Annotated in this window: 50 protein-coding genes and 3 pseudogenes; 40 read left to right on the forward strand and 13 right to left on the reverse strand. The window is 44.8% G+C overall.

Annotation, left to right across the window (positions count from 1 at the left end; genetic code table 11):
• Positions 1 to 207: 207 nt before the first annotated feature.
• Both DP091_RS25735 and DP091_RS25740 read left to right on the forward strand, forming a co-directional pair.
• Positions 208 to 1,458 (forward strand): DHH family phosphoesterase, encoded by a 1,251-nt coding sequence (locus tag DP091_RS25735; protein WP_113060966.1) that lies wholly within the window; start codon positions 208 to 210, stop codon positions 1,456 to 1,458.
• A gap of 80 nt (positions 1,459 to 1,538) precedes the next feature.
• The gene (locus DP091_RS25740; RefSeq protein ID WP_258394698.1) at positions 1,539 to 2,711 is read left to right on the forward strand and encodes a cell wall-binding repeat-containing protein; all 1,173 of its coding nucleotides are present in this window, start codon (positions 1,539 to 1,541) and stop codon (positions 2,709 to 2,711) included.
• Positions 2,712 to 2,990: 279 nt separating this feature from the next.
• Here DP091_RS25740 and qoxD read toward each other — a convergent pair whose 3' ends face one another.
• From qoxD to qoxA, 4 genes are all read right to left on the reverse strand, one after another.
• On the reverse strand, positions 2,991 to 3,278 hold the full coding sequence (gene qoxD / locus DP091_RS25745; RefSeq protein WP_113060970.1) for a cytochrome aa3 quinol oxidase subunit IV: 288 nt from the start codon (positions 3,276 to 3,278) through the stop codon (positions 2,991 to 2,993).
• 1 nt (position 3,279) lies between these two features.
• The gene (gene qoxC, locus DP091_RS25750) at positions 3,280 to 3,876 is read right to left on the reverse strand and encodes a cytochrome aa3 quinol oxidase subunit III (RefSeq protein ID WP_113060972.1); all 597 of its coding nucleotides are present in this window, start codon (positions 3,874 to 3,876) and stop codon (positions 3,280 to 3,282) included.
• Positions 3,873 to 5,816: a cytochrome aa3 quinol oxidase subunit I gene (gene qoxB, locus DP091_RS25755; RefSeq protein ID WP_113060973.1), complete on the reverse strand. Its 1,944-nt coding sequence runs from the start codon at positions 5,814 to 5,816 to the stop codon at positions 3,873 to 3,875. The genes qoxC and qoxB overlap by 4 nt, the downstream gene beginning before the upstream one ends.
• Positions 5,817 to 5,879: 63 nt before the next feature.
• Positions 5,880 to 6,884, reverse strand: coding sequence for a cytochrome aa3 quinol oxidase subunit II (gene qoxA / locus DP091_RS25760; RefSeq protein ID WP_113060975.1), 1,005 nt, complete (start codon positions 6,882 to 6,884; stop codon positions 5,880 to 5,882).
• 473 nt (positions 6,885 to 7,357) lie between these two features.
• Between qoxA and DP091_RS25765 the strand changes: the two genes are divergently transcribed.
• The 6 genes from DP091_RS25765 to DP091_RS25790 all read left to right on the forward strand — a co-directional run bounded on the left by DP091_RS25765 (position 7,358) and on the right by DP091_RS25790 (position 12,680).
• Entirely contained in the window at positions 7,358 to 7,702 is a 345-nt protein-coding gene (locus DP091_RS25765) for a hypothetical protein (protein WP_146747018.1), read from the forward strand.
• A gap of 27 nt (positions 7,703 to 7,729) precedes the next feature.
• Positions 7,730 to 8,536, forward strand: a complete 807-nt coding sequence (locus DP091_RS25770) for a sensor histidine kinase (RefSeq protein WP_113060978.1) — start codon at positions 7,730 to 7,732, stop codon at positions 8,534 to 8,536.
• On the forward strand, positions 8,533 to 9,165 hold the full coding sequence (locus DP091_RS25775) for a response regulator (RefSeq protein WP_113060980.1): 633 nt from the start codon (positions 8,533 to 8,535) through the stop codon (positions 9,163 to 9,165). The genes DP091_RS25770 and DP091_RS25775 overlap by 4 nt, the downstream gene beginning before the upstream one ends.
• 183 nt (positions 9,166 to 9,348) lie before the next feature.
• Positions 9,349 to 10,281 carry an ABC transporter ATP-binding protein gene (locus DP091_RS25780; protein WP_113060982.1) on the forward strand — a complete coding sequence of 311 codons (933 nt, stop codon included), beginning with the start codon at positions 9,349 to 9,351 and terminating at the stop codon, positions 10,279 to 10,281.
• 15 nt (positions 10,282 to 10,296) lie between these two features.
• Entirely contained in the window at positions 10,297 to 11,577 is a 1,281-nt protein-coding gene (locus tag DP091_RS25785) for an ABC transporter permease (protein WP_113060984.1), read from the forward strand.
• The gene (locus DP091_RS25790; protein ID WP_181469923.1) at positions 11,577 to 12,680 is read left to right on the forward strand and encodes an ABC transporter permease; all 1,104 of its coding nucleotides are present in this window, start codon (positions 11,577 to 11,579) and stop codon (positions 12,678 to 12,680) included. The genes DP091_RS25785 and DP091_RS25790 overlap by 1 nt, the downstream gene beginning before the upstream one ends.
• Before the next feature lie 93 nt (positions 12,681 to 12,773).
• Here DP091_RS25790 and pdxR read toward each other — a convergent pair whose 3' ends face one another.
• Positions 12,774 to 14,225: a MocR-like pyridoxine biosynthesis transcription factor PdxR gene (gene pdxR / locus DP091_RS25795; protein WP_113061046.1), complete on the reverse strand. Its 1,452-nt coding sequence runs from the start codon at positions 14,223 to 14,225 to the stop codon at positions 12,774 to 12,776.
• Between the two features lie 142 nt (positions 14,226 to 14,367).
• Between pdxR and DP091_RS25800 the strand changes: the two genes are divergently transcribed.
• The 6 genes and pseudogenes from DP091_RS25800 to DP091_RS25825 all read left to right on the forward strand — a co-directional run bounded on the left by DP091_RS25800 (position 14,368) and on the right by DP091_RS25825 (position 21,531).
• Entirely contained in the window at positions 14,368 to 14,979 is a 612-nt protein-coding gene (locus DP091_RS25800) for a LysE/ArgO family amino acid transporter (protein ID WP_113060988.1), read from the forward strand.
• A 61-nt stretch (positions 14,980 to 15,040) separates the two neighbouring features.
• A pseudogene (locus tag DP091_RS25805) lies at positions 15,041 to 15,649 on the forward strand (GNAT family N-acetyltransferase); the annotation flags it as partial.
• A 17-nt stretch (positions 15,650 to 15,666) separates the two neighbouring features.
• Positions 15,667 to 15,935, forward strand: a pseudogene (locus DP091_RS32100) (VOC family protein); the annotation flags it as partial.
• A gap of 1,204 nt (positions 15,936 to 17,139) precedes the next feature.
• Positions 17,140 to 18,210, forward strand: a complete 1,071-nt coding sequence (locus tag DP091_RS25815; RefSeq protein WP_146747020.1) for a hypothetical protein — start codon at positions 17,140 to 17,142, stop codon at positions 18,208 to 18,210.
• Positions 18,211 to 18,250: 40 nt separating this feature from the next.
• Positions 18,251 to 20,662, forward strand: coding sequence for a hypothetical protein (locus tag DP091_RS25820; protein WP_113060994.1), 2,412 nt, complete (start codon positions 18,251 to 18,253; stop codon positions 20,660 to 20,662).
• Positions 20,663 to 20,664: 2 nt separating this feature from the next.
• A complete protein-coding gene (locus DP091_RS25825; protein WP_113060996.1) occupies positions 20,665 to 21,531 on the forward strand; it encodes an ATP-binding cassette domain-containing protein in 867 nt (288 codons plus the stop codon).
• A 269-nt stretch (positions 21,532 to 21,800) separates the two neighbouring features.
• Here the strand turns inward: DP091_RS25825 and DP091_RS25830 are convergent, their stop codons facing one another.
• The 3 genes from DP091_RS25830 to DP091_RS25845 all read right to left on the reverse strand — a co-directional run bounded on the left by DP091_RS25830 (position 21,801) and on the right by DP091_RS25845 (position 26,784).
• The gene (locus DP091_RS25830) at positions 21,801 to 22,259 is read right to left on the reverse strand and encodes a GH116 family glycosyl-hydrolase (RefSeq protein ID WP_113060998.1); all 459 of its coding nucleotides are present in this window, start codon (positions 22,257 to 22,259) and stop codon (positions 21,801 to 21,803) included.
• Between the two features lie 951 nt (positions 22,260 to 23,210).
• Positions 23,211 to 25,055 (reverse strand): ABC transporter ATP-binding protein, encoded by a 1,845-nt coding sequence (locus DP091_RS25840; protein ID WP_113061000.1) that lies wholly within the window; start codon positions 25,053 to 25,055, stop codon positions 23,211 to 23,213.
• A complete protein-coding gene (locus DP091_RS25845; RefSeq protein WP_113061002.1) occupies positions 25,048 to 26,784 on the reverse strand; it encodes an ABC transporter ATP-binding protein in 1,737 nt (578 codons plus the stop codon). Before DP091_RS25845 ends, DP091_RS25840 begins: the two co-directional genes overlap by 8 nt.
• 203 nt (positions 26,785 to 26,987) lie before the next feature.
• Between DP091_RS25845 and DP091_RS25850 the strand changes: the two genes are divergently transcribed.
• Both DP091_RS25850 and DP091_RS25855 read left to right on the forward strand, forming a co-directional pair.
• Positions 26,988 to 27,872 (forward strand): M15 family metallopeptidase, encoded by an 885-nt coding sequence (locus DP091_RS25850; RefSeq protein ID WP_373456952.1) that lies wholly within the window; start codon positions 26,988 to 26,990, stop codon positions 27,870 to 27,872.
• Complete coding sequence (locus DP091_RS25855) at positions 27,869 to 28,396, forward strand: VanZ family protein (protein ID WP_113061006.1); 528 nt, start codon at positions 27,869 to 27,871, stop codon at positions 28,394 to 28,396. The genes DP091_RS25850 and DP091_RS25855 overlap by 4 nt, the downstream gene beginning before the upstream one ends.
• A 168-nt stretch (positions 28,397 to 28,564) precedes the next feature.
• On the opposite strand, the gene DP091_RS25860 is transcribed toward DP091_RS25855, so the two are convergent.
• Positions 28,565 to 29,791 carry a nitrate/nitrite transporter gene (locus DP091_RS25860; RefSeq protein WP_113061008.1) on the reverse strand — a complete coding sequence of 409 codons (1,227 nt, stop codon included), beginning with the start codon at positions 29,789 to 29,791 and terminating at the stop codon, positions 28,565 to 28,567.
• 438 nt (positions 29,792 to 30,229) lie between these two features.
• On the opposite strand from DP091_RS25860, the gene nirB reads away from it, so the two are divergent.
• Positions 30,230 to 32,404: a nitrite reductase large subunit NirB gene (gene nirB, locus DP091_RS25865; protein WP_113061010.1), complete on the forward strand. Its 2,175-nt coding sequence runs from the start codon at positions 30,230 to 30,232 to the stop codon at positions 32,402 to 32,404.
• A gap of 34 nt (positions 32,405 to 32,438) precedes the next feature.
• Positions 32,439 to 34,598, forward strand: coding sequence for an assimilatory nitrate reductase catalytic subunit NasC (gene nasC / locus DP091_RS25870; RefSeq protein ID WP_113061012.1), 2,160 nt, complete (start codon positions 32,439 to 32,441; stop codon positions 34,596 to 34,598).
• An 85-nt stretch (positions 34,599 to 34,683) separates the two neighbouring features.
• Here the strand turns inward: nasC and DP091_RS25875 are convergent, their stop codons facing one another.
• Positions 34,684 to 35,904 carry an RNA polymerase sigma factor gene (locus DP091_RS25875; RefSeq protein ID WP_113061014.1) on the reverse strand — a complete coding sequence of 407 codons (1,221 nt, stop codon included), beginning with the start codon at positions 35,902 to 35,904 and terminating at the stop codon, positions 34,684 to 34,686.
• A 224-nt stretch (positions 35,905 to 36,128) separates the two neighbouring features.
• Here DP091_RS25875 and DP091_RS25880 point away from each other — a divergent pair, with 224 nt between their 5' ends.
• The gene (locus DP091_RS25880; RefSeq protein WP_113061016.1) at positions 36,129 to 36,530 is read left to right on the forward strand and encodes a hypothetical protein; all 402 of its coding nucleotides are present in this window, start codon (positions 36,129 to 36,131) and stop codon (positions 36,528 to 36,530) included.
• A gap of 109 nt (positions 36,531 to 36,639) precedes the next feature.
• Here DP091_RS25880 and DP091_RS25885 read toward each other — a convergent pair whose 3' ends face one another.
• Positions 36,640 to 37,551, reverse strand: a complete 912-nt coding sequence (locus DP091_RS25885) for an aminoglycoside phosphotransferase family protein (protein ID WP_113061018.1) — start codon at positions 37,549 to 37,551, stop codon at positions 36,640 to 36,642.
• Between the two features lie 237 nt (positions 37,552 to 37,788).
• On the opposite strand from DP091_RS25885, the gene DP091_RS25890 reads away from it, so the two are divergent.
• Both DP091_RS25890 and DP091_RS25895 read left to right on the forward strand, forming a co-directional pair.
• Positions 37,789 to 38,103, forward strand: a complete 315-nt coding sequence (locus DP091_RS25890; RefSeq protein WP_113061020.1) for a DUF1904 family protein — start codon at positions 37,789 to 37,791, stop codon at positions 38,101 to 38,103.
• 196 nt (positions 38,104 to 38,299) lie between these two features.
• Positions 38,300 to 39,235: an aminoglycoside phosphotransferase family protein gene (locus DP091_RS25895; protein ID WP_113061022.1), complete on the forward strand. Its 936-nt coding sequence runs from the start codon at positions 38,300 to 38,302 to the stop codon at positions 39,233 to 39,235.
• 95 nt (positions 39,236 to 39,330) lie between these two features.
• Here the strand turns inward: DP091_RS25895 and mraY are convergent, their stop codons facing one another.
• Complete coding sequence (gene mraY, locus DP091_RS25900) at positions 39,331 to 40,281, reverse strand: phospho-N-acetylmuramoyl-pentapeptide-transferase (RefSeq protein ID WP_181469924.1); 951 nt, start codon at positions 40,279 to 40,281, stop codon at positions 39,331 to 39,333.
• 145 nt (positions 40,282 to 40,426) lie between these two features.
• The gene (locus tag DP091_RS25905) at positions 40,427 to 41,011 is read right to left on the reverse strand and encodes a TetR/AcrR family transcriptional regulator (RefSeq protein WP_113061026.1); all 585 of its coding nucleotides are present in this window, start codon (positions 41,009 to 41,011) and stop codon (positions 40,427 to 40,429) included.
• 428 nt (positions 41,012 to 41,439) lie between these two features.
• On the opposite strand from DP091_RS25905, the gene DP091_RS32410 reads away from it, so the two are divergent.
• The 19 genes and pseudogenes from DP091_RS32410 to DP091_RS26010 all read left to right on the forward strand — a co-directional run bounded on the left by DP091_RS32410 (position 41,440) and on the right by DP091_RS26010 (position 56,434).
• Complete coding sequence (locus tag DP091_RS32410) at positions 41,440 to 41,745, forward strand: site-specific integrase (RefSeq protein WP_113061027.1); 306 nt, start codon at positions 41,440 to 41,442, stop codon at positions 41,743 to 41,745.
• A 45-nt stretch (positions 41,746 to 41,790) separates the two neighbouring features.
• A pseudogene (locus tag DP091_RS32105) lies at positions 41,791 to 42,276 on the forward strand (tyrosine-type recombinase/integrase); the annotation flags it as partial.
• A gap of 113 nt (positions 42,277 to 42,389) precedes the next feature.
• Positions 42,390 to 42,875, forward strand: a complete 486-nt coding sequence (locus DP091_RS25925; RefSeq protein ID WP_258394695.1) for a DUF6933 domain-containing protein — start codon at positions 42,390 to 42,392, stop codon at positions 42,873 to 42,875.
• 192 nt (positions 42,876 to 43,067) lie between these two features.
• Positions 43,068 to 43,403 (forward strand): hypothetical protein, encoded by a 336-nt coding sequence (locus tag DP091_RS25930; protein WP_113061029.1) that lies wholly within the window; start codon positions 43,068 to 43,070, stop codon positions 43,401 to 43,403.
• Between the two features lie 234 nt (positions 43,404 to 43,637).
• Positions 43,638 to 43,949 (forward strand): hypothetical protein, encoded by a 312-nt coding sequence (locus tag DP091_RS25935; protein ID WP_113061030.1) that lies wholly within the window; start codon positions 43,638 to 43,640, stop codon positions 43,947 to 43,949.
• Positions 43,950 to 44,193: 244 nt separating this feature from the next.
• On the forward strand, positions 44,194 to 44,964 hold the full coding sequence (locus DP091_RS25940; protein WP_113061031.1) for a nucleotidyltransferase domain-containing protein: 771 nt from the start codon (positions 44,194 to 44,196) through the stop codon (positions 44,962 to 44,964).
• A gap of 250 nt (positions 44,965 to 45,214) precedes the next feature.
• Complete coding sequence (locus DP091_RS25945) at positions 45,215 to 45,721, forward strand: SRPBCC family protein (RefSeq protein ID WP_113061032.1); 507 nt, start codon at positions 45,215 to 45,217, stop codon at positions 45,719 to 45,721.
• A 518-nt stretch (positions 45,722 to 46,239) separates the two neighbouring features.
• A complete protein-coding gene (locus tag DP091_RS25950; protein WP_113061033.1) occupies positions 46,240 to 46,656 on the forward strand; it encodes a hypothetical protein in 417 nt (138 codons plus the stop codon).
• Positions 46,657 to 46,872: 216 nt separating this feature from the next.
• Positions 46,873 to 47,943: a serine hydrolase domain-containing protein gene (locus DP091_RS25955; RefSeq protein ID WP_113061034.1), complete on the forward strand. Its 1,071-nt coding sequence runs from the start codon at positions 46,873 to 46,875 to the stop codon at positions 47,941 to 47,943.
• A 325-nt stretch (positions 47,944 to 48,268) separates the two neighbouring features.
• Positions 48,269 to 48,604: a DUF3024 domain-containing protein gene (locus DP091_RS25960; RefSeq protein WP_258394696.1), complete on the forward strand. Its 336-nt coding sequence runs from the start codon at positions 48,269 to 48,271 to the stop codon at positions 48,602 to 48,604.
• A gap of 175 nt (positions 48,605 to 48,779) precedes the next feature.
• Positions 48,780 to 49,268, forward strand: a complete 489-nt coding sequence (locus tag DP091_RS25965) for a hypothetical protein (RefSeq protein ID WP_113061035.1) — start codon at positions 48,780 to 48,782, stop codon at positions 49,266 to 49,268.
• A gap of 220 nt (positions 49,269 to 49,488) precedes the next feature.
• Entirely contained in the window at positions 49,489 to 50,037 is a 549-nt protein-coding gene (locus tag DP091_RS25970) for an ATP-binding protein (RefSeq protein ID WP_113061036.1), read from the forward strand.
• Positions 50,038 to 50,069: 32 nt separating this feature from the next.
• A complete protein-coding gene (locus DP091_RS25975; RefSeq protein ID WP_113061037.1) occupies positions 50,070 to 50,339 on the forward strand; it encodes a GNAT family N-acetyltransferase in 270 nt (89 codons plus the stop codon).
• A 1,114-nt stretch (positions 50,340 to 51,453) separates the two neighbouring features.
• Positions 51,454 to 51,843, forward strand: coding sequence for a GNAT family N-acetyltransferase (locus tag DP091_RS25985; RefSeq protein WP_113061039.1), 390 nt, complete (start codon positions 51,454 to 51,456; stop codon positions 51,841 to 51,843).
• Between the two features lie 236 nt (positions 51,844 to 52,079).
• The gene (locus DP091_RS25990) at positions 52,080 to 52,859 is read left to right on the forward strand and encodes an HAD family hydrolase (protein WP_181469925.1); all 780 of its coding nucleotides are present in this window, start codon (positions 52,080 to 52,082) and stop codon (positions 52,857 to 52,859) included.
• Positions 52,860 to 53,320: 461 nt separating this feature from the next.
• Positions 53,321 to 53,905: an HNH endonuclease gene (locus DP091_RS25995; RefSeq protein ID WP_181469926.1), complete on the forward strand. Its 585-nt coding sequence runs from the start codon at positions 53,321 to 53,323 to the stop codon at positions 53,903 to 53,905.
• Positions 53,906 to 54,165: 260 nt separating this feature from the next.
• A complete protein-coding gene (locus DP091_RS26000; RefSeq protein ID WP_113061042.1) occupies positions 54,166 to 54,822 on the forward strand; it encodes an NUDIX hydrolase in 657 nt (218 codons plus the stop codon).
• A 185-nt stretch (positions 54,823 to 55,007) separates the two neighbouring features.
• A complete protein-coding gene (locus DP091_RS26005) occupies positions 55,008 to 55,658 on the forward strand; it encodes a lysozyme inhibitor LprI family protein (RefSeq protein WP_113061043.1) in 651 nt (216 codons plus the stop codon).
• Between the two features lie 272 nt (positions 55,659 to 55,930).
• Positions 55,931 to 56,434, forward strand: a complete 504-nt coding sequence (locus DP091_RS26010; protein ID WP_258394697.1) for a GNAT family N-acetyltransferase — start codon at positions 55,931 to 55,933, stop codon at positions 56,432 to 56,434.
• Positions 56,435 to 57,671: the final 1,237 nt, after the last annotated feature.

Consider the following 57,671-nt stretch of genomic DNA (forward strand, 5'->3'; position numbering starts at 1 on the left):
TGTCGTGTTGAATTAAATGTGCAAAAAATAGCTGTCGAGACTTTCTCGACAGCCTGGGAAGCGGCTGTTAAAGCCGCTTCTTTTTTTGTTGCATTGTACCGTCGGGTGGGGCTGTCAGGGGGTTAAAACACCAGATTTTAGGGAACCGTAAAGGGATGAAAGATAGGATCAGCTCACATTCAACCTACTGTTTGGAGGAAGTCACCTATGTATCATCTATACAGCCATAATGATCTGGATGGTGTCGGTTGCGGCATTATCGCCAAATGCGCTTTCGGCGAAGGAATTGATGTCCGTTACAACTCCATTCACGGATTGAATCAACAAGTCGCGAGGTATCTGAACCGGACTTCCTTGCAGGATAATCCGTATGATGTGTTGTTTATTACGGACTTGTCGGTCGCTCCGGATATGGAGAAGGAACTGAACGTGTTTGTCGAAGAGGGAGGGCAGGTGCAGCTTATCGATCACCATAAAACGGCTCTTCACTTGAATGAATATAGCTGGGGCCAAGTGGACGTCACGCATCGGGACGGCCGCCCAGCATCGGCAACCTCGTTATTCTATGAATATTTAATTGAGCATGGACATCTGGGCAGAAGTGAAGCGCTGGATGAATTTGTAGAGCTGGTTCGCCTCTATGATACGTGGGAATGGGAAGAGCACCAGAAGGTTGAGGCAAAACGCCTGAACGATTTGTTCTATATGTTGTCCCTTGACGAGTTTGAGAGCAAGATGACGCAGCGTCTGCGGGAGCAAGGGGGCTTCTTCTTTGATGAGTTTGAAGAAAAAATATTGGACATGGAAGAGAATAAAATCGATCGTTACATCCGCCGCAAGCAGCGAGAGCTCATTCAGACCTTCGTGGGGGAGCATTGCGTAGGCATCGTATATGCCGAATCCTATCACTCTGAACTTGCCAGTGAGCTGGGAACAACGTATCCCCACCTGGATTACATTGCCATCTTGAACATGGGGGGAAGGAAAATGAGCCTTCGCACGATTCATGATCACGTGGATGTGTCCGATGTGGCGATGCGGTACGGGGGAGGCGGTCATCCCAAAGCAGCGGGGTGTACAATCACGGAGGAAGTGTATCAGTTATTTGCTGCTGAACCGTTCGAGCTGGAACCGATCCGGTTCGATGCTTCGCGGAATCAGTTCAACATTAAGGGAGCGGAGTCCGGCGTTCTATACGAAAGCTGGGGCGAGGATCTGCTGTTTGTTTATGCCAACGCTGGGGAATGGATTGTCGAGTGGAACGGGGAACCCCTCCCGTTCCAATTCAGATCGTTCGAGGAGGCGGAGCGGCACATGAAACGGCAGTATGGCGTCTGGTTATCCCGGGATGACGTGTTTGTGAAGATGCTGAAGGAGCAATGGGTGCGAAACCGAACCAATGATCATTCAGGCCTGCCGCTGGATATGGACGAGGAAAAGTTAATGGAAGATCTGTAGATTAAACAGACATTAAGGGTGGAGAAGCTCAATCCTAGAGACGCTACATTGTGAGACAGGAGGAATATACGGTGAAAAAAATGATCGCCGGCTGGGCTCTTGCCCTGTTAACGGCAGGCATCCTCGCATGGAGTCAGACCCAAAGCCATTCCGAACCCTCCATTCCCTCGGCTGTTCACAGCAAAGAACTGCTGAAGGATGTTGCTGTACCGTGGTCCGCCACAAAGAACACCATTCGATTGAATACATCCGACCCTGTAAATGCGGCCGTACTGACCTCCAAGACGCTGTGGCAGTCCACGAATGAGCGTAGTCGTCCGCAGACGGTGATTCTCGTGGATTCGGCTCAATGGTCCATAGCGGCCGTGAGCGTCGATCTGACGCAGCTTAGCGAAGGGCCGCTGCTGTTTGTGGGGGAAGAGGGGATTCCCAAAGAAACGCTGGAAGAGCTCAGACGGTTGAAGCCAAGGGGAGCGGAGCATAACAAGGGCATTGAGATTATCACCGTCGGACCAATCTCGGATCAGGTTATGAAGGAGCTGAACGGGCTTGAATACAAGCTTGATCATATTGCTGCCGGGGAACCTGAAGCAGCAGCAGCCGCGATTGATGAATATGCTGCTAAGGTATCCGGATCTGTACCCACCTCGGTTATTGTCGGATCGATGGACCGTCCGGATTATACGCTCCCAGCGGTGAGCTGGATTGCCCATATGCCGGAAACGATGCTGTATGTTAACGAGAAGAATGTTCCTGAAGAGACGGCACAGGCGCTCCTTAATCGGAAAGGGAAAGCGAATATCTATATCATTGGTCCGGAAAAGGTGGTATCCCGGGCAGTAGAAGACGAGCTGCGGCAATATGGTAAGGTAACGCGAATATCCGGGGATGACCCATTCGAGAATGCCGTTCATTTCGCGCAGTTCAATGATCCCGTAACAGGCTTTGGTTGGGGCGTTCAATCGCCGGGATACAGTCTCTCGTTCTCGACGCCAGATTCGCCCGTATTGTCCATTGCAGCCGCTCCATTGTCCCATATGGGTAAGCATGCCCCTTTATTGTTTACGGAGCGCGACGGAGTGCCACGATCCATCACGAAGTATGTTGAAGCGATCCGCCATCAACGTGCTGCGTCCAGGGGGGAAGCTCCATATAATCACGCCTGGATCATTGGAGACGAACAGACTCTGACCAAGAAGCTCCAGGGCGAGATTGATGAGATTTTGGATATGGAGTCCGGACAAAACGAATGAATCCTCATATTGCCTTGGCAGGCGAAGCTGGATATTGAATGTACAAAGAAAACCGTTCCTCGTAATTGGCAGCCGCACTGCCAGGTTACCGAGAAACGGTTTTCTTGTTGTATGTCGGGAGGAGGGAAGGATCGACTCGTACACGTTGCGTCGTAAAACAGAAAAAGAGGGCATCCCGCCAGATTTAACATCATTCGGGACACCCTCTTAGATATGATGATATATGTTCACAATGCGAACATTCATCGTTACTTTACAAATTCAGAGATATTCGCAGGATTAAGCATACCAGCCCCATACGAAGATGAACAGCGTTCCGAAAATCGTGACAAGACCAACGAACAGAGCGAAGGCAATGTTGATGTAAACGGATTTCTTGTCATCACTTTCCCCGACGTGCATGAACAGCAAGAGCTGAACGGCTGCCTGCAGGATAGCGGTGACCAGCAGAACGGCCAATTTCGAAGCTGCCGGCATATCCAGCAGAACGACGAGTGCAACTGCTGAAAGGACGAGAGACGATATATAACCCGCTACATGCTTAATTGGAAACAGCTGTTTTATCATGTCACATCAGTCCTTTCAAGTATACAAAGCTGAAAATGAAGATCCACACAACGTCCAGGAAGTGCCAGTAGAGCGAGAAGATGAAGGACTTGTTGGCTGTGGAATGGTCCAGTCCATGCTTTTTAAGTTGTATCAGAATGGCAGTTCCCCACAGGAGACCGAAGGTAACGTGAGCTCCGTGCGTGCCAAGCAATGTGAACAAGCTGGAAGCGAAGGCGCTGGTTGAGAGCGTTACTCCCTCATGCACATAGGTGAAGAACTCGAAGATCTCGATCCCAAGGAATCCCGCACCCAGCAGCAGGGTGATGACCATAAAGAGCATCATCTGCTTTTTCAGTCCCAGACGCATCGCGTGAACAGCCAAACCGATGGTGAAGCTGCTCGTTAAGAGCAGGAACGTTTCAAGCAGGACCGGCGTAATTTCAAAGATTTCCGCTCCGCTCGGACCGCTGGCAAAGCGGTTCACGAGAACGAAGTAGACGGTAAACAAGGTGGCAAAGAGCGCAATTTCAGCTCCGAGGAACAGCCAGAAGCCAAATATTCGATTGCGGTTTTCCTCTGTTCCATATTCCAGGGGCTGAGTGGCATCTATTTTCATACCGTATCACCCCGCAGTTTCTGTTCGGTTTGAACAATCTCTTCAACCGGAATGTAGTATCCGTGATCACGGTCGAAGGACATGGTTGCCATAATAATCAATACCGCGATACCGGCAACGATGGATGGAATCCACCAGCTGAATACCAAGAAGAAGCCAAGGAAGAAGAAGGCGATACCCAGTATAAACGGCTTTCCGGTGTTGCTTGGCATATGAATCTTCGTGATTTTCTCATCCGAAAGCGGCTCGTTGTTTTTCTTCGAGAACCAGAAGGCGTCGCGGCCCTTGACTTTCGGTGTTATCGCAAAGTTGTATACAGGAACCGGACTTGGCGTTGACCATTCCAGTGCGCGTGCATCCCATGGATCTCCTGTTTTGTCGCGCGGCTCGTAACGTGTACTCCAGTAGATGTTGTATACCAGAATGATGAATCCGATCGCCAGGCCAATTGCGCCGACCATCGACAGCATATTCAGCGGGCCAAAGCCGGTTTCTGCCGAATAGGTGTACGTACGACGGGTCATCCCCATCAATCCCAGGAAGAACATCGGGAAGAACGTTACGTTAAATGAGATGGCAATGAACCAGAATGCGATTTTGCCCAGCCTTTCATTCAGACGGAAGCCGAACACTTTAGGGAACCAGTAATGGAAACCGGCAATGACGGCGAATACGGCGCCTGGAATGAGCACATAGTGGAAGTGGGCAACCAGGAACATCGTATTATGATATTGATAGTCGGCACTGGCCATCGCCAGCATGACGCCGGTAACGCCGCCGATCGTGAAGATCGGAATAAAGGCAAGCGAGTAGAGCATCGGCGTCGTAAAGCTGATTCGACCCTTTCGAAGCGTGAACAGCCAGTTGAATATTTTGATCCCGGTCGGTACGGCGATCGCCATCGTTGTGATGGAGAAGAAACCGTTGACCATGGCCCCTTGACCCATCGTGTAGAAATGGTGGGCCCATACCAGGAAGGACAATCCGGAAATAATCGCCATGCTTAATACCATGGAGCTATAACCGTACAAGTTCTTTTTGGAGAAGGCCGAGATGATCTCGCTGAAAATACCGAATGCCGGCAGAATAACGATATACACCTCAGGGTGCCCCCATACCCAGAACAGGTTGGCCCACAGCATATCCATACCGCCGTTCGCCATCGTGAAGAATTGGGAACCAAAGATGCGGTCGAACATCATAAGCAGGAGCGCAATCGTAAGTACAGGGAAAGCAAAGATAATGATGACGCAAGTGATCAGTACAGACCACGTAAACATCGGCATGCGCATCAAGGTCATGCCCGGAGCACGCATCTTCAGTATCGTTACGATAAAGTTAAGACCTGTCAGCAACGTACCAATCCCTGAGATCTGAAGCGACAGAGAGTAGTAGTTATTGCCGACCGTCGGACTGAATTCGATACTGGCCAGCGGGAAGTAAGCGGACCAGCCAGCATCCGGCGAACCTCCGATAACGAAGGAAATGTTGAATAGCATCGCGCCGGCAAAGAACAACCAGAAGCTGATTGCGTTCAGTTTAGGGAATGCTACGTCACGGGCACCGATCTGGAGCGGAACGATGACGTTCATCAGACCGAAAATAAACGGCATGGCCATAAAGAGGATCATGATGACCCCGTGAGTCGTGAATACTTCATTATAATGCTGCCCGGTCAGAAACTTCATCTCCGGTGCGGCGGTTTGAGCACGCATCATGATCGCGTCCACGCCTCCGCGGAACAGCATGATCAATGCACAGATGATGTACATGACACCAATTCTTTTGTGATCCACGGTCGTCAGCCATTCCCGCCACATGTAACCCCACTTCTTGTAATAGGTCAAACCGAAGAGGATTGCGAGCGAGACGAGCACGATACTCACCATGGCGCCGTAAATTAACGGATCACCGGTAACGAAAAATTCGTCCCATTTCATAGAGGCCAAGCTCCTTTCTGGATGTATGAAGTATATCGGGTGAACAACGTTTCACTCACCGATTTAATGTCCTTCATGTTGATGATTTGGGCTTTCTTCAGCCGGAAAGTTCGGCAACGGTTCGTTCGGATCCACGTTCGTTTCGCTGTCAAATTCCGTTTCTTCCGTTGTTGCAGGATCCGGGTGGACGTCTTTATGGTCCTGATGCTCCTCATTGCCGTTGACATCGCCGCCATGGTGATGATCTTCGGATGGCGGCGGACTGAATTCCAGATGCGTATTGGAGAAAGTCATCCGACCGACATGCGCGGTATCCAGAAGCTTCTTGAACTCATCTTCCTTCAGTTCAGGCGCGGTGTCCTTTACATCCTTAACCCACTCATCGTATTCGGCAGAGGTCATGGCAAGAGCTTCGAACTCCATATGGGCAAAGCCTTCGCCGTTGAAGTTTGCGTTACGGCCCATCATCGAACCCGGTACGTCGGCAACCATGTTCAGCTTGGTGATCATGTCGCTCATCGCGTACTTCTGACCGTGAAGCTGAGGAATCCAGAAGCTTGTGATCGGACCGAATGAATACAGTCTGAACTCGATCGGACGATGGGTCGGAATGTTGACGTAATTGACAGTCTCGATTCCTTCTTCCGGATAGCTGAAATGCCATTTCCAGTTCGAGGAGGAAGCGTATATAACCAGCGGCTTTTGGTTCTCGTAGCCTTCAGGCACATTCTCAACGGCTACCGTCGTTTTAACGGTTACGACCGAGAGCACGGCAACGATCAGGATCGGAATGGCAGTCCAGAGAATTTCCAGCCATTTGTTACCCTCTTCATGAGGCGGCTCGTAACCTTCGTTGGATTTCTTGGCTCGATATTTGGTGAGCATGTAGATATAGAGCGCGTAAACTACCGCTAGAATTCCGACCATCATGAGAATGGAGAATATGATTGTATCGGATAGGGTTCTGGCAGCCGGTCCTTTCGGATCTAATACCGTGAGCGAGCTGCATCCCGATAAGAGCAAGGTAAAGCATAATAACAATGCAAATAACGGCCCTCTTTTGTTCATGATGTACCCCTTTCCTTGAAACGTTCGTTCGATTCAATGTTACTGACACATCTATAGTAGAAAGTTCCGGCCGGCTTTGCAAAACACATAAACTTGTATAATTGACATATAAATCCACATTCGTGTCAATGTATGTAATTTTATGTGTTCAATTTGTTACAAAAGGGTGCGGTTGTGAGCGAAATCATTGTAGTGGCGCGGTTTAGAGGCAGTTCATACTTTGTTCAAACATTCACGAGAGTTACCAGTTTCGTCACAATTCCGGGCCTGTTTTTCGCTCCAATCAAGCTCTAAGCCTGTCGAATAGATCCCTGTATTAGTAAGGGTTTATTGGTGTATGTATATTTTTTCACAATAAATTCGAAGCGATTATTATTTCCAATTTACTTATTTCACCAAAAAGAGTGATGAGGCATGTGATATGATATAACTAAAAATTGGAACGGGATTTTTTTCTGGGAATCGTGAAACTCTTGATAGGAAAGAGAGGGGAGCAAGTGCGGTCGTTCTGGATATGGTTTTTATTTCTTGTTTTGAGCTGGCTGAGCGCCTTCGCTCCTGTGCTCCAGCATGTTAATCCGGATCAGTTGCCTTGGAGGTTGGGGAGCAGCGCCATTTTTTTCATGGCCTTTTTTTTAACGCCATTATTCCGTGCCAGGGCTGCAATGCTATTTGTCACACTGCTCGTAGCGTCGGTATTTTCCGTTATCTCCCTATGGCCGACCAATACGACTGCAACGAACCCGTACATATTGCTGGTTTATTCCATTTTAGCGGGAAAAGCCGTGTATCGGCTTTCGTTCGTTCAAGCTGCCTGAATTGGTCTTGTTCTGGCTGCAGGTGCCATGGTGCCTGGTTTGTTCGGATACCCCGAGTTTCCGTGGTTCTTCCTCGTTTTATACTCGGTTATGCTTGCGATGGGGCTGGCCTTATTTCGCACCGTCTTCTCCCGTAATGAAGAGTCAAGCGTGCGATATGAAACGCTGCTCAGTGAGTATCGTAATATGAAGCGTCGCCTGATTACGGGTGAGCAGCATGCCAGGCAGGAGGAGCGGGCTCAGGTCGGTCGCGATATCCATGACTCCGTCGGACATAAATTAACGGCACTGCTCATGCAGCTCGAGATGCACCGAATGCAGGCAGACGGGGAAACCGCCGAGGTACTGAAGGGGCTCAAAGCCCTTGCCAAGGAAAGTCTGGAGGAGACCAGAAACGCGGTGAAATCCATGAAGCAGCAGGAGACCAGCGGATTGCCCGCGATCATTGGACTTCTCCGGCGGTTGGAATCCGAGAGCTTTATGCGCGTAACGCTAACGGCGCGGCATGGAGCCCTAACCGTACCTTTAAACAATATCCAATCCATTGCGGTATACCGTGCGGTTCAGGAAGCCATGACCAATGCGATGAAGCATGGGAGCACGCGAGAGGTGCATATCATTTTTGAAGCGCCGGGAGGCGGCATATTCCGTTTTGAGGTAAGCAATCCATATGACCGGAAACACGTTACATACCGGGAGGGCTATGGTTTAAAAGCGATGCGAGAGCGAATGGAAGAGGCTGGGGGCGAGCTTCAAATCTCCCAGTACGATAACCAGTTTATCGTTCGCGGAACGTTACTCATGTCCAGGTTAATCGAGGAGGGAGTCCGCTGATACGTTTATTATTGGCCGAGGATCAGGCCATGGTTCGTCAAGGTCTGAAGATGATGATCGAAAGCGATTCGGATATGCTGGTTGCCGGTGAAGCTGGTAACGGCAAAGAGGCTGTGGCTTTATGCGAAAACCATATCTTTGATGTCGTTGTCCTCGATATCCGAATGCCGGAGATGAACGGATTGGAGGCTGCGCGCATCATACGTTCGCGCTGGCCGAAGACAAAAGTGCTGATGCTGACGACGTTTAACGACGATCAGTATGCGGTCGAGGCGCTAAAGAGCGGGGCAAGCGGATACATGCTGAAGGAGGCGGAGCCAGAGGCTTTGATCCGCTCGATTCGAAGCTGCTTGAGCGGTGGATTATCGCTCCAGGAGGATGTGGCGGCCAAGGTGATTCCCAAACTGCTGGAAGAGAAGAAAGCCCCCGTCGTTGATGCTTCGATTACCCCACGGGAATTGACCATCATACGTCTGGTAGGGGAAGGGCGCAGCAACCGCGAAATCGCAGACGAGCTGGGTTTGTCGATCGGAACGGTTAAGAATCATGTCAGCCAGATTATGGATAAACTTGATGTAAGAGACCGGACGCAGCTGGCGATTTATGCCATTCGGCACAATCTGGTTTGATTCGCAAGGAAGGACGATATCGTTAAGTTCGAACCTAACATGACTGAAGTCATGGTTCGGAATCAAAGCAATGACCGAGGGCAGTGATGGCACTGCCTTTTTGCATATACACTTGTAGCTGTGGACGATATGAACGAGGGATTCCAAGCCAGCTTAGGTTCATATCGAGAATGGGGGGACATGATGCTGGAAACCGTAGAACTTCGAAAAGTGTTTAAGGGCAAGACTGCCGTGGAGGAAGTCAGCCTGTATCTGGATCGGGGAGAATCCGTCGGATTGATCGGTCCGAACGGCGCCGGGAAATCGACAACAATTTCCATGATTTCATCCTTGCTGAAACCGACGGGCGGCGATGTACGCCTGAACGGCAAAAGCGTGCTCAAGCATCCGCAGGATATCCGCACCGTATTAGGCGTGGTGCCTCAGGAAATTGCGTTGTATGAGGAACTAACCTCGTATGAAAACCTTAAATTTTTCGGGCGCGTATATGGATTGAACGGAAAGGAATTGGAGATCAAAATTCAGGGGCTGCTTGAGACGGTCGGCCTTCGGGATCGCCAGAAGGAGTTAATTCGCACCTATTCCGGAGGCATGAAGAGAAGGATCAATATTGCAGCCGCTCTGTTGCATGATCCGAAAATCGTCATCATGGATGAACCGACCGTGGGCATAGATCCGCAGTCCCGCAATCATATCCTTGAAACGGTCCGGCGCTTGAACCGGGACAAAGGGACCACGGTACTGTACACAAGCCATTACATGGAAGAGGTGGAGCAGCTGTGCAGCCGGATGTACATCATGGATCACGGGCGGATTATCGCATCGGGTACCAAGGAGGAGCTGCAGCACATCTTGTCCGGTGAGGATACGCTGATCATCCAGCTGAATCGCCCAAATCCGGAGCTGGCCGAGGAGCTTCGCTCCTTAGAAAGCGTCAGGCAGGTTGAGGAGACGGATCATGGGCTGAAGCTCATTGTGATGAAGAACAGTTACATTCTGTCCGGTATTGTGCAGGCTGCCGAACGCCATAAGGTGCAGATTCAGAATATCCATATCCAGTCGCCAAGTCTCGAGGATGTGTTTCTTCATTTGACCGGCCGCAAGCTTCGGGATTGAGGGGAGGACAGCCGTTTGGGCGTATTTTTCAAAAAAGACTTTCTTGTCTATTGGAGAGACCGGAAAGAGATGCTGATTGCTTTGTTTATGCCATTAGTGCTAATCCTGATTCTTGGATTTGCCTTGCCGAATTGGGTAGAGAATTCAAATGAGTCCCTTGAGATGAGAGTTGCATTGGTCGTGAAGGACCGGCATGAAGAGGGAATCCATGCCTTTCAGGAAACCCTAAAGAGGATGTCGATCAGCCAGGAAGAGAAGAACGAACTGAGTAAAGCAGCCGCGAGTTTCCAACCGGAAGCCTTGTTAATGAATATGTTCGGCAACGATGAGGTGAAGGAATTTCTTCAAGTTGCTGCATTGGATGACAAGACCGCCCATGTGCAGTTGGAGGAAGAGAAAGTGGAGGCCGTCCTAACAGTTCCTGAGGGGTACACGCTGGCTGCGCTTAACAAGCTGCTCCTGCATGAGGGAGACGGTGCGGTGCTGACTTTGACGGCGCTAGAGAATTCAATGAAAGTGAATGTTCTGCAAAATATGCTGGATGGATTTTTGGGTGCCGCTAATTATCAAGCTGCGCTGGACAGCGGAATGGAAGAACAGGAAAGCAAGGGTGAGGGCGAGCTTGCGCTGGCGAACAGCCCTGTCGGCGGATTGGAACAAATTGAAGGTGTGGACATGATCACCTCGTTCCAATATTACGCCCTGGCGGTCAGTTTATTCTTTGCGCTGTCCGTTTCCACAACGACGGCGTCCAAATCGATCACGGAAAAGCGAGAGATGGTGTTCATGCGTCTCCTTCTTGCCGGAACCCACCCATTTCGCTACTTGTCCGGCAAGGTTGGGTCGACATTCTGCATGTCTCTGCTGCAATCTGCGGTCCTGCTGATCGTCTCGCATTTTCTGTTTCAGCTTTTTCCGGGGAAATCCCTGATCTTCTGGATCGGTTTGACCTTCATTATCTTCATGATGTGTCTAACGGTTGCGGCGTTATCTGCGCTTTATACGGCCATGCTCTTCCGAATGAAGGACACGGATGTCGCAACCGGCATTTCATTCATACTGCTTCTTGTGCTCGGCGTCATCGGAGGGAATTTGGTGCCGATCTATATTTTGCCGGATTGGCTGATGAGCATCGGCAGCGTAACCCCCAACGGCTTGGCCTTAATGTCCATGATTCAGTGGATACAGGGCAGTCCGTTTCAAGAACTATGGCTGCCGATCCTGTACCAAGGGGTGTTCTCCATCGTTATTCTAGCTGCGAGTTTATGGATCTTTCCAAGAAGGGGGCGGATCTGATGGCGCCCATCTTAATATCACAATGGATGAAAGAAAAGCGAAATCCATGGATGATCATTATGTTCATCGGTCTGAGCATATTGGCCACGCTGATGTTCGGAGGGAAGGCTGACAGCAAGATCAAGATTGACATTTTCACCGCAGACGGGGTGGTTGATGAGTCCGAAGCCGAGTGGATCGAATGGCTGAATCAAAACGATACATTCGAATTTCGAATGGAGGATGAACAGACGGCAAGAAAGAAAGTGCGCGAGGGACGCGCAGATCTCGCCGTGAAGCTGGTCTCGGACGATTATCGCATCATAGCCGCAATGGATAACCCATATGCCCAGTTAGCTGATCAGCATCTCCGTACGGTTTATGAACGAGAGCTGCAGCTTCGGGCCGCAGCGGTGAGCGTGCAAGATGAAACGAAATTCCGCGAGTACGTGCATGCTTATATGGAGAAACCACCCTTGCGTCTCCAATCCGAGTCGCAGGGTGGGGGAGAACTCGTATCTCATGATATGGGACTTCAGCTGATGTTCGGATTTTCATTATTCCTCGTCATGTTTACCATTGGTTTCAAGGTAAATACGATTACGAAGGATAAAGCCTCCGGCGTATGGAATCGGCTGATTCTCTCTCCGGTCCGAAAAACAGAGATGTACATGGGTCATCTGCTATACAGCTCCGTGATCGGCATCGTGCAGATCGTCCTGGTGCTGCTCATCTTTCGGTATGGTTTCGGCTTTGACCTAGGCGACCAATACGGCTTGCTGCTGCTAGTCACTGTAATCTACACACTGACCATCGTCGCTTTAAGTATGCTTTTTGTTGGCATATTGCAGTCGCCTGAGCAATTTGGAACGCTGTTTCCGTCCATCATTCCGATCATGCCGCTTATCAGCGGGGTATACATGCCGCCAGGCACGCTAACGAATCCGATTCTGCTTGGTATCGCTGAGGCCATTCCGCTGACCCATGCCATGAAAGCATTGACGGGAATCGCTGTGTACGGTTATGGTATCGAGGATCTCTGGCTCCCGATCTCCAAATTGCTGCTCATCGGGGTGCTGTGCATGGGCATGGGCATTAATCTGATGGAACGGCGTCATGTATAGGTTACAGGTTTGGATTACCGAAATGAAGCGGGCACACTGATAAAAGGAAAGGGCCTTCCCTAAGGATCAAAGTCCTCGGGAGAGCCTTTTTTTTCATGGCAACGGATGTAGGCGGATAAGCTCCGCAAGCCGGATAAGCCCGCTCTCCAGCTGATCGTACGAGGCGTATGCATAGGATAGGCGCAGATGCTGCTGGTCGTTACGGTCATATATATTTCCGGGATTAAGCAAGATGCTCTCTTTCAGCGCCTGCTCAAATAAAGTCCGAATGGAGAGGGGATTCTTGAAACGAAGCCAAATATAGAATCCGCCCTGAGGGATATTCCAGTGTGCGATATCGAGAAAATATTGCTCCAGTAACGATAGGGTGAAATCACGGCGTCTCATCAGCTCTGCCCGGATATGATCGAGATGATTCTCATATAACCCGCTGGAGAGCCATTCCGCAACGGCATGCTGGGATAGAGAGCTGGAGCCGTAATCGGTTTGCATTTTAATGTCGGACAGCCGGTCGATGACCGGCTCAGGCCCGACGATCCACCCGATGCGCAGCCCGGGACCCAGGGTCTTGGACATGCTGCCCATATAGAGCACCAGGCCTTGTTTATCCGAAGCTTTCAGCGGAGGTGGCGAGGGGGTATCGAACCATATTTCCCCATACACGTCATCCTCGATTAAAGGCAGCCTTTCCTGAGCGCATATCCGAAGCAGCTCTGCCCTCCTGTCAGAAGACATCAAGGTGCCGGTTGGGTTATGAAAGGCAGGAATGGTATACAGCAGGGCAGCCCTGTGTTGACGCTGGAGCCTCCCGATGGCTTCCGTTTGGACCCCATTCTCATCCATCGGGATGCCGTGCAAATGCATGCCGGCGGATTGAAACACATGAATCGAGTTCAGGTAAGAGGGATTCTCCAACAAAATGGAGGAGCCGTGATGCAGCAGTCCCAACGAGATCAGCTGTAAGCCTTGCAGCCCGCCGGAGACGATGAGTATGGAAGCAGGGGAGGCTATAATCCCTTTTTTTTTCAGATGACCAGCGATGATTTCTCTTAAGTACAGGCTCCCTTTCGGTTCCGAGTACCCCAAGGTGAAACGGCTGGACATCCTGCTGTTAAACGTCTCCCGCATTTGGCCGGTCGGGAGGAGATCGGGCGAGAGCTCGCCTGTTCCGAGGCGGATCATGTTTGAATCGGTTTCCGCACGATTGATTTGCTGGATCATCTGGATATTGGGCTGATAGGAGCCGGATTTTACATATTGATTCCAATCAGGCGGAGGCGTGGCAGCGAGTAAACTCCAAGTATTGTTGATAATCACCGTGCCTTGTCCCACGCGGGATTCAATTAAACCGTCTGCAGCGAGCTCCCCGAGCGCATACACAATGGTGCTGCGGTTAACTTGATATTTGGCAGCCAGCTCTCGCTGCGTGGGAATTCGGGTTCCGACCGGCCATTCCCCGTTCATGATTCTGCTCTTAATATCATCATAAATTTGCTGATGAAGCGGCACATCGGAGTACTTATTTAATTTCCATTCTTCAGCCATAAGTATAAGTAAACCCGCTTTCATGTAGGAATATGCCTCAGTATACCTCATTGGTTGGTTCAAGCGCCAACCAATTGGTTGGAGACGCAGCCGACATCCTCCTTTACAATGGTGGAAATATTGACTGGAGGTTTGGTTTCATATGATAGGAGTCATCGTTCATGGATTCATTCTAGCTTTGGGTCTTATTCTTCCCTTGGGCGTGCAGAACGTGTTTGTATTTAATCAGGGTGCGGTACAATCCCGCTTCGTCAAGGCACTGCCCGTCATGATTACCGCATCGCTATGTGATACATTGCTGATCTCATTAGCGGTTCTGGGCGTATCCGTTGTTGTTCTGGAATATGAATGGATCCGAACCGTGCTGTTTACATTGGGGATTTGTTTCCTGGTCTATATGGGAATGGTGACCTGGAAGAGCAAACCTTCGGGTCAAGTGTTGGAAGAGGCTCGTTCGTTTACGCCGAAGAGGCAAATTATTTTTGCCATGTCCGTATCCTTGTTAAATCCGCATGCTGTCCTGGACACGATGGGGGTCATTGGCACAAGCTCTCTTCAATATTCAGGGATGGATAAAGTGATTTTTGCCGTCGTATGCATCGCAGTTTCATGGCTGTGGTTCTTGGGTCTAGGAATAGCAGGCAGGGCAGCGGGAAGGATGGATGCATCAGGGAAATTGTTGTCTACGTTGAACCGAATATCCGCGTTGATCATGTGGGGAACAGCGGGATATCTGGGGGTTAGCCTGATATAAAGAGCCTAATTCAAAAGGGGATAAGGAGGGGCGTTTGCATAGAAAACCGGCAATAGATGATATGTCTAAGATTGCAGAGGTGTTTAAGGAAGCATATGCTAATGGCCCGGATGAGCGGGAAGTCGGGGTTTATGCTGATGATGCGGCGCGATATTTTGACTTAGTGGCCTCCAAGCTGTTGGGAGCATCTTCAGTAGTATATGACCGAACAACGGAAGAAATCGTCGGCGTATGTTTGATCTCTTTATGGGAGGGCTTGCCACTCGTCTATAGTATCGCAGTATTACCCCAACATCGAGGAATGGGGTTGGCGAGCGCGATGCTGGATAGGGCGTTAACCGTTTTGGAGCCTCTGGATGAGAAAGAGATGAGGGTGGTCAACTTTGCTGTGGACGGAGCGCATCTATGGGATCCTGACCCGGATCTTCGGCAGAGGCTGTATGAGAATGCGCTGGTTCATCTGGATGCCGCTGAAATCCTGGGCGCAGAAACCGTGCGGATCGACACCGGCGGCAGTTACAAGGGATCGGAGCCGATGACTGATGAACAGTTCGAGTATACGGTTAAACGTTATCGGGAATATGCGGATCGTGCAGCGGATGGGGGTTATACCATTGGTCCGGAAAATCATATGGTCGCGTCGCTGCTTCCACGCGAAATGAAACGGCTTTCAGAGGAAGTCCATCATCCCTGGCGATCAGTCACTCCCAGACGGTGCCACTGTTCGGCATTGGTTCCGCAGTGGCGGCCGACAATCGCACTGTCATTCTCGAGTTCCGCGTCCACGATGTCGATGCCGAATACGAGAGCTTGAAGCCGTTTGTCAACGAGTGGGTAAAGGAACCGACCACGATACCGTGGGGAACCGTGCTGTGTTGTTCCGTGATCCCGACGGCAACCTCGTTAACCTCTTCCAGCCGGTGACTGAGGAAGCGATTAAACGGTTCAGCGGTAGGGGGGTGAACCTTGGGGACAAAACCAAACACCATCCCACACGAATAATCGACGTTCAACATAATCATCAAGTTGATTTAATTGACCTGAATACAACGCACCTTACAACAACAGTCAATTACTTGCAGGCTGCTGTTGTAAAAATATGCGCCATTTTGGTTGTAACAGTCGCAGTTTTATAGAAAACTGGTTTAAGACGACAAAAACACACACGCTTAAAAGCCGCGTAACTGCGGATATTTGTGTTTTAACGATTAAACAAGTAGGGATGGGAGGATGATATGGCATTAGTTTGTGTGGAAGTATTGTCGCGGGACAAAAACATAAGCCGATTACCGATTAGACAAGTACCTAACATTGTTTCCATGCAATTTCATTAAGCTAACGGCCAATAATGGTCTATTCTATCACAAAATGAAAATATTATATTTTTAGTTGAAATATGTAATCAATTGCAATATAGTGGAAATACTGGGGTTAAATCCAAATTAATAGTTCCGGCCGGGCTAAATTACCCCAAGTAGAATAAAATTGGAGGAATAAGATTGAAGTTTAAAAAAATTTAAAAGCTAACAGTTTTGTCTTCTGTATTACTCGGAACGTTGGTTCTTTCTGGAAGCGCTTTAGCAGCTTCCTCCGTATCAGGTCTTCTGGGTGGGGTAACACCAGTAAGTGGGTATGTGAACCTTGGCTTTGATAGTGCTACTGCCGCAACTTCTTGTGCCAAATCGAATTGTTCAGTAACTGCAAGATCAACATACTTTTACTACGATGGAGTAAATGGCCAGGAGAAAAGTACATCACCCAAGGAGGCTTCTGGATTTGTTCAAGTAAGTGCAACAGCTAGTTCCGTTTCAGCTCCTACACGAGCAGTCAGAGGAACGGGATATCATAGAGCAAATGATGGTGGACCACAGACCTGGCAGGAAAATACAGTCATTTACCCTTAATATTTTCTAGTATAAAGGACAACCTTCAGTGCCTTGGTAAATGGATCAATGGATATCCTTTTCCAAGGCACTTATTCCTCCACAATTCGAAATTTAGAAAGGAAAAAGAATGAAAAGACATTTCATAACTTGGTTAACTGTACTTTTTTTAATTGTGGTTACGGGGTGCACAAGTTCCGAATACCCAGATGACAACAACTTTCACGAAGAGTGGGATTACCCGCTGAATTTTCGAATACAAGGACACGGACTTTTCATGACAGGTTCAGAAAACGGCTACTATTTCATGAATGAAGATTTAATTTATTATATGGACAAAGAAAGTAAAAAGCCTGTTTTACTTGATAATCGTCCCGATCACCGATGTAAGAATAAGCCAGATAGTTCGAATTGTTATGCATTTATTCAAACAGAGGATGGGGATATTCCAGCACTTATACAGTACTATGATTCTAAATTGTACGTATTAGGAAGCTATTGGGATACAAAAAGCAAACGATCTAAGTTTGATATTGTGTGGAAATTATCTAGAATGGACCCGGATGGTAAGAACCGTAAGACATTCAAGATATTTAATACCAAACCTAATTATGTAGCGATACATCGTGGATATTTATATTATAGTATGATGAGTGCTGGAAAAGATAATGTACAAACCACAAAAGTTGTGAGATCGAAAATGGAAGGGAAACATAGGGAAGAGGTTATCTATGAAAAAACAGGATTAGATGCTAACATCACGGATATAGTCCCCTATGGTCAACAGTTATATCTTAATTCATGGACTGATAAGGGGTATGAAATTCTACGATATGACCTGGAGACAAGAGAATTGACTGCGATAGCAGATCGTAAAGATGAGGGGGGCTCCAATTTCCTGCAAGCAATAAATGGGGGTGGGTTATACTTTTCATACTATTACGGAATTGTGGAGGATGAAAGAAATCGTGAGTTTTATAGCTCTAATCTAAAAGGTGAACAAATTAAACAGCTAAAACTTGATGATCCGCTTACTTTATCCGTATTTTATAAAGATAACTTATACTCTTATATGCGTCCCTTGTTTGCATATGCTAAGGATTTGCCAGAAGGGGTTCCTTATGAAATGGCAATTTATAAAGATAATGAAATCATTCATCGTGTTAACCTAACGGATCTGCCGAAAATGAACTACAATATACTCGGAGATGAAAAATATATGTTCCTTCGGTATGAAGACTACGAGAATATAGGCTATATGATTCTGGATAAAAGCATGATTGAACCGGGAAGAGCAGAATTTGAACCGTTGCTTGAAGGCAAAAACTTTATGACACAGGTTAAATAAAAACGCCATTGTATGAGAGAATTCATATGGAGAGATGTTCATGAAATTAATGGGTTATGAACTATTCAAGGTATGGAAAAAACGAATATTTACGGTTTTGACAATCCTCTTATTGTTCATTAATGGATTGTTTTATTATAATACACAGCGGAAAGAACAGGATTTATTAATTCAATATCGAGATGACTATATAAAGTTGGAGAACGAATACAACGCCTTACCACTAGAAGAGGGTAAGGCGTTAGCTTATAAACAAGAAGAATTGTTAACTCTATACAACAGATTTGCTCAAGAAAATAGCGATATACAAGACAGCATTTGGAAGCAGTTAATCGAGGATGCCAAAAGAGATCATCCAGAAGCTTATATGCAGTACAAGGAAAGTCCCTATGTTAATCAGGAAGAGCTTCTTAGCCGAGACACGTACATAATCAAATTGATAAGAGCTCAGTATGAAAGTCATGATCAGTTTGTAATTGATATGGATGATATGAAACAACGTGCAGATGAAATGTTGTCGGTCTCCATTTTTCACAATAAATATTCTTTCTCCTATCGTAACATTGTGAAAACGATTGAGGATTTCAGACCCCTTCAGAACTTGCCGTGGAAGCTTGGGCTTGAAGAAGGCTTAACAACAGGAACGAGATCGGGATCAACGGATTTATTTATGGTGCTGCTGTTATTTTTACTTTGTACGATTGTGTTTCTTATGGAACGGGAAGAAGGTTTAACCCCGCTTATCAGGAGTACCCGTAATGGGAAATTCCGAACCATTAGTGCTAAGATGTCTGTTCTTAGCATGTTGACTGTACTGCTGTCCATTGTGTTCTATGGTTCAATCTTATTGCTCAGTGAACGGTTATATGGGTTTGGTGATCCAGGCAGGTATATTCAATCCATGGATTCTTTTGGAAGAACCATTCATCCAATGACTGTAGGTCAATATATAATAACCTATTTGCTGATGAAAGTAGCAGCTAATCTGGTTATGGCTTGGCTTCTAGCGGCTATATTTCTATTCCTTCGTCAAACTTCACGGATATACATCGTTTTGGCGACACTCTTAGGGCTGAGTTTCATTTGTTATTCGCTCATTCATCCGAATTCTTACATTAATGTGTTGAAGTACATCAATGTGGTCGCCTTCTATGATACATTTAATCTTTTTGGGGATTACCGCAATATAAATGTACTAGGTTATCCGATCAGCAAAGATACACTGACCTTTTATGTTGGCGGCTCTCTCCTGCTTATATTGCCTGTACTCAGTATTTGGTTGTTTGTATCACATATGGATAACACTACTCGAAAAATGGGAATGCAATGGTATACGAAATTAAAAGCATATCTATTTAGGCTCAGACGAAATAATTCACTTTTCCAGCATGAGCTTTACAAGTTTTTAATTACTGGTAAGTCACTGTTCATATTAATATTAGTGTGTATCATTTCCTATCAAAATATTGAAGGTAAGGAACGTCAGTTTGATATGGATGCATCAGTGTATAATATCTATTTATCACAGTTAAACGGGAAACTGACTGAAGACAAGCTTGTCTTTCTACGTGAAGAGAGGGAGAAGTTTAATGGGCTGCCTAAACAATTAGCCTATTGGAAAGAACGATATAAATCTAGAGAAATTGATCTAACTGCTTATAATCAAGAACAAAATAATCTTGAGACATTTGCGAAACAAGAAAAATCATTTCTTTACGTTGAAGAGCAAAGGGATTATTTACTCCGATTAAGCGAGGAACAGGGGGTCACTGGCGGTTTTGTTAATGTCATATCCAGTGATGCATTATTTAATCGTCAACAGGATAATCTGCTGAATGGTTTAATGTATTCGCTCTTGTTAATTGCTGGACTAGGTCCTTTGTTCTCCATTGATTACAAGAACGATATGGTGAGGGTGTTAAGAAGTACTTCTAAAGGCAGGTGGAGTTTGTTTGCTTCGAAGTATTCGATTGCCTGTATCTATGCAGTCCTGACTTTTTTCATCCTACAGATTCCTAAATTTTACAATGTTCTGGTACAATACCCGGCATTCGATTGGTATTCAGCAGTGCAAAGTATCGAAATTCTGGGTCATGTGGAATGGCCAATCAGTATTCTTGGTTATGTCGTTGTGACAGGTTTGCTGCAAACATTAGGTGTTATTCTCATGGTACATGTTATTCTGTTCCTCGCTGTATTTGTTCAAAAGCAAGCATTTATGTTGTTGACTTCGACCGCTGTTATTGTTCTGCCATTAAGTCTCCAATATATAGGGCTTACGACAATCGGTAATTATTCATTTAATCGATTATTCCTACTCGACCAGGCATTTGAATCGATCTCTTACACCGTGGGAGTGAGTGTTTATTTCGGGGCACTGATTATCATAGGTGCTGTGGCTGGATGGGGGGCATGGCATTTCAGTAACAGCTTCTCTAAAAGGGGAGGATGAGTATGAAACTGTCTATTAACAACGTGACAAAGCGTTATAATAAAGGCAAGACAACAGCTCTTCGTAATTATAATACTGAATTGACGTCTGGTATTTATGGAATACTTGGTCCGAATGGTGCGGGAAAGTCAACGCTTATGAATCTAATTACGGATCAGTTAAAACCTGATGAAGGAGAAATTTTATATCAGGGACAGAATATTTCACGTATGGGTAAGTCGTACAGAGAAATATTAGGTTATATGCCCCAGCAGCAAGGCATCTATCAGGACTTCACAGGAAGGCGTTTTCTCTGGTACATAGCTGCACTGAAAGGGTTGCCTACAGCTAAAGCGAGAGAGAAAATAGATGAACTTCTTACGATTGTGAATTTGTCAAAGGATGCTGATCGGAAGTTAGGTACTTATTCGGGTGGAATGAAACAGCGTATCCTGATTGCACAGGCGCTGCTGAACGATCCTGAACTGCTTATATTGGATGAGCCTACAGCAGGACTTGACCCGAAAGAGCGAATTCGTATTCGCAATTTCATATCCACCATTGCAATGAATAAGATCGTTATCATTGCCACACATGTTGTCTCAGATATTGAGTATATCTCCAAGGAAGTATTGCTTATGAAGGATGGATGTCTCATTGTGAAAGACAAGCCCGCGAACATCCTTGCGAAGATGGAGGGGAGTGTTCATGAGGTTCTAATATCTGAATCTGAACTTCCCGAAATACACTCACGTTATAAAGTAAGCAACATAACAAGTGATTCAGAAGGAATATGGGTAAGAGTTGTGGATGATAAACCACAAAATAATATGGACTTTAGAACAGTGAAGCCCAACTTGGAAGATGTGTATCTTAGTTATTTTCAGTAGAGTAAACGAATTAAAAAGATGACCGGATAGCACTATTTCCTCCAGCAAATCACTGTTTAAGGTCTCGTTGAAGTACTGCATACCGTACCAGATGCGTCATCTTTGATAAAGAATACCTCATTTCAATGGATTTCTTTTTCACTTCTACCGGATAGCTGACTCTTGCTACCAACGCCAAAACACCTCCTAGATTGTCTCCATATCTTACGACATGGTTGCGTTCTCTTTCTCTTGAAGGTGTTTTTAATTTATCTCACGCTAGGGGTCAGTTAGCTCCAGGCGATCACGAAGCGGATGCTTTTCTTTTCACCTGGCTTTAGCGCGAAGTGCGCGGCCAGGGAGCAGACGTCTCCACCGTTGCCTTTTTGTTGCGGCCGGGTCGTAAGTACGGTTCGTAAATTTGGCCGCTTCGGTGAAGTCCTTCCAAAAAATCTCCAGATTATCGAACCAGCCGCCGAGGTACAATATTCTTGATAACTGACATCTTCCGTATCCGTTGCAATGGACAGATCGCCGAAGTCGGGAGCACTGAAATCATGGCTACGGGAGAAAAGTTTGATCAGCTGAATTTTGTCATTCTTCTCGTAACGGTAATTACGTTTATGATCTTGCATCGGGTTCGTTAGCGAAAGATTGATTGTATAGGTGACAGTTTGGTTAGTCATAATATGCAGCGCGATGTCAAAAAATCCGCAAGGAATGCTTGGATCTTTGTAATTTAGCGGAATGACGGATTAAATGCAGTCAGCTCCACCGTGTCCGGGAAACAATCGTCGGCTGCCTGAAGACGGGCGAACGGAAACTCGCCGATAAAGCGTGTATGCTGAACATCGGCTTTTGGGTTTCTCCTTCATCTTGGCAGATGGAAGGCCGATGAAGCTGAAGGCGATGCGATGGTTGCACCATGGACGGTACATACTCATTTTGACGCGAAAACAGCGGACCCTGCTCGCAGGAGGTTACAAGGGCTACTGGGCCTCGAATACAATGCGCCGGGTAATCAAATGGAATAGATGATCGGGGCTCTAAAGCGGATCGTGAGCAATGCTAGCTGAGTTGAGAAGGAATGGTGAAGTCGTTCGGGATGGTTGCCTTGTAGTGCATTGGAAGCGCGTTGTATTGCGTTATATGGCATTTGTATCGCTTTTTAATGGCATTTATTGCATTGTAGTGCCTTATATTGCATCGTATTTCTTTTGCGTTGTATTGCATTTTATTGTGTTCGTAATGCTTACGGACTGAGCATCCGTTATTTAGTTAAAAAAGATGAATATAACTAGTTTAGCGGACATGAGATGCGTTATTCGCCGTATCAGTGTGTTTATCGCCATATACTTAATAAAATAACGGACCAGGTGTCCATTCGATTCGCTAAATTAGCTATTTTGATGGAAATAACGGATCTAATGTCCGCTAAATTTGCGAATAGAGCTGGGTTGATCAAAATAGAGGTGTTTGGGTCCGGTCGTGCTAAATGGTAAGAGTCTCATCCCCATTAGTCTTGGATTGGTACAGATGCTTTATCTTGGTCTGCATCTGCCCTTCAGTTATAAGGGGAAGGAAGTTGTGTGGTAGACTGCGCTTTTGTACGCAGATCATTGATCCTTATAGCAGAAAACAAGAGAGCCGGTTCCAGGGAACCGGCTCTCTTGTTTGTTGTCAGCAGCCTGTTGGCTACTTCAGCCGCTTAACTTAAACTGGCTGTTATATAACTCGTAATAAAAGCCGCGTTTGGCCAGCAGCTCTTCGTGTGTGCCACGCTCCGAAATACCGCCTTGATTCATGACGAGAATCTGGTCAGCCTCACGGATCGTGCTTAGACGATGAGCGATGACCAAGCTGGTTCGGCCCTTCATCAGGGTGCGCATGGCGGTCTGAATATGCATCTCCGTCCGCGTATCAATGCTGCTGGTAGCTTCGTCCAGAATCAAAATGACCGGATCGGCAAGCACCGCGCGAGCGATCGTCAAGAGCTGCCGCTGGCCTTGGCTCAGGTTGCCTCCGCCCGACGCAAGCAGCGTGTCATAGCCTTCGGGCAGCTTCATGATAAAGTCATGCGCATTGGCAAGCTTGGCGGCGGTTTCGATCTCTTCGTCCGAGGCATCAAGCCGGCCGTAGCGGATGTTCTCCCGAATCGATGCCGAGAATACATAGGCATCCTGCAGCACGATTCCCAGCTTGCTCCGCAGGTGATCCTTATCAAGCTGTCGGATGTCGACCCCATCAATGGTGATCATGCCAGAATCGATCTCATAGAAACGGGTCAGCAGATTGATGATGGTGGTTTTGCCGGCACCTGTCGGACCGACAAGCGCAATGGTCTCGCCCGGCCGAGCGGTAAGGGAAACGTCCTTCAGGATCGGAACGCCCTCCTTATAACTGAAGCAGACACGGTCAAATTGTACCTCCCCATGTATGTCATCTGCTGTATTCGCATCTTGATCGTCTTGGTACTCCGACTCGGTATCGATAATCTCAAAGACCCGTTCAGCACCGGCCACAGCCGATTGCACCAGGTTGAATTGATTCGCCAGATCGTTCAGCGGCCGTTGAAACTGCTTCGAGTAGTTCAGAAATGCAACGACAACTCCAACGGTAGTAAAATCCTTGAATGCCATGTACCCGCCAACCGCCGCAATTAAAGCAAAGCTGACGTTATTCAGCACGTTCATAACCGGACCGACGGTACCCGAATAAATCTGAGCTTGAATGCTGGCATCGGTCAGCTTCTTGTTCATGACATCGAACTGCGCAGCGGCATGCCGCTCCCGGCGATATACCTGTACGACCTTCTGACCCGAGACGGTTTCCTCGATGAAGCCATTAAGCTCACCCAGCGTGCTCTGCTGCTTGGAGAAATGCTTCCTTGTCCGGCTTGCTACCGTCTTTGTGAACAGCATGACAATCGGAATGGTCGCCATGCTGAGCAGCGTCAGCCATACGTTCAGGTACAGCATGATGGCAAGCGATCCAACCAGGGACAGCACGCTTGAAATGAGCTGGGTTACGCTCTGATTCAACGTCCCGGAGACGTTCTCGATATCGTTGGTCGTGCGGCTCATCAATTCGCCGTGGGTCTTGCTGTCGAAGAAACGCAGCGGAAGGACTTGAAGTCTTGCAAAAATATCCCTCCGCATGGCCTGAATAGACAGCAGGGAGACCTTGACCATGACATGCTGCTGCAGCCATGCTGTGAGTGCGGTACCCGCATAAACCGATAGAAGCACCGCGCACAGCCCCATGAGTCCCTTAAAATCTCCCGGAATGATATAATGATCCACCGCATTCCCCAGCAGGTAAGGAGCAATCAGGGACAGAATCGTCGTGATGAGCGTGAATGAGAAAACAGCGATCATGCCGCCTTTAAATGGTCGTATGTAACCCCAGATCCGGCGTATCGTTCCCATCGTATTTTTGGGCTTCGCCTTGGCCATCGTCATTCCACGCATGGGGCTGCTGCCGCGCAAACTCAGATCCGGAGCTTCTGTATTGCCATGCTTGGATCCCTGATCGGGTTTAGCCATGGGAAGACACCTCCTTGCCGAATTGCGATTGATAAATATCCTGGTATAACTCACAGGAAGCAAGCAGCTCGCTATGCGTACCTTCCGCTACCAATTTTCCATCGTCCAGCACCAGAATGTGATCGGCATCGATTACGGAAGAGATCCGCTGGGCAATCATGAGGCAGGTCCGACCGTTCATCAGCCGGGCCAGCTCTTTCTGAAGCCTGGACTCCGTTCCCATATCGATGGCACTGGTGCTGTCATCTAGAATCAGAATGGCGGGGCGAAGCAGTAATGCCCGTGCAATGGATATCCGCTGCTTCTGACCGCCGGAGAGGTTCACGCCTCTTTGTCCAAGCATCGTATCGTATCCTTCCGGCATGGACGAAATGAATTCATGCGCCTGCGCAGCCTTGGCCGCTGCAATCACTTCTTCATCGGAAGCATCCGCTTTCCCGTAGCGGATATTGTCCCGAATGGTGCCTGTGAAGAGGATGGATTCTTGCAGGACGATGCCGATGCGTTCGCGTAACGCCGATACGTCGAATTGTCGTACATCGGTTCCATCGATGGTTATCCGTCCGGAAGTTACATCATACAGGCGGGGAAGCAGGGATACCAAAGAGGTTTTTCCCGAACCGGTTGCTCCCATAATCGCGACGGTCTGCCCCGGTCGAACCTTGAAACTGACATGATCTAAAACGGGCTTCTGAATCCCCGGTTTATAGGAAAAAGTCACCTGGTCAAATACGATTTCCCCCTGCTTGTAGGCATTCATCGCCGGATGAGAAGCGTTCGTTATCTCGGATTCCATATGCATGACTTCCAGGATACGATCAGCGGAAACTTTGGCCGTAGAGATTCGAACCAGCATCATCGCCACGGAGGAAACGGAGAACAGCACCTGTGTCACATAGTTGATGAAGGCTACCAGGCTTCCCACCTCGAACGAGCCATCAATCGCGTTCTTCCCGCCTAGCCAGAGGACAACCACGATGCTGATGTTCAGGATCATGGTCAAGATGGGCATATTGAGCGCAACGATGCGTTGTGTTTTAACCGAAACTTGCGTGAAGTCGGTATTCGCTTGATGGAATCGATCCTTCTCATACCCGGCTCGAACGAATGCTTTGGATACCCGGATGCCGGCAAAATTCTCCTTCAGGACCGTATTCACTTTATCGAGTTTCTTCTGAACGGTGGCGAATAAAGGGAGGGTGGCCCGGATCAGAAAGAACATCACCACGAACAACAACGGAACGGCAATGGCCAGAATGATGGCGAGCTTGGGGCTAATGATCACGGCCATGATCATGCTTCCAATTGCTAGAAACGGAGAGCGTACGAAGATACGCAGCAGCATCTGGACCATGGTCTGAATCTGAACGATGTCGCTCGTAAGCCGTGTGATCAGCGAACCCGTTGAGATATCGTCCAGATTACGGAACGAGAGGGTTTGAACCTTAAGGAACAAATCCCGGCGCAGGTCGGCACCGAAACGCTGCGAGGCAATGGAAGAATAGATCGTACAACCGAGACCTCCAAGCAGCCCGATGGCAGCCGCACCCAGCATGATGAGACCTGTATGGAGAATGTGCGCAGTATCGTTCTGCATGACGCCTTGATCAATAATGCTGGCCATGAGAATGGGCTGGAGCAAATCCATGGCGACCTCCAGCAGCATAAGCAGCGGCGCAAGCAGGGCCGCAGCCCAGTGGGGACGTAAATAACGAAATAATTTGAGCAAGAATGATGGCACCTTCTTATTCTTTTTAGTCTAAATACCAAGTTAAGCCATTGGCTTCCATCTTGTCAAAGGGAAAAGGGATAGGCGAGAATCACCTCTCTTAAGAAAAACTTTAACTTTTTCCTACTTTTCCTTAAACTCTATTCATTAATCTGGATAGACCAAGCTAGAGGGAGTTGTTGAAGTTGAAAAAGGGTTTAATTATGCTCGTTATATTTCTGTTGGTCGGATGCGAGTCCATTCTGTCGGAGACGCCTAACGTGAAGGATAAGGTCGACAGTAGAGATGGACAGGAAGTGAAGGCGGATTCCGGCACGCAATCGAATCAGACATCCGCTATGCAGACGATCCGTGTAACGGAAGAACAAGTGACACGTGGAAATTTGGTTCTGGTCAATAAGGATCATCCGCTTGATCCGGAAGCGGTGCCGAAGGATATCGTAACATTGTTTGAAAATCAAGACTTAATGTATGGTTATGTGGTTCTGGATAACACGATCCGGTTATCGCGCAGTGTGGCGGAGAATTTTCGCGATATGATTGGAGCCGCCGGAGAAGACGGAGTCAATCGCTTCATGATCAGCAGCGGGTATCGGGATGAAGACGAGCAAGGGCAGCTTTATCGTGAAAAAGGTTCCGATTACGCCTTGCCTCCAGGCTACAGCGAGCATAATCTCGGGCTCTCGATGGATATCGGATCGACGCAGCAGTCGATTGATCGATCGCCCGAAGGGAAGTGGCTGAAGGAACATGCATGGGCGCACGGATTCATTCTGCGCTATCCTCAGGACAAGACAGAGATTACAGGCATTCAGTATGAACCGTGGCATTTTCGTTATGTTGGGCAGCCGCATAGCATGATCATGAAGGAACTGAATCTTACCTTGGAGGAATATCTGGATTACCTAAAGGATCATTCCAGCTACAGAACAACCGTAGAGGGGAAGGAATACGAAATTAGGTATGTACCCGTGACATCCAAAGACATGGAGATTGAGATACCGGCAGGAAGCGAGTATGAGATATCTGGAAACAATGTCGACGGAATCATAGTGACGGTGCTGCTAAGCAAGGATGATGCGGAATGAAATTATCGAATAAATGGTTACTGTTATTGCCATATTCATTGTATCTCTACGTCTTACTCAAGGTGATTCTATTCAAGTTCGGTTCGGTAGATATATCGGTTCTGTGGCAGCAGCTGCATCGAGCTACCGAGATCCCGGAATATGCACAGAATCGAATGCAATTTGCCAATTTCACGCCTTTTGAATCCATTCGAATGAATATGAGGCATCTTTCGAGTCCGCATGACGTGATCAATCTCTTTGGGAATATCGCCATATTCATGCCTAATGGCATATTCGTCGGTCTTATGCTTAGGAGCAAGTTCCTCGGGTTCATTGGCTCCTTCACGACATCCCTGGGGTTGAGCCTCGCGCTGGAATGTTCCCAACTCGTTTTTTCAATGGGGAGTTTTGATGTGGATGACTTAATCCTGAATACAGGCGGTGGGGTGCTCGGATACGGCGTGTTCCTCATGCTGAAGCTAATCTTTCAGGAACAACGCTGCCTATTGACGAGAGACAAGAAAGAACGGGTAAACCTTTAGCTGGGACGAAACAGTAAGGAATTGAAGTGGATTGGATAGAAGGGGATTGAAAAAACACAGGTACAAAGCATAACCAATACCCGGTTTAATACCGAGTATTGGTCCAGCATCAACATGTTCTTAACATTTGTATTGTTATGACGAGGTTATAACCTGAGCGACTTTCATCTATAGCTTGGCCGAACCGGCCTGCGGGCCTGGTGACACACTGCGAAGCCAGCTCCTCCGCCATTTCAGCTGCATCACGACTGTAAGTGCCAGCGAAGCGGCAGCTATGAAACTTAAAATAATGAAGCCCGCTGTGTATGAGCCTGTCGCCTGGTATAATCGGCCGAGAATAAGCGGCAGAGCATAACCTCCCAGACCTCCGGCAGCTCCGACAATACCGGTAACCAAGCCGATCTCGCCGCCAAACCGCTGAGGGACGAGCTGAAATACCGAGCCGTTTCCTGCACCCAGGCACATCATGCCAATAAACAGCAGCGTGACAACAAGCCAAAGGGGAGGCAAGAAGGAGACGCCGATGAGCATGATGGACGCCCCGGTATAGAGAAACATGAGCATCCGCGAGCCCCCGATCCGATCGGCCAGAAAGCCGCCTACAGGGCGGAAGAAGCTCCCTGCTATGACACAGATCGTGGTAATGTCCGCGGCTTGGACCGCTGAGAGACCATACTGGGTGTTGAAGAAGATCGTCAAATAGTTAGCGAGTCCCACAAAGCCGCCGAACGTCACGCAGTACAGGGCACAGAATACCCAGGCATCACGCTGCTTAAGGACATTTCCATATTCGGACCATCTTTTGGGAGCGGGACGATTGGGACTGTTGCGTGCAAACAGCGAGAAGTAAATGAAGACCAGCACGATGGGGATTATGGCGAGTCCGAATACAATTTCCCAGCTACCGAAATGTTGGGCAAGCCGATTGGCGAAGAGGGTTGCGAGGACGGTGCCGCTGTTACCGGCACCGGCAATTCCCATTGCCAACCCTTGATGTTCCTTGGGATACCACTGTCCCGCCAGTGGCAGAGCTGCAGCGAACGAAGCTCCAGCGACCCCTAGCAGAATAGCAACAACATATAATTGATCCAAGGAATCAACCCACAACCACCCTAATAATAAGGGGATCAGCGTAACGACCATTCCAATCTGAGCCGTTAGTTTAGGACCCAGGCGATCCGCGAGGAATCCTAATACGAGTCGGAGTATGGAGCCGCCCAGAACGGGAAGCGCCACAAGATTTGCCTTCTGCACCGGGTCCATCGGATAATCCGCGGCAATGACCACCGCAAGGGGACCAAGCATGCCCCATATCATAAAGCTGATGTCAAAATACAGAAAAGCTCCGAACAGCGAGGGCTTATGCCCGCTTTGCCAAAATCCCTTCTTCTCCATGGTTATCGCTCCTTATCCAAAATGTGTACTTTCTCTAATCGTGCCGACTCCCAGCTGCAGGCATAAAAAGGCCGCAATCGCCCTTTGCCAAGACGATTTGCGGCCTCATTGCCCAAAGACTTAAGACACATCATTGTGTCCCTGTCCGTAAAATAACATTTGATTATGATGATTCACATTATAGAGAAGCGGTCAAATGAATGTCAATATACTTTACATAATTTTGCTGAATATTTATTTATTCAGCAGTAAAATGGATTTGGTGTTATGTATATTGACATTTTTTTGTTCATCAACTAATCTGAATGTATGATTATTATTGAAAATCGGCACAATGGTGTGCCGAGTTAGAGGCAATGACGCCCTTTCCCTCATCATGGGAAAGGGCGTTTCCTGTTTTCTTACATGAAATTGACATGGCGGGAGTGGAGGTGTTTCATGAGGAGAAAGAAGCTGCTTGTCGTCGGCAATGGGATGGCGGGGATACGTTGTGTTGAGGAAATCCTCAAGCTGGACCCGGAGCTCTTCGATATTACGATATTCGGTGCCGAACCTCGTCCCAACTACAATCGGATCCTCCTATCCAAAGTTCTTCAAGGTGAACATTCTTTCCAGGATATCATTCTGAACGATTGGTCCTGGTATGAGCTGCATGGCATTCGGCTGTTGGCAGGAGAGACCGTTTGTCATATCGATATCAAATCCCGCGCTGTCGAGACAGTCTCCGGTAAACGGGAAACGTATGATGCGTTAATTCTGGCAACAGGCTCATCCCCCTACGTTCCGCCTATACCCGGAGCGGATAAGGAAGGCGTCATTTCGTTTCGGACAGTGGACGACTGTACGAAAATGACTGAAATGTCCAAGATGTACACGAAGGCGGCAGTCATTGGCGGAGGCTTACTGGGATTGGAGGCAGCCCGCGGGCTACTCCATCTCGGGATGGATACCCAAGTGGTTCATAATGCTCCTTATATCATGAACCGGCAGCTGGATCGAACGGCTTCGATGATGCTGCAGCGGGAACTTGAAGCTCAAGGCATGCAATTTAGATTGGCGAAGGATACCACGCGAATTGTTGGCCGCACGAGGGCGCAAGGTCTTCGGTTTATGGACGGGACGCGTCTAGATGCGGATGTAGTCGTTCTCGCTGTTGGGATCAAGCCTAATGTGGAGCTTGCCCAAAGAAGCGGCATTCGAACGCAGCGGGCGATTCTGGTAGATGACTTCATGAGAACGAGCGAGCCGAACATTTATGCGGTGGGAGAGTGCGCGGAACATCGAGGCGTTAGTTATGGTCTGGTTGCTCCTCTGTATGAGCAGGGGAAGGTGCTGGCCCGTGTCATCTGCGGCCGGGAGGCGGAGCCTTATGGCGGGTCGATTCCCTACTCCCAGCTTAAAGTATCGGGCGTGGATGTATTCTCCGCCGGAATGATATCAGGGGAAGGTGCTGAAACGGCCATTCAGCATTACGATGCCGTATGCGGCACATACAAAAAAGTGACCATGCGCAAAGGCAGGGTTACGGGAGCGGTTCTGTTCGGAAATACGAATGAGAGCTCCTCGCTGCTGGCATTGGTGCAGCGGGGTGCGGCAGTGTCAGAGCTTATGCCATCTGAAACCAACGGTCTCAGCGCAGCCGAATCCGCTGCAGAGGCGCTCCCGGAGCATGAAACGGTTTGCGCTTGCAACGGCGTCAGCAAAGCGGCGATCATGGCGGCTATTACCGAGCATCATCTGGAAAGCTCGGATGAAGTGAAGAAGCATACTGGGGCATCCGGTTCCTGCGGCGGCTGCCGGCCTATGGTGGACGCTCTTGTCAAATATATGCGAAGCGACAAGAGGAAAGAGGGTTTGCATACGGAAGCCAGAACGCCGCCAATCGAGGTTCCTGTATGTGAATGCACGGTGCTTGGTCCATCTTCATTGAAGCAAGCGGTGGTTCATGCCGTGGATCAAGGCTGTCATTCCGTACAGGATTTCATGTTACGACAAGGTTGGAAGAAACTGGACGGTTGTGAGGTGTGCCGTCCAGCCTTACGATTTTATTTTGACATTGAAATGACGGGTGCAGTTCACGATGATGAACGCGTGCAGTCAATTAAAGCAAGTGACGAAGTTTTTTATAAGGGTTCAGGGTCTTATCAGGGCGTCAAGGTATGGGTGGGAGACACGGAAGGATCTAAGCCAAAGACGGCAGGCATACGTAGAATCGGAGAATGGCTTCGCACCGGCTGGCGAGCGGTGTCTCTTCCTTCCCCGGTTAGTGCAGGGGTGTCTGATTGCACGGCGTCGTCCGTCAGCATCCTGGTTCAGGGGATCGGAATCTTCGCCTCTCCCGCGGGCTGGGAGGTTTATCTCGGCGGACATGCGGAGCATCCTGTCCGTGAAGGGCAGTTGATTGGTGTTGCGGAGAGCGAGGAAGACGTCGTCCAACTCGCAGCTGCTTGCTTGCAGTGGTACCGTCAGAACAGTATGTATGAGGAACCGCTGTGGAGGTGGGTGGAACGTACTGGCGTGACGGCCATCCGGGAGAATGTTCTTGACGATGATCTGCAAAGAGAACTTGCAGAACAGCTGTCTCGCTACGTATGGGAGGCGCAGGTCCGTTAAAGCAGAAGAATGAATAGAGAGGGGTGGTCTCGTTATGCTTCAATCGGATCGTGCTGAAGCGGCAGAAGCTGCTGCCGTGATCGAGACGCAATGTCCGTTCTGCAGTGTGCAGTGCAAGATGACGGTAACCGAGGGGGGGAAAGGCATTCCGGGTCAGCGCCGGGCCGAATATAAGGTGGAAGGGGTTCCGAATGCCGCATCGGAGGGCAGGGTATGCGTCAAAGGCATGCATGCGCATCAGCATGCAGTCCATTCGCAGCGTCTGACACACCCGTTCATCCGTTCAAATGGTGAACTCGTCCCATGTTCGTGGGATGAAGCATTTGCTGTGGCCCGTCAGCATTTGCAGGGGATATCAGAGCAGCATGGCCCTGATGCCAATGCCGTTTACGGCGGTGGATCTTTGACCAACGAAACGGCATATTTGCTCGGGAAATTTGCCCGGGTGGCACTGGGAACCCGATATATCGATTATAACGGCCGCTTCTGTATGTCTGCCGCAGCTTCTGCAGGGAGCAAAACCTTCGGGATTGACCGGGGGTTGACTTTCCGATTGGCTGATATTCCTCTGGCCCGCTGCATCGTGCTGGCCGGCACCAATATAGCGGAATGTCAGCCAACACTGCTTCCTTACTTCAACCAGGCTAAGGAGAATGGGGCGAAGATCATTGTCATCGACCCGCGGAAGACAGCCACCGCCGCCATGGCCGATATGCATTTGCCGATCAGACCGGGAACGGATACCATACTGGCGGATGCGATGCTTAAGATTATCATGGATGAAGGCTTTATCGATGAGACCTTTATTCAAGCAAGGACGAACGGTTACGACGAGCTGAGCGTTTATTTGAACAGCCTCGATCTCTCGCAGGCTGCCGATATATGCGGATTGGAGCTGGAGCAAATCCGGGAGGCCGCTTTAGCCTATGGCGAGGCGGATACTGGCATGGTGCTGACTGCCCGAGGCGTGGAACAGCAGACGGATGGCCATCTTGCGGTTCGCCATTTTCTGAACCTGGTCTTGGCTACAGGTAAAATCGGGAGAGAGGGCTGCGGATATGGAGCCATCACCGGTCAGGGGAATGGACAAGGGGGAAGGGAGCATGGGCAGAAGGCCGATCAGCTGCCGGGCTACAGGTCGATCGAGAGTGAAAAGGATCGCGCTTACGTTGCGTCCGTGTGGGGTGTGGAAGCTGCAACGCTACCCGGGAAAGGCGTCTCTGCCTATGAGATGATGGAGCTGATTCATCAGGGAGTGATTAAATCGCTCTTCGTGATGGGCTCCAACCCCATCGTATCGAATCCGAACGCCGGCCTTGTGGAGGAAGGCTTGAACAAACTTGATTTTCTGATGGTTGCGGACATGTTTATGTCCGAAACGGCCCGAATGGCCGATCTCGTTCTGCCGGTAACCTCCTACATGGAAAATGAAGGGACACTGACAAACCTGGAGGGACGCGTGCTTCTGCGAGAGGCAGGGCGTCAGGCGCCTGGGGAAGCGCGTCATGATTGGATGATTCTGTGCTCCATGGCAGACATGCTGGGGAAGGGGCATTATTTTCGCTTCCATGAGCCCGAGGAGATCTTTAATGAGCTGAGGCTCGCGAGCAAGGGTGGAATTGCAGACTACTACGGTATATCCTATGACCGATTGCGCCGGGAGAAGGGAGTATATTGGCCGTGCCCCTCCCCTGAAGAGGCTGGGGTGGGTCTTCTGTTTCAACAATCGTTTGCCCATCCGGACGGGAAGGCCCTGTTCTCTATAATGGAAGGGGATCCTTGGAAAGGGGTATCTGAGGAGTATCCGCTCATTCTGACCAATGGACGTGTTCTGTCCCACTATCTCACTGGGGTGCAGACCAGAAGAAGTCCTTCTTTGCTTGCGCGTGAGCTGGAAAATTTCGTGGAGATCCATCCGATTACCGCCCAGCGTTACCGAATTCGGGACGGAGAGTGGGTAGAAGCTCAGTCAGAGCATGGATGTTTTACCGTTCGCGCCAGAATCAAAGACCAGATTCGAGAAGATACCCTGTTCGTGCCTATGCATTGGGGCGGCGTGCAGAATGTCAATCACGCGACCCGGCCGGATCTGGACCCGTTCTGTAAAATGCCCGGTTTTAAGACATCCGCCGTCCGGATTCGGCCCCTGCATCAGAAAGTTTATAGGGAGAACGATTCGTACACGGAGCGTTAATAACGGTTCCGGTCAAGGAATCAACGACAGAAAAAGGAGCATCCCCCAGATCCAAGGATCTATTGGGATACTCCTTTCTTTTCATTTATACGAGCTGATCTTGGAGGGCTTTCGCCCACTGTTCTTGAAGCTTTTCTTCGGAAAGATGGAAAATGTCATGATAACCATCGGGCTTACGAATCAATTGATTTAATGGGCCTACCCCGTATCTTTTGATGATGAACTCAACGATCAGATAGGAGAACTGAAATCCCGTTTTGCCAAAATCCCATGAATCATCATTGAGCTCTTCAAAACTTGGAATCATCCGGTTTCGGATGGCTTCCGAAGTCGTTCTTCGAATGAAATCTTCGGACATTTGCTGCGCTTCGTACCCGCCGATGCCCTGACGGATCCATTTGGGGGCAAGGGGGTTGATGTCGCTGATCAACCACATGGTATACAAGTGCAGGGTGGACCGAAGGATCGATTGATACGTATGCCCGGGACCCGGGTTTAAGGGAGAGACGATTTTCAACGTGTTGTTATCGAACGTGCCCATGAACCAATCAGGTGCATCCGATTCGTTAACGGCTTGATGGAATGTCGGCAGATCGGGATAGATTTCAATGACGATTTTGCTTGATGGCTGATGGTTATATTTTGTTGCAATCTGTTCAACATTGTTCTTCAGTTCTTGAAACAGGTCCTGATGCACCTTGCTCTGTTGATGACTTCCTTCACTTTTGCTTTCAAAGGATATCAAATCCAGAATTGACATAATGGTGATGTCACCCCATTCGTTTAATTCTTTCTTTAGCTTCTCCAAGGAACGGTACAATCGATTTTTTACCGCGCTCTCGCGCATGCCCACGATCCTGGATATTTCCGACAGCGTACAATCCACAAAAAATCGCAACGATATAATCTGCTGATCAAGCTCACTCAGCCGCTTAAGTGCCGCGCTAATATCAATTCGAATATCTACATATCCGGCAAAATCAAGGGAGACGGATTGTGATTCATAACTTGTAAAGTCATAAGGCATCTCTGGTTTACGTGATATACTTCGATATTCATTTTTAACCGTGTTCTGGGCGATCTTGAAAATCCAGGTGAACAGACTCGAATTCCCGTTAAATTTATCGAGGTTCTCCATAGCCCTTAAGAACACTTGTTGTGTTAAGTCATCTGCAGCCATCGGATTCACTTTCAGTGCGAGATAATGACGAATCCTCGGGCGGTATTCATCATACATATCTTCAAATGTGCGTGTGGTTCCCTGATTATCCGGATAATCAGGGAGAATGTCATGAGCTCTTGACATGGATAAGAACCTCCTCTTGACCTTACAATTCATTAGACACCGGGGAGAGGCAAAAAGCCACATTCGACGGAAATAATTTTCTGCTCATTTTTGATATGGTGGCGGGACTTGTAAATCTAGGTCATTGACGCATTTATATCAATCCTCCTATAAAGGCACAAGAATGAAAGACGGCTCTGCATATGATGTCTACATGATGAATAGGGAAGCGAGGTGATCCTAGTATGTCATCGAAACGCGCCAGGAAGTCCAGAGCCGCTTCGAAGTCGAGCCCTCCCCAGCACTGGGTAGGTCAACCGGTCGTGGTTGTTCTGAAGGATGGCAGCTACTACATCGGAGAACTGAATCAGATTCAAGGCCGGGAAGTGACGCTATCCGGACTTCGTGCTAACAAAAAAATGCCGGCTTCAATTGCACGCAGCGGGGATAAAGCGCAGATTTCCGGATTTTTAAGCGATTTGTTTGGAGGTCCTCCAAGCGCACCGGCAGTCGAAGGGGCTGAGGAGAGAGAAGGAGTTGCGGCTGTAGGCGGTTTGGGCTTTTTGGGACAAATCGTCCCTCATATTAAACTGGGCATGAATGTGATCAAAACCATTATGCCGTTAATGGGAATGTTAAAAATATAACGTTGCTGCAACGTCCGGCAAATCACGAAACGAAGAAAAAGAAGCTTGAAGGTTTTTTTCAAGCTTCTTTTTTTATATGAGATATGATTCTGTTATAACCATCAAACCATTACATGGTGATGGCACGCTGAATAATCGATTTGGCTTCCAATGCAATGGCTTCATCCTTTTCGTCAATGGCCTGGATGAATATTAACATAGGGATATAGACGGCGATCATTCGTGCCAGAATCTTTGTTTCTTCGTCGACTTCGCCATAGATATCATAGAAATCCGCTCTGGAGGCCGGCGGCAGGTAGCTGTAAACGATACTCAGGTCACAGGCAGGATGGCCAATGTTGACGTCGCCCCAATCAATAATCCCCGAAAGCCTGCCGTTATCATCGACTAACATGTTTTTAAAATGGAGATCCCCGTGGATTAGCACATGTCGATGCTTCGCATGATCCAAATGGATGCCCCGCAAATAGTCCTCGATCTCTTGTAACTCCTCTTGCGTTATATACTGGGTAAGATTGGAGAGGAAATTCAGCATTTTGTCTTTGCGGCCGGCGATATCGGCCAGATTACGCTGGTCAGACAATACACCCGCTTGCTGCGCTATTGCCACGGGAAAAGCATGCAGGCGCTTCAGGAAGCGGGCGAGCGTTTCCGCTGACTGCATCCGCGCTTCATCCGAAATTCCAATCGGGAATGTACCGGGAAGATAAGTATATCCCAGAAATGGTACAGGATAGTCTTCGCTTTCTTTTCCGAAGAAAAGGGGTTTCGCATAAGGCACCGTTATGTAATGTTCAAGCTTGGGCAGGATTTTGGCTTCGGTTTTAAGTAAAGATATAGCTATATTTCTACGAGGAAAGCGAAATACATACTCATCGCCAACGCGATAAACGGTGTTGTCCCATCCGTTGCCAATTTCCTGGACCTTGAGGGCGGATAACTGGGGAAATTGACGAGTAAGCAATAACCGGACTAACGGCTCGGTCACTTCCCATTCGGCATCCCATAGATTTCGTCCCATGAGGACATTCACCTCCATAATGAATTTCTCGTATGATGAATCGGATGTTATCAAGTCTAACGGAAGCGCGCCGTACAGGCAATCGTAAGTATAACTATAGTTGAAAATGACCAGCGAATGTGTATATCTGTATCATAGTGATTCCTTTCACAATAACAATATTGTATAGTAGAAGAGAGATAAAAGTCACTTGAGGACATCTATAAGACAATAATTCGACGAAATGAAGGGATCAGAGTGCCATATTTACGCTTTAAAGGATTTACTGAAGTTTTTCTTGAAGAAATCACACCACAGGTCGTTGCCGAATTCGCGGGGATTGTTCAAATACCGCAGGAAATTGTGAAGATTGAATTGCTTCCTTATCAGATCATTACGAATACGCCGCTATCCGTGGAAATCCTCATGTTCCAGAGATCTCAGGAGATTCATGATGCTGTTGCAGCCCGAATTCACGACATCCTGTCGGAACACGGGTACCGGAACGTACATATTTTCTTCGTGATTCTTCAGCGGAATCTTTATTATAAAGAAGGCAGGCCGTTAGAATAAAATAAGATCTGGTTAACGGCAAACAAGGATGCAGATGATGCGTCCTTGTTTTTATATGTGGTAAAACAGGCTCAATGTTTCTTGGCTGACATGAGCATCTTGTCATGAAGGATGGACTTTATAACTTATCTGCACGATCGTTATGATAAAGTGAAAGGGAGCACCAAGATTTATAAGAAGGTTGATAGGAGGGACCATGGAGCGTTTACAAAAGATGTTGAAGGATTATTACGGCTTGGAGCATACCGTCGTTGTACCCCAAAAGGGTGGTTGGGCAGCGCTGGCTTATAAAGTGCAGAGTGATGGACATACCTATTTCCTGAAAGTATATGAGAAAAGCCGTGTATCAACCCCCAAGTGGACTGCGCTGATTGATGATTACGTGCCTGTACTGTTGTGGCTTGAAGAGCATAGTCGTTTAAAGGGCAAGATTCCTGTTCCGATTCTCACAAAAGACGGCAGCTATCAATGCGAGGATGACGAAGGAATTTATCTGTTGTATGAATATATCGTCGGGGATACAATCGCCGATACCGAGCTGACGAAGGATCAAGTGAGACAACTGGCAGAGATGATCGCAGAGCTCCATCGCTATGGGGAAGAGGTTCCGCTGGTGACAAGTGCCATGAAAGAAAGCTTTACGGTGCCGTTTCTTGAACAGCTAAGGAGCACGCTGGACGGGGAGTTGCCGGATCACCTCGGGAAAGAGCTGCTTCATCATATCGATCGCTTGAAGAAACTAATGCTTAAAGTAGAAGAGCTGTCCGAAGCGCTGAAGAATCGTGATCTGCGAATGGCATTATGCCATACCGACGTACATGGATGGAATCTGATGTCTACGGGGCAGCACCTGAAGCTGATTGATTGGGAGGGACTGAAGCTGGCACCGGTCGAAGCCGATATGATGTCGTTTGTGGATGAGCCCTATTTTTCAGAATTCATGAGAATTTATGCGAATACGCACAGTCAGTATGAGGTGAACATCGAGGCGCTGACATTTTATCAAGGGAGACGCAAGCTGGAGGATGTCTGGGAATTCATGGAGCAGCTCCTCTACGATACTCAGGCTGACGCGGATCGAAAAGCGACCCTCAACCATTTGAAAAAAGAGCTGGAGGGGATTACGCCGTAAGTCCAAAGCTTGGGTCTCAACATGTGAAAAAGCCAACCAGTAGAGTTCCGGACATCTACCAGGAGGCTTTTCCTTGCTTGTTTTATTCCAATGCTCTACATAACATATTTAGCAAGCAACCAACAGAGCAGAGCCATAAACCAGGAGACAAAACCGAATATCATCACGATTTTGTTCTCGCTCCAGCCGTACTTGAGACTGAAGTGGAAATGGATCGGTGCCATTCGGAACAGACGCAGCTTGGTGCGTTTGTAGTACCATACCTGCAGGATGACCGAGAGCTGCTCGGCCAAATAGATGATGAACAGCAGCGGAATCAGAATTTCGACCTTCTCAATCACCGCTAAGAAAGAAAGGGAGCCGCCAATGGCGAGAGATCCCGTATCGCCCATGAAAGCCCGGGCTGGATGGATATTGTAGAGCAGCAAGCCGAGCAGGCAGCCGACCATGACTAGCGAGAACATCTGCACTTCCGGTTTGTCGGATATTAAAAAGAAGAAAAAGTAAGTAGGTATAGCTACATTGATTAACAGTCCGTCCAATCCGTCGGTAAAGTTGATGGCATTCGCCGAACCCACAATGAATAGAAGCATGATAATGACGTACACGCTTACCGGCAAATGGAGCTGGAACCCGTCGAAGAGTCGGATATCACTTGTCAGTGAAAAGGAATGGAACAGTACATACAATAATGCCCCGGTAAACAGGAACTGAAATACAAGCTTCATGCGACCGGAGATTCCGGATGGGTCCTGCCACGCAGCTTTTTTGAAGTCATCCATAAACCCGATCGAGCTGAACAGGAGGAATGTCGAGCATAAAAAAACGGTAAGCGGCGTAGGTTGAAATTGCAGTGAAATGGCAACGCCTATCAGCAATATAAGACCTGCCATTAATGGCGTCCCGCGTTTAGCCTGATGATCGGGAGGCAGCTCACTCCGGATTGGCTGCGTAAGTTTTAACGTGCGCAATCCCCAGATCAGCAGAGGGGTGAACAGTGTCACCAGCAAGAACGATAGTCCGGATACGCCCAGAATTCCATTCATCTTATACACATCTCTTTCTATCGATTTCGTGTTAGTACATTGTATTTCGATGAAAAGGACAAATATTCCTTCTGATTTACGAAGTTAGCAAAAAGAGTAACGCACCCTATTCTCGACGGAGAGACGCTACTCTTTTTTTATTCTTCTAGAATTGATAGGGGCCGTTAATGGATAATCGTAATACCATAGCTGTCATTTCCTGTGGAGTGTAGGGATATCCCTCCAACATCCACCACAAGATAGTCTCGTGAAACGCACCCGTCATAAAGTTGATCACCACGTCGGACGGAACGCTGATCTCGGCGCCTGTTTCAATGGAAGCTTCAAGGCCAACCTTTACAAAATGGTAGAGCGTGGCTTTGAAATAACGCGTGAATGGCGTGTCCGGATGGATTAAGATGAAGGCTTCGTAAAACTGCCGATTCTCCAGCACATGGTTGAATAAAGCGACCATATTGGAGGGCAGTTCCACATAATCAACCTCTTGAAGGGATATTTTTTTCTCGATCACGATGCGGCGTTCCAAATCTTCCATTGTCTCCTTGGACATAACCTCCATTAACTCGGCTACACTGCTAAAATGCTTGTAAAAGGTAGGCCGTGTCACTTGTGCCTCGGCACATAGATCCGTAATGGATATGGGATCGATTCGGGAAGCCATCATGTGAAGGAGAGCGTTTTTTATTTTTTGCAGGGTTCTGATTTCTCTCGGATCTAACTCCGGTTTCATGACGATAAGTCCACTCCTTCGCAGTTCCACAATATTATCTCTCTATTATACAAAATACTATCATGTATTGAATCTGGGTAGGAAGCTTGAATTAAGGTGAGAAATGAAGTAGCCATTGCTGTCTTGATTTTGGATTAATCTGTATAATGACTACAACAATTTTAATCCCCTAAGCGTAATATCACTGAATTGAAAGTGGTTGGATTATAAAGAATGGATAGCACCGAAAGTATCGGGAGCTTACAACGTCAATGACGGCGATTGTGAGCTCTTTTTGATTTCTAATAATTAGGTAACTGCTATAATGAGAGGGTGGGAACGTGAGTATATGGGTGTCTCGGAATGATGAAGGTTCCTTATATGTCCGTTTAAGTATGATGAACAAATGGTAATGAAGGTTCGAGAAATTCCAGGAAGGAAATGGATCCGTGATAAAAAGGTCTTCCGTTCATGCACTGCAGCTTCGAGGTTATAGTAAAAAAACGATAGAAGCTTATTGTAGTCAAGTCCATCGATTTCTTACTTTTGCACAGCAGCAAAATAATGGGTTGGATCTCGAGAAAATGATTCAGAGTTATTCATTACACTTTCTTCATGGGAATGTTCCCATTCCTATGTTAATCAAGCGCTCAGCGCGATCAAATTCTATGCTCAAAAAGTATTATTGCTTGAGGAAACCGTCTCTTATGTTCGCCCTAAGAAAGAAAAGAAGTTGCCGAATGTTCTATCGATGAACGAAGTGATGTTGATCTTAAAAGCAAGCACTCCATCATTTAAAACATCGTGCGATCCTATACCTTGCCTATTCCTCAGGATTACGGGTAGGGGAAGTGGTCCGGTTGAAAACTCAAGACATTGATTTCGAGCGATAAACGCTTCGAGTTTCTCAAGGCAAAGGTCGAAAGGATCGTCTTACCCTATTATCCGATACAGCTATGGATATTGTTCAACCGTATTTACAACGAGAAAAGCCTGAAAAGTGGATGTTCCCAGGTCAACACCCAGAGCGCCATATAACTGAACGAACGGTTCAAAAAGTGTTCGAACAAGCACGTACTGCCTCTGGAATCCAGAAAAAGGTTAGCATTCACGCCTTACGCCATTCATTCGCTACACATCTATTGGAAGGTGGAATTGACATTCGCTTCATTCAAGAGTTGCTCGGTCATCAAAGTGTACGCACCACCGAAAGGTACACACATGTGAGTGTGAAGGACATAAGAAGGATTAAAAGTCCGTTAGACCAATTGGAAGAGGAGTCGTAAACTTTGTTGTTAAGGGTGTGTTCACGAAGTTCGTAAACACCTCAAGAGATGATATTATTCCGAAGTTCGTGAAAAAGATGTTATGTGAAACCAGTGCAAGATATCGAAAGGACATGATTAATTTGATCGTTTTAAGATTTACTCAATCATTAATGAAAGACATGAAAGTTACTCCAAATGATTTCGATGGTTCAGCGCTTTTTAGCTGGCACGCAAATATTTACAAGTTGAACAATAGAAAACACATTTTGTTTGTTAATGATTTTTCGAGACTTTGCATTATTATAGATGGTGTCAGAACATCACAACTTACTCTATTGAAGGAGAAATTCCAAGCAACATTAAAGGCGTACCTAACAGCAGAAGAAGTTGAAGAGAAATCAATTGTTCAGTATATGAAGTACACTTCTGAAATGATGATATCAAGGACTAATAACAGAAGTGTATTAGGAACAATGAAAGAGATTTCTATATTTGAAAGCGATGATTTTATTGATAATATTCAAAGATTGAAATGGTTGAACAGATTGATTTATAAACCGATTGATTATAATGAACCAATTAAAGAATTCAAAAAACATATACAAGAAATAAACTGATGTGAAAGAATCTCAAGTGGGCACTGGCATCACATAACACCATATTCACGCATTGGGGCATACGCCCCTCGGTCCGGACAGAAGTAGTTGGCAAGGAAGCAGTGGCAAGCCGGACACACTCGACTTCGTCGAGCGTCGTGAACACACAAACGTTATCTGAAATCTATGCAAAAAGTTAAAGGAGCAAATGCAATGACAAGAATAATGACCACACATTCATTTGATGGAGAAACATACAAGTGTTATGAATGTGATAAAATTTTAAGTGAAAGTCAGATTGAAGAATGGCGATGTGTTTTTTGTAGGTATAGAGTGAGCATAGATGCTCCCTCATTAAGTAGAAGAATAATGAGGAAATATGCACATGAAGTAACATTCAATAATATGATTTTAATGAGTGACACAAAATTCTATGAAATATATAAAGTAGAAGAAAAGAAAGGGATCTTTCAATTCAACATTAAAGGATTTGGAAAATACAAGCAGTCATCAGACGATTGGGTAAATTGCTTGTTTGAAGATGAGTAAATAAAGGGTTTTATGAAGGCATAGGAATCAGATAACAGTGCGTTCACGCTGTGGGTCGCTGTCGCGCCCCTTGGTCCGCCCGAGGGTTTTCGAGGATGAAGAATCAGGCGGACAACCCTGCACCGACTAACCGCATCGCGGTCGTTCCCTTCGGTCACTTAAGAGTCGGTGAGGGTTCGTGAATGCCTGAACGTTATCTGAAATGCCACAAAAAAATCATAAAGCGGAGGAAGCATGAAGAGAAAAGGGCGAATAACAATTGGTGTTGTAGTTGTCATATTATTATGTATGATTTTTACAAATCCTAATAAATCAGATTACACCAGTTGGCTTAGTGAGAAACATGGAATAATTTGCACAAATAATGGTTTGGAAATAAATTGTAAACAACTAAAAGATAATAATGAAATAAAAATTAATTGGATGTCAGGGCATGTTAAGAACGTCGGTATATACACCATATTTGAAGAAAATTATAATGACATCGACGGGAATTTAATTGAAATCAGAGGGATCGGGATATTAAAGACACTAATTAATCTTTGATAATTTAAACTAAATGTTAGTACTTTGAATGGTAACTCAGGAAGTGTGGCACATCTGATAACAAAGCATTCCTACTGCAGGCATTCGCCCTTGATCGCTAAGAAGGTTTATAAAGAGGGTAATTCAGGCGATACATTCAACCAGCAAAGTCTGTCGACCCGTTCCCTGCGGACACTTAAGCCGCTTGAACGTCAGGAATGCCAAACGTTAGCCGAAAGAAGTTCTTAGTTTAGGAGGAGTCTATATGATATTAGAAAAAGTTATAAGTAGAATTGTAATACAAAGTGAATATAAAGATTTTGTTGATAAGTATATAGATAATATACTTACCGAATTTAAAGGTAAGATTCATAGCATTTATATGTGTGGCTCGATTCCAAAAGGAACTGCTAAACCTTTTAAGTCAGATGCAGACTTTACTATCGTATGTGTAAATCCCAAAGATATTGATTACGAAAGATTGTCAAATATTAAAGACAGGCTTTTGGAAGAATATCCAGTGGTAACTAAGATTGATACGATAATTTGCTCGATTGACGATGTATTAAGTAAACCAAATGAGTGGGGTTTTTGGGTTAAGATCATTTGTGTTTGCATATATGGTGATGACGTTGGTGAAAAAGTACCACCGATAATTATTTCTCCAGAGTTCATTTTAGACTTAAATACAGAGACCAAGAAGGAAGTAGATCGTAGACATCGTTTACTTTCTAATGCTAGTGATAACACAATGAAAACTAGATTAATTAAAGGTTACTCTAAGCGATTAATTCGTGCATTATACTCTTTGGTTTTAGAAGATACAGGTGTATGGCAAGATGACATTATTAAGATGAAGAATGCTATATTAAACTATTGTGAGATTGACTCCGCTTTAGTTGATTATCTGTATGCTTGTTACGTGGATAGTAATAATGTACTTGTTGAAGAGTTTCTGGGAATTGCGGATGAAGTATATAGCTATTTTGAGAAGGCCTTAAATGCAATGGCTGCTTCCAGAACTTCCTCCGGCTAAAACAAATTGACGCTCCTGGTCACTCTGAGAAGCGAGTGACCACATCCTGCCCCCTAAGCCCGTCGGGACGTCACTGCATTAGGTGTTCGGCAAGCCTCACAACTATAAGCAGCGACTCTAAGGGGCCAGGACGTCGTCAATACAAAACGTTAGACGAAATTCTCTGTTAGTGCATCTATAAGTTCTAAAGGCAAAGATATTAAACAGAAACTAGTATCTTTGAACCGTGAAATAAAGGAGGAGGATTTTCATGGGTAATAATCTAAATCAATCGTTTGAAATTACGCGTGTATTCAATGCCCCTCGCGAACTCGTATTTAAAGCATGGACAGAGCTTGAGCATTTCGCGAAATGGTGGGGACCAAAGGGGTCCACCCTCGAAGTCGTTAAAATGGACGCTCAATCAGGTGGTGCATTGTTAAGTTTTCAGACGACTCCTGACGGAAATCTAGTTATGTGGAGAAAATTTGAGTACCAAGAGGTTGTCGACCCTGAGAAAGTTACTTATATCCAATCCTTTTCCGATGAGCGAGGCAATACGATCCGAGCGCCATTTAGCACGAGTTGGCCTCTTGAAATTTTGAATATCATAACGTTTGAAGATAGCAAAGGTAAAACTTTCTTAAAACTGAAAGGTTACCCTATGAACGCTTCCGCTGAGGAACAAGAATCATACAACGGTATGGCTCCAAAGCTCCAACAAGATCTTGAGGGGACTTTCGATAAACTTGCCGACTATCTTGTCTTCCTGAGTTAGAATATGTAAAATTATCCTAATTTAATAAAGTATAAACCAAGTAGTCGCGAGTTAGTCGGAGGTATGAATTCACTTCGGAGTCGCGACTTTTTCTTTGCGAAAATTTAAAGTGCGGGGACAGATCGCTTTGGATTATAATTCTAATATAAGGAGAGGGAACAAATAAACTTTCTTTGGAAAAACTATTATTGTGAGATTAGAAGAATAAAACAAGAATATGACGAGGTTCAAGATCAGAGATTTGGGAGTAGATCAACGAGAGATAAATTGGTCTAACACAGTGTTCGCGCATCGGTGGACAAGCCCCCTCGGTCCGGCATAGGGGTTTCAGGGAAGCATTGGCCGGACACATCTGCACCGACTAACCGCATCGCGGCCGCCCCTAGTGGGTCTTAAGTCGGTGGGACGTCGTGAATACAACAACGTTAGGTGAAATTGCCAAGAGTATGAAACATTTATTTTGAATTGGACGAGTGTAACTTTTCAACTTCAATTTAATAGCAAGGTTGGTGATTACAATGAAGAAAGTTTTGATTCTATTTTTAATGACCATAGTTTGTGGCTGTCAATCGAAGTCTGAAAATTCAATTCCAACTCACTTAATTTCAATTAGCTTAACAAAAATCTATCCAAGAGATATATCCAATGTAAACAAAGTCGAATTACTAGATGGATCAACAGGAGAGAGAAAAACAATTGTAGATGAGAGAATAATTCAAGAATGGCTCAACAAAATCAAAGAAATTGAATTAATTCCTGACGATAATCAAGAACAGAGATCAGGATATATTTTTGGAATTACCTTATTTGAAAATGAGGATAAGATTCTTGGATTCATTCCAAATGAAATAAACAACATATATTACAAAGCAAATGAAGCATTTTTAGAACCAACAAGAGCATTATTCGAAGAACAATTTGGACGAAAATTCTAAGAAAGAGACAACATCACCTAACATCATATCCACGCATCGGAGCCTGCCGGCTCCTCGGTCCGCCCTAAGGGGACGGCAAAGGAGAGGAATCAGGCGGACACATCCGCACCTAAGGATACGGATACATATATTGTCCTCCCAAAACAAGGTTGATTAATGTGATTTCAACATTCGAGTAATGAAAGCATCATAAAACTAAAAGGAGTAACTTTTACTATGAAGAATTTACATAGTTTTGTTTCAGATTACACGAAAGATAAGAAGCATTTACATCTTGCTATCGGGATTATTAGGGAGAACGATATTGAATACCATTCATTTAGTAATAATAAAAAGAAAAGTATAATCCCTCCCGAAAATATGTTGTTTGATATCGGCTCCATAACCAAAGTTTTTACATCAATACTATTATTAGAAATGGAACAGGAGAAACTGGTTTCCTCGGATGACGTTGTTGGTAAGTTCGTTCAAAACGTTAAAAACGATTATTTGAATAAGATTACCTTGAAAAGTCTTGCTACTCATACCTCAGGATTACCTGTATTGGCAACAAACCATATTTTGTCTAAAAAAAGATCGAATCCTTATTCAATTTATACCGAGCAAGATTTAACTGCTTTTTTATCTAATGCTGACTACACTGATAATATTGGTTCGTTTGAATATTCTAATATCGGTGTGGGCTTACTAGGAAATATTCTATGTAAGGTGTCAGGAAGTACATATGACGAACTGTTAAAAAAATATATAACGAGTCCATTAAAGATGAATGAAACAGCCGTTATGCTTGATTCAGAACAGAATAGCAGGTTTTTGAATGGACATGCTTCAACTGGGAAAAGAGTCCCTCATTGGGATCTTTCTATACATGAAGGAGCTGGGGGTATTAAGTCATCTGTTAGCGATTTGAGTTTATTTGTCCAAGCCAATCTAAATGATGATAATCCGATTGCCTCTACACTACAAAAAAGTCATCTCCCGATGTGGATCGGAAATTCAAACCGTTATTTTGGCTGGGGTGAGGATAAACTTCAAGATAAATGTATACTCTGGCATAACGGGGGCACATCTGGCTTTAATAGTTATCTAGCTTTGAATAAGGAACTTCGTGTAGGAATTGTATTACTATCAAATTATTCTTTTTTCACGAATTCTCTTATGGATTATTATTTTGCTCAATTAATAAAATGGATTACTAAAAAAGAGCCTTCTCAAGGAACTATGATAGACTCTACAGGTAAAAAAATATTTGAAACAATCATATGTAGGGAAAAGTCATTGAAGTAGCAGGGGACGATAGTTTAACATCGAATGCGAAAGAAATATTTTAGAAGGTAACTCAAAGAAGTCGCCGACATCAGTTAACAACAAGTTCCCGCTGCGTCGGGCCTCCGTTCCTCCTTGGTCTGCAGATGCCTTGACGAGGAAGTTGATCCTGCAGACACATCCATTCCCCTAAGCGACACGCGCCCAGAAATCCCCGAGAGTAAGATAAGAGCTATCTAACTCTCGGAGATTCCTTTAAGGGAGGACGTCGGGAACACACAAATGTTGTCTGACATCTTCGTGATATAATCAAAGCAAAACCGATTAGAGCAGGAGAGACAAAATTATGGATGATTTTACGAAGAAGCGGATCAAGAAGATCATGGACAAGTACACCGAAAATGCAGTACCAGACCATGTGAAAAACCAGATTAAAATCACATACAAGATCAGAGGAAATCACGTGACATTGATCGAAGAAAGACAAGGATATAAAAGCGAGCAATGGGTGCAAATGCCTGTAGCTCAGTTCAGATTAGATGAGAATGAATGGAAAATATATTGGCAAGACAGTAAAGGGAAATGGCATTTCATAGATGATATAGATCCGAATGAAGATTTTGAAACACAGTTAAAGATTGTGGACGAGGGGCATAACGGAATGTTTGGGGTTAACTCGTAGTGGCCAATGACATTGCATAACATAATATTCAAGCTGCGGCTCCTAAAGGAGCCTTGGTCTGCTTGATGAATTTCTAAAATGCAGCTCAGCAGACACATCCGACTACGTCGGACGTCAGGAACACACAAACGTTATGTGAAATCCCTTAAAGAAACTTAAAAACTAGGAGAGACAAATGAAACGAAACATATTATTTGTATTGTTGATATCTGTACTATTAACAAGTTGCAATCAGAATGAGCAAATAATATATTCAGCCCCAACGAATGTTCAAATAACGGATTACATCTATAGTAATAGCTTAGACATACAAGATAGTGTATGGATCAAAGACGCAGTGATCATTTTACTTGAGAATTCTTTAATATCACTCTACACCGACGAACATGAGAAGGTCTATGATCATAAGTTATCATGGGGGAGTAATGCTACAGAGCCTGTGATTGTAGGAAATGGAGTTCCTTATGTTGCTATTATCTTAAATGACAAGTTGCTAAGCTTGGGAGCAGAAAGAATATTAATTACTTATACTAATGGCAAGCCCTATCTACGAGGTATTACAAAGAAAAAGGGATATTTGATTTCTAATACAGAATCTAATGAAATTGATAACATAATAATATTTGATAAGGATGACAATGAACTTTATAAGAAGCGCAAGTAACTCGAGAAGAAAGGACTTCAAATAACACAGTATCTACGCTGCGGGCGTTTCCCTTGGCTCGCAAGAAGAGGTCAGCAGAGATGTGGTTTTAGCTCACAACCCTGCGAGGCTGGTGCGTTCGCGCCTTAAGCCTCTCGGGTTCGTAAATGCAGAGACGTTATCTGAAAGATCGGCAAAAAACATTATATAGACCAGCAGATCATTAATAGGAGAGTATTTTATGAGACGCCTAGTAATCATGACGGTTGGAAAAACGCATAGTGGAAAGACCACTTTCGCTAAAGAATTAGAATCTGTATTACAACAAGCCATTGTCATTGATCAAGATAATCATGCTGAATTTATTAATAGCCATTATAAGAAACTTCTCCCTAAGGATGGGCCTAACACTTTAAAGTTCACTGTAACTAATGCGATTGTTAAGTATGCTATTGAGGAAAGCAATTTCCACATTATCTTGAGCAATTCCAATTTAAATAAATCTGGAAGAACAAATGTACTCCGACACTTTCAGGACAAAGGATTTGAAAGTATTATAGTTTACTTTGATCTACCAACTGATTTACTGAAAGAACGTGTAATACAAACTCAAAGAAGTAAAGCTATATTTAGAAGTGCTTCAAGCTTTTTAGAAGTATTGGAGAGCCAAGAAAATTTGACAGAGATACAACCTAGTAAAGATGAAGCGAATTATCTATTTGACATTAAGGACTCCAATAATACCATGGATATTATTCAACAAATAAAAGTTATTAGTGAATTTAGATAATACGAAGAAGCTGATCCATCAGATAACACGTATTGAGGCTTCAAACCTGGCGGTTCTCGGTCGAAGTCGTAGGATATGCTCAAACAAGTCAAGTAAATGAAGAAGAATATGAATTACTAAGAATCTATGTACGACCTGAATATCATAAAAAGGGAATAGGAAAAGGCTTCATTGAGGAATATATTCAAGTTTTAAAGCCAATAAAGAAACTGTTTGCTTGGGTAGCGAAAGAGAACCACAGTGGAAGAGCGTTTTATGAGAAGAGCGGATTTAAAGAATTAGAAGAAAAAATGAAACAATAGAAGGACAGAGTAAAAAGCAAATTAAATATGTATTGGAAATCTTGAATTAATAGGGTGTAAGAAGTTCAACGCGGCATTGCCTAACAACGTATCTACGCCGCGTCGCATTCGCTCCTTGGTCTGCCGAGGAATTTTCGAAGATGCGGTCTCAGCAGGCAACCCTGCACAGCCTAACCGTGTCGCGGCCAGTCGCATACGCTCCTTTAAGGCAGTGAGGGTTCGTAGATACAAAAACGTTATACGAAACCACTTAGGAAACCAAGGAGGATTTACAATGATTTGGGAGTCATCCTATTGGAAAGATGATCTCTTAGCACTATCTGAGAAGATTACTGGCATAAAGTTGGTGAATTATTTGATTTGAATAACCCCGTTAATGAAAAGATGCGAGCAAGTCATCTATATAATCAAATAATACATAGTTACATCTTTCTGATTTCTACAGATGAATCAGAAGCTATAAATGGGTTTTTCTTTTGTTCTGTCAGAATGCGAAATAGGAAACTATATTATATTGAATTCGATGAGTTAAATAAATTTATTACAACTGTAGGCAATGATTATCCAGTTAGACAAAGTTTTGATTATGACGAAGCAATTAAAGATTATAAAATTGATACACATATAGAAAGTAATTAAATGTATTTGAAAGTGTGTTCAAAGTATAGCTGGCATCGGATAATTGAGTTTTTTTGTTGAGAATGGTAGAAGATGGAGTTAAACCCTCTATATTTTTTAATAATGATGATTCGGCAGTATTAGAAGTGGAAGTGCTAAAATACGATTTGGAAAGAGAATTAGAGAACTATTAGAGACCAGTAATGATGTAGTATTTCGAGGAAGTCAGGGGCATCGCATAACATCACATTCACGCATCGGGGCTTACGCCCCTCGGTCCGTAAGAAGTATTTCGGAGAAGTTGTTTCAGCGGACAACCCTGCACCGGCTAAGTCTGACGACCCGCGCTACGCTCTTAAGCCGATGAGGGTTCGTGAATGCCTGAACGTTATCGGAGACTCATGCAAAGCTAAGCTATTTAAGGATTAGGAAGTGATCAATTGATTAAGCATTTCATTGATTTGTCAGATCAAGAGCTATGTAAGTTCCTCACCTATTGCATGTTTCGAATGAAGAAAGAATAATTCAACAATGCAAACTCTATAAGACCAGTGAAGATAGATCGCTTCATGGGATATATTTGAAAGACATATTAGTTGGAATCATTGGTTTAATACATAACCCTGATGAAATTGAAATTAAACACATTGCTATCGAAACCGAATATAGACATAGAGGAATTGGACAAGAATTAGTAAGGGCAATATCAAAGTTATATCCTGATCTAGAATTAATTGCTGAAACGAATAAAGACGCAGTGAGTTTTTATAAGAAAGTCGGCTTTATGATTACAAATCTTGGAGAGAAATATCCTGGAATAGAGCGTTTTAAATGCGTATATAAGAACATTGAAGGAGATTTCGAAGGTATTTCGAGGAAGGCTTGAGTATCCGATCACAACGTATTTACGCTTTGTCTATATCGCTCCTTGATCCGACCGAAGTAGGAAAAAGGTGGTTCAGGGAAGGTAATTCAGTAGCAGAGAAGCGTAGTCAGCCGGACAACCTTGCACTGCCTAACCGCGTTGCGGCCGTTTCCCTCCGGTCACTTAAGGCAGTGAAGGTTCGTGAATACAAAAACGTTAGATGAAATAACGATGAATTTTATATAGGAGGCGTTTCGTTGAAGTATTCTACCATTGTCTTAGATTTGGATGGCACATTTTTAAATTCTAAAAAGCAAGTCTCTGAAAGAAACTTTGAAGCCGTACTTTCCTGTTATCAAAGGGGGATGAGGATAATCTTTGCAACAGCACGCCCTCCTAGAACTGTAAAGTTTTTTCTTCCAAAAGAGTTGTTGGAGATTGGAGCGTTTGTGTATTATAACGGAGCACAAACAATATGTAATAAATCCAAGACCGAATTTTGTGAATCAATTCCATCTGATTTAACTTCTGAAATCATCGATTATTGCTTACATCATTATCCGCAACTAGATATGACAATGGAAGTAAAAGATGAATGGTTTGGCTTACGCGAATATGATTATACTACCACAATGAATGCAAGGTCTAACCCAATAATTAAATCATTGGAAGAATTAAAACAATATGAAGCTACAAAGATATTACTCTCCGGCAAAAATCAGATTCCAGGACTTATTTCGAAGTTTGGACAGCAATTAAATATACTGATTACGGATAATAATCAATTGATTCAAATAATGCCACTTCAAGCATCGAAAGAGTTAGCAATTACTAGACTTTGCAATATATACAATGAAGAACTGGATTCACTGATTGTATTTGGTGATGATCACAATGATTTAGGACTGTTCAAGTCAGCTGGATATTCAATAGCAATGGGGAATGCAGTAGTTGAATTGAAAGATATTGCAGATGAAATAACAGAAACTAATGATAACGATGGAGTAGCAATAATCTTAGAAAGATTGTGTGGGTAACTCAAGGTTACATCATCTAACACAATATTCGCACTGCGAGCCATTCGGCTCTTGATCTGTCAGAAGTATATTGAGGAAGATGAATCAGGAAGATACATCCATTCCCCTAAGATAAGAGCTATCTAAGAGGAATGGGCGTCTCGAATACCCAAACGTTATAGGAAATCATTGAAAGAATGAAAGGAATATGAAAGTATGCGCATAGATGAATCATATAAAACATTAAAACTGAATTATGCATACCAAATTGCCTCTATTGCTGCGATATAATTACTAGTAAAAACATAGATGAAAAATTCAATGAATATTTATGGTTTTTCGCGAGAGATCGAGATGAATATTTCTCTGAGTTAGTACAAGGGAATGAAATTAAGTTACAAAAACCTCATAAAGAATCAATATTATATAAATTTATTAGTGATCTATTAGTTATGATTTTAACAAAAAAGGAATATTGGTTTGTGGATGATTTTTATAATTTTGAACATGAAGAAATAGAATCATATATATTACAGAACTTTATCGAGCCATTAGAAGTGTATAACCCCAAAATTAATAAATATAGAATTATCCTAGAAGAACTAAAAACTCAATCAACTGAAGAGAATAGGGATCAATACGAAGAGAAGATAAAAGATATTATTAATGAAATAATGGATTTGTTTATTGCAGGTAATAACAGTATTGAAGATGAGACTTTCTATCTTTTGTTTAATGTTAAGTTGTTTTTATATTATTTTAATGAGTTATTGTCTGAATACGTATCGGAAAGTGAATGTATAAATATTAATAGGGTTAGAGTACCAACATGGCTCAAAAAAGGTGTATTCTTCAGAGATAATGGAAGATGTCAAAATTGTTCTAGGGATTTGTCTGGAATTATTAATGTTAACCCAGAAAGGGGTTTACATTTTGATCATATAGTTTCATTAGAAAACGGAGGATCAAATGATCCGACTAATTTTCAATTATTATGTTCTGACTGTAACTTGAAGAAATCAACAAAGAATAAAAAACCTAAATTATTGTATCAGTTCTATTGGTAGAATACTTTTCTTGTATTAACAATAACCAGGAAATTAGTAGGTTTTACAATGATGCCAATGACATCGCATAACAGCATTTTCACGCGGCGGACCTGGCGCCCCTTGGTCTGCAGAAGGTTTTCAGAGAAGCAGATTCAGCAGACAACCCTGCACTGGCTAAGTCCGTCGGACCCGGGGTTTACACCCCTTAAGCCAGTGAGGGTTCGTGAATACAAAACGTTAGGTGAAATATCACGAAAAACCAATTGAGGTGAAGATTTTTGTTAAGACCTATCAATGAATATCCAAAAGACAAGAAAGTAGCAGGAATTCATAGTTTACCTATTACTGAAGATGGATCCGTTATTTTTGTATGGGATATAAATGAAAAAACATTGACTACCGTCGGAGGTCGAATCGAAGAAGGGGAAGATCTCGATTCAGCACTCAATCGTGAAACGATTGAAGAAGCAGGGATTGAATTAGAAGATAAAAGAATACCGATAGCTTCTTGGTATTGGGATAATACAGACACTTATACCGTGTTTGTCATTGCTCGGGTTAAAAAGTATGTAAATTTACCAGTAGGATTTGAAACATCGGGTAGAGTGGTAATGAATTTTGAAACTGCACGTCAACTAATAACAAAGTTAGAAGGGATAAGTCATAGAATTGAACTATTAAATTTAGCCGAACAGGAAAGTATTAAGCTATTAAATCAAAGGGTTTCGGAACAGTTATACCGACTAAAAGACAAAAATGAAAATCGATTTTTACACCCTAACTTGATGAACGATCGCTTCAGGGTAATTGGTCGTCACACTCTAGTCCAAGACAGTTATGAACAAGAGTTAATTCAAATAGAATCATTAGGGCCAAGTTATACCGGAGGATACATTCTTGTTTCACCAAATGATATACAAAAGTTAAAAACTTAGTGGGGGTTCTCAGAGAAGTCATGATACTCCCCATAACACCGCATTCACGCATCGACGCCCTTGATCGCAGACGAGGATTCGAAGAAGTGGTTGCTGCCACAACTCCCTTCGGGAGTTCGTGAATGCGAGGAACGTTATGCGCCATTACCGGTAAATATTAAAGATAATATTTAAGGAGATAATTTATGAAAGGTAAGATACTCTTATTATTTTTTATTACGATAGTGTTTTCATCTTGTCAAAATATTAGTCAATCGACTATCTTGAACAGCGAAATTAAATCAATAATGAATTCTGAACTGCTTCCTGATGTAGTGAGTACAGGTAATGGAACAGAATCGAAAGAAATAACTGAAGGTCGATCAGATCCTTCTAACAATGAAGTGTTATCCATGAGCATTGGGAACTATGATTTGACTGGAGAATTTTATGATGAAATGCTTCGAAATCCTATAGATCATGATTATGAAGTGGAATTTAATGAATTACAAAATTCCAATGAGTTTACAACATTTGAATGGGGGGCGTTGGAAAGCAAATATACAGAGATTTGGGATAAAGAGTTGAATCAAATATATAAAAAGCTTCTTTCTAAGTTGGATAAAGAACCAAGAGAAGCACTAATTGAATCGCAGAAAGAATGGTTACAGTACCACTTAAGGGAAACCAAATTCGTAGAGAAGACATTTATTAGTAATGGTTACCTTGGATCACAAGGATCGGTAAGCTTAGGCAGGGTTATACGGGAGAGAAATAGGGAAAGAACAATGCGATTATTTGAATATCGATATTTGCTAGATGGTGAAGTTGAGTTTTTATACCAAAGTAAAAACTAGAGTTGGAATCTTGATCAAAGGTTTTTAGGTGATGTTCCGAAGACAGTAACGGTGCATAACACTGTATTCACGCTGCGGGAGCTTAAGCTCCCTTAGTCCGGGCCGAGGAACTTCGGAGAAGCAGAGTCAGCCGGACAACCCAGCGAGCCTAAGTCTGACGACCCGTTCCCTGCGGTCACTTAAGGCTCTCGAGTTCGTGAATACAACAACGTTATGCGTAATTACTGGAAGTGCTAATAAAACAAAACATTATCTAAAGGATGAAATCAATTATGAATTATCCAATTGTTAATACAGAAAGACTTTTTGCAAGAGTACTTCATTTAGACGATGTGGATCTCATTTATAAGCATTTCTCTAATCAAGAAGTGACGAGATATATGGATATTGACGTTTGTAAAGAGCGAGCAGAAGCCGAAGAAATAATAACTTTTCATATGAGTGATCCCGGTTGTAGGTATGGTCTGTTTCTTAAAGATACAGGGGAATTCATCGGGACATGTGGGTATCATTGTTGGATGTTAGATGCGAATGGATCAAGAGCTGAAATCGGGTTTGATTTACATCCGAATTATTGGGGTCAGGGTTATATGAAAGAAGCTTTAAATGAGATTGTAAAGATTGGATTTGAGTTGATGGAGTTGGATCTTATTGAGGCAACAACGGAACAAGAAAATAAGCAATGCCAAAGGCTATTGAATAAAGTCGGATTTATAAAAGAAGAGGTTTTAAAAGAAAATTTGATGTACTACAGATTAAATAAAAAGACAATATGAAAGATGATTCAGGAAGCCGGTAACAACGCATAACATTGTAATTACGCTGAGTGTCGGCTGACGCCGTCCCACGGTCCGCCAGGGGCATTTCGAAAACATGAATACGTGAACGTTATCTGAAATATTCGTATGAAACATAATATTATCAATCATAGCCGATTAAGGGACAGTGTATGAAGATCAAGCAAACTAAAGAGCAAGGACTTAGAAATTAACTCAATTAAGAAGTACAGAATGTTCATGTGACAATGTATCCTAAATTTGGAGGATCTAATAATTTGGCGATTTTATACAGAATATGGATTGTGATATCTTTTATGTTTTCGTTAATAGGAGTAATTAATTTTTGGCCTAATTATGTTGATAATGAATTCCCATTGTTTACTGATGTTGTAAGTGTTCTAATATTCTTTCCTTCATTCTTTGTATTATTTTTCTCTTTTTTGACACTTATGATTAATAAACTACTGATAAAAAAGACTGTTTATAGGTTTCTAGTTGGTATCACATAATATTGCTTAACATTACTGCCTTTGTATTTTATTTTCAAAAATATCTGGAGCACCAATATTAGAATAACAACAATTTCATTAACTTCGCTAGCGGGTCTTTTACACTATTGGATTTCATTTTTCATATCATTTAAAATCAATGCCTCTAATGGAATCAATGATGGATAATTGGAGGTAGACAATACATCACCTAACACTGCATTAACCAAAGTGTCGTTACGCTCTCTTGGTCACCAGAAGGAGGTTTCGAAGAAGTTAATTCAGGTGACACATTCAATCGCTAAGTGGTTGAACCACCTGGACCTGCGGTCCTTAAACCAATTGGACGTCGGTAATGCGCGAACGTTATGCGAATTTCATCAAGACATGATTACAGAAATCATATAGCAACAAAAGAAGGCCGTATTACTACATCTAGTGATGATATTAACGATTTCTCTATGTCAATAGCAATAAGGCTTGACCTGATAGACCGACTATTAATAAGACTTACTAATAGTATACTCCTGTTAAGTAAAAAAATAATGAATGTATCTTAAGAGCATATTTTCACATAGGACAAAGAAGGATATGCTCTTTGCATAAACGATGATTTGAAGCTTGATTTATTACTCGATATCGATGCATTTTTGTACGAAATTAACTCTTGCTGCGATTTATTTGGTCAGTATATTTATAAGTTATATACTGCAATAGGGATATCTATTCTTAAAGATAAAACGGGA

It is taken from the genome of Paenibacillus sp. MDMC362 (genome assembly GCF_003269305.1).
Taxonomy (GTDB): domain Bacteria; phylum Bacillota; class Bacilli; order Paenibacillales; family Paenibacillaceae; genus Paenibacillus_AQ.

Coding starts and splice junctions, on each gene's coding strand:
- DP091_RS25820 (WP_113060994.1), top strand. CDS start 18,251: ATGAAATTAATGGGTTATGAACTATTCAAGGTATGGAAAAAACGAATA.
- qoxB (WP_113060973.1), bottom strand. CDS start 5,816: ATGAAATGGGACGAATTTTTCGTTACCGGTGATCCGTTAATTTACGGC.
- DP091_RS25780 (WP_113060982.1), top strand. CDS start 9,349: ATGCTGGAAACCGTAGAACTTCGAAAAGTGTTTAAGGGCAAGACTGCC.
- DP091_RS25740 (WP_258394698.1), top strand. CDS start 1,539: ATGATCGCCGGCTGGGCTCTTGCCCTGTTAACGGCAGGCATCCTCGCA.
- DP091_RS25955 (WP_113061034.1), top strand. CDS start 46,873: ATGAAGAATTTACATAGTTTTGTTTCAGATTACACGAAAGATAAGAAG.
- qoxD (WP_113060970.1), bottom strand. CDS start 3,278: ATGATAAAACAGCTGTTTCCAATTAAGCATGTAGCGGGTTATATATCG.
- DP091_RS25860 (WP_113061008.1), bottom strand. CDS start 29,791: ATGGAGAAGAAGGGATTTTGGCAAAGCGGGCATAAGCCCTCGCTGTTC.
- DP091_RS25840 (WP_113061000.1), bottom strand. CDS start 25,055: ATGGCTAAACCCGATCAGGGATCCAAGCATGGCAATACAGAAGCTCCG.
- DP091_RS25855 (WP_113061006.1), top strand. CDS start 27,869: ATGAAATTATCGAATAAATGGTTACTGTTATTGCCATATTCATTGTAT.
- mraY (WP_181469924.1), bottom strand. CDS start 40,281: ATGAATGGAATTCTGGGCGTATCCGGACTATCGTTCTTGCTGGTGACA.
- DP091_RS25895 (WP_113061022.1), top strand. CDS start 38,300: ATGGAGCGTTTACAAAAGATGTTGAAGGATTATTACGGCTTGGAGCAT.
- DP091_RS25970 (WP_113061036.1), top strand. CDS start 49,489: ATGAGACGCCTAGTAATCATGACGGTTGGAAAAACGCATAGTGGAAAG.
- nasC (WP_113061012.1), top strand. CDS start 32,439: ATGCTTCAATCGGATCGTGCTGAAGCGGCAGAAGCTGCTGCCGTGATC.
- DP091_RS26010 (WP_258394697.1), top strand. CDS start 55,931: ATGAATTATCCAATTGTTAATACAGAAAGACTTTTTGCAAGAGTACTT.
- DP091_RS25945 (WP_113061032.1), top strand. CDS start 45,215: ATGGGTAATAATCTAAATCAATCGTTTGAAATTACGCGTGTATTCAAT.
- DP091_RS25925 (WP_258394695.1), top strand. CDS start 42,390: ATGATTAATTTGATCGTTTTAAGATTTACTCAATCATTAATGAAAGAC.
- DP091_RS25905 (WP_113061026.1), bottom strand. CDS start 41,011: ATGAAACCGGAGTTAGATCCGAGAGAAATCAGAACCCTGCAAAAAATA.
- nirB (WP_113061010.1), top strand. CDS start 30,230: ATGAGGAGAAAGAAGCTGCTTGTCGTCGGCAATGGGATGGCGGGGATA.
- DP091_RS25800 (WP_113060988.1), top strand. CDS start 14,368: ATGATAGGAGTCATCGTTCATGGATTCATTCTAGCTTTGGGTCTTATT.
- DP091_RS26005 (WP_113061043.1), top strand. CDS start 55,008: ATGAAAGGTAAGATACTCTTATTATTTTTTATTACGATAGTGTTTTCA.
- DP091_RS25790 (WP_181469923.1), top strand. CDS start 11,577: ATGGCGCCCATCTTAATATCACAATGGATGAAAGAAAAGCGAAATCCA.
- DP091_RS25965 (WP_113061035.1), top strand. CDS start 48,780: ATGAAACGAAACATATTATTTGTATTGTTGATATCTGTACTATTAACA.
- DP091_RS25770 (WP_113060978.1), top strand. CDS start 7,730: ATGGTGCCTGGTTTGTTCGGATACCCCGAGTTTCCGTGGTTCTTCCTC.
- DP091_RS25930 (WP_113061029.1), top strand. CDS start 43,068: ATGACAAGAATAATGACCACACATTCATTTGATGGAGAAACATACAAG.
- DP091_RS25935 (WP_113061030.1), top strand. CDS start 43,638: ATGAAGAGAAAAGGGCGAATAACAATTGGTGTTGTAGTTGTCATATTA.
- DP091_RS25885 (WP_113061018.1), bottom strand. CDS start 37,551: ATGGGACGAAATCTATGGGATGCCGAATGGGAAGTGACCGAGCCGTTA.
- DP091_RS25880 (WP_113061016.1), top strand. CDS start 36,129: ATGTCATCGAAACGCGCCAGGAAGTCCAGAGCCGCTTCGAAGTCGAGC.
- DP091_RS25850 (WP_373456952.1), top strand. CDS start 26,988: ATGCTCGTTATATTTCTGTTGGTCGGATGCGAGTCCATTCTGTCGGAG.
- DP091_RS25940 (WP_113061031.1), top strand. CDS start 44,194: ATGATATTAGAAAAAGTTATAAGTAGAATTGTAATACAAAGTGAATAT.
- DP091_RS25950 (WP_113061033.1), top strand. CDS start 46,240: ATGAAGAAAGTTTTGATTCTATTTTTAATGACCATAGTTTGTGGCTGT.
- DP091_RS25825 (WP_113060996.1), top strand. CDS start 20,665: ATGAAACTGTCTATTAACAACGTGACAAAGCGTTATAATAAAGGCAAG.
- qoxC (WP_113060972.1), bottom strand. CDS start 3,876: ATGAAAATAGATGCCACTCAGCCCCTGGAATATGGAACAGAGGAAAAC.
- DP091_RS25960 (WP_258394696.1), top strand. CDS start 48,269: ATGGATGATTTTACGAAGAAGCGGATCAAGAAGATCATGGACAAGTAC.
- DP091_RS25735 (WP_113060966.1), top strand. CDS start 208: ATGTATCATCTATACAGCCATAATGATCTGGATGGTGTCGGTTGCGGC.
- DP091_RS25875 (WP_113061014.1), bottom strand. CDS start 35,904: ATGTCAAGAGCTCATGACATTCTCCCTGATTATCCGGATAATCAGGGA.
- pdxR (WP_113061046.1), bottom strand. CDS start 14,225: ATGGCTGAAGAATGGAAATTAAATAAGTACTCCGATGTGCCGCTTCAT.
- qoxA (WP_113060975.1), bottom strand. CDS start 6,884: ATGAACAAAAGAGGGCCGTTATTTGCATTGTTATTATGCTTTACCTTG.
- DP091_RS25815 (WP_146747020.1), top strand. CDS start 17,140: ATGACAGGTTCAGAAAACGGCTACTATTTCATGAATGAAGATTTAATT.